This is a genomic window from Streptomyces sp. NPDC017676 (assembly GCF_044329325.1).
Taxonomy (GTDB): Bacteria; Actinomycetota; Actinomycetes; order Streptomycetales; family Streptomycetaceae; genus Streptomyces.
In genome coordinates, this window is the sequence record NZ_JBIRJA010000008.1 from 156305 (window position 1) to 210983 (window position 54679).

At 72.5% G+C, this 54679-nt stretch carries 55 protein-coding genes and 2 pseudogenes (2 of these 57 cut by a window edge); 24 read left to right on the forward strand and 33 right to left on the reverse strand.

What is annotated here, in order from left to right; translation table 11 throughout:
* On the reverse strand, positions 1–11 hold the start of the coding sequence (locus tag ACH4LD_RS19120) for a MurT ligase domain-containing protein (protein ID WP_030655212.1). 1228 nt of this gene lie to the left of the window's left edge; 11 of the gene's 1239 nt are visible here — the first part of the coding sequence; its start codon is at positions 9–11; its stop codon lies beyond the left edge, outside the window.
* Between the two features lie 152 nt (positions 12–163).
* Between ACH4LD_RS19120 and def the strand changes: the two genes are divergently transcribed.
* On the forward strand, positions 164–718 hold the full coding sequence (gene def / locus ACH4LD_RS19125) for a peptide deformylase (RefSeq protein WP_398056382.1): 555 nt from the start codon (positions 164–166) through the stop codon (positions 716–718).
* 16 nt (positions 719–734) lie between these two features.
* Here def and ACH4LD_RS19130 read toward each other — a convergent pair whose 3' ends face one another.
* On the reverse strand, positions 735–1379 hold the full coding sequence (locus ACH4LD_RS19130) for a TetR family transcriptional regulator (protein ID WP_103815674.1): 645 nt from the start codon (positions 1377–1379) through the stop codon (positions 735–737).
* 170 nt (positions 1380–1549) lie between these two features.
* Here ACH4LD_RS19130 and ACH4LD_RS19135 point away from each other — a divergent pair, with 170 nt between their 5' ends.
* Entirely contained in the window at positions 1550–2776 is a 1227-nt protein-coding gene (locus ACH4LD_RS19135) for an acyl-CoA dehydrogenase family protein (RefSeq protein WP_398056381.1), read from the forward strand.
* 3 nt (positions 2777–2779) lie between these two features.
* Here the strand turns inward: ACH4LD_RS19135 and ACH4LD_RS19140 are convergent, their stop codons facing one another.
* The 8 genes from ACH4LD_RS19140 to ACH4LD_RS19175 all read right to left on the reverse strand — a co-directional run bounded on the left by ACH4LD_RS19140 (position 2780) and on the right by ACH4LD_RS19175 (position 10781).
* Positions 2780–3301 carry a cupin domain-containing protein gene (locus ACH4LD_RS19140; RefSeq protein WP_014671261.1) on the reverse strand — a complete coding sequence of 174 codons (522 nt, stop codon included), beginning with the start codon at positions 3299–3301 and terminating at the stop codon, positions 2780–2782.
* A 7-nt stretch (positions 3302–3308) separates the two neighbouring features.
* A complete protein-coding gene (locus ACH4LD_RS19145) occupies positions 3309–4532 on the reverse strand; it encodes a cytochrome P450 (protein ID WP_398056380.1) in 1224 nt (407 codons plus the stop codon).
* Positions 4529–5593, reverse strand: a complete 1065-nt coding sequence (locus ACH4LD_RS19150) for a type III polyketide synthase (RefSeq protein WP_398056379.1) — start codon at positions 5591–5593, stop codon at positions 4529–4531. The genes ACH4LD_RS19145 and ACH4LD_RS19150 overlap by 4 nt, the downstream gene beginning before the upstream one ends.
* A gap of 337 nt (positions 5594–5930) precedes the next feature.
* The gene (locus ACH4LD_RS19155) at positions 5931–6164 is read right to left on the reverse strand and encodes a DUF6213 family protein (RefSeq protein ID WP_030655224.1); all 234 of its coding nucleotides are present in this window, start codon (positions 6162–6164) and stop codon (positions 5931–5933) included.
* A 25-nt stretch (positions 6165–6189) separates the two neighbouring features.
* Positions 6190–7575, reverse strand: a complete 1386-nt coding sequence (locus ACH4LD_RS19160) for an NADP-dependent succinic semialdehyde dehydrogenase (RefSeq protein ID WP_398056378.1) — start codon at positions 7573–7575, stop codon at positions 6190–6192.
* A 104-nt stretch (positions 7576–7679) separates the two neighbouring features.
* Positions 7680–8156 (reverse strand): NUDIX domain-containing protein, encoded by a 477-nt coding sequence (locus ACH4LD_RS19165; protein WP_398056377.1) that lies wholly within the window; start codon positions 8154–8156, stop codon positions 7680–7682.
* Complete coding sequence (locus tag ACH4LD_RS19170) at positions 8153–9691, reverse strand: ATP-dependent DNA ligase (protein ID WP_398056376.1); 1539 nt, start codon at positions 9689–9691, stop codon at positions 8153–8155. The genes ACH4LD_RS19165 and ACH4LD_RS19170 overlap by 4 nt, the downstream gene beginning before the upstream one ends.
* A gap of 157 nt (positions 9692–9848) precedes the next feature.
* Positions 9849–10781 carry an NAD(P)/FAD-dependent oxidoreductase gene (locus tag ACH4LD_RS19175; RefSeq protein WP_398056375.1) on the reverse strand — a complete coding sequence of 311 codons (933 nt, stop codon included), beginning with the start codon at positions 10779–10781 and terminating at the stop codon, positions 9849–9851.
* A gap of 65 nt (positions 10782–10846) precedes the next feature.
* On the opposite strand from ACH4LD_RS19175, the gene ACH4LD_RS19180 reads away from it, so the two are divergent.
* The 6 genes from ACH4LD_RS19180 (at position 10847) to ACH4LD_RS19205 (ending at position 16057) form a co-directional block, all read left to right on the forward strand.
* On the forward strand, positions 10847–11419 hold the full coding sequence (locus tag ACH4LD_RS19180; RefSeq protein ID WP_103815682.1) for a helix-turn-helix domain-containing protein: 573 nt from the start codon (positions 10847–10849) through the stop codon (positions 11417–11419).
* A gap of 86 nt (positions 11420–11505) precedes the next feature.
* Positions 11506–12477 (forward strand): NADPH:quinone oxidoreductase family protein, encoded by a 972-nt coding sequence (locus ACH4LD_RS19185; protein ID WP_398056374.1) that lies wholly within the window; start codon positions 11506–11508, stop codon positions 12475–12477.
* A complete protein-coding gene (locus tag ACH4LD_RS19190; RefSeq protein ID WP_398056373.1) occupies positions 12474–13655 on the forward strand; it encodes an acyl-CoA dehydrogenase family protein in 1182 nt (393 codons plus the stop codon). The genes ACH4LD_RS19185 and ACH4LD_RS19190 overlap by 4 nt, the downstream gene beginning before the upstream one ends.
* The gene (locus ACH4LD_RS19195; RefSeq protein WP_398056372.1) at positions 13652–14737 is read left to right on the forward strand and encodes an acyl-CoA dehydrogenase family protein; all 1086 of its coding nucleotides are present in this window, start codon (positions 13652–13654) and stop codon (positions 14735–14737) included. The genes ACH4LD_RS19190 and ACH4LD_RS19195 overlap by 4 nt, the downstream gene beginning before the upstream one ends.
* Before the next feature lie 158 nt (positions 14738–14895).
* Positions 14896–15759 carry a phosphatidylinositol-specific phospholipase C/glycerophosphodiester phosphodiesterase family protein gene (locus tag ACH4LD_RS19200; protein WP_398056371.1) on the forward strand — a complete coding sequence of 288 codons (864 nt, stop codon included), beginning with the start codon at positions 14896–14898 and terminating at the stop codon, positions 15757–15759.
* Positions 15760–15862: 103 nt separating this feature from the next.
* On the forward strand, positions 15863–16057 hold the full coding sequence (locus ACH4LD_RS19205; protein WP_103815686.1) for a hypothetical protein: 195 nt from the start codon (positions 15863–15865) through the stop codon (positions 16055–16057).
* 53 nt (positions 16058–16110) lie between these two features.
* On the opposite strand, the gene ACH4LD_RS19210 is transcribed toward ACH4LD_RS19205, so the two are convergent.
* A complete protein-coding gene (locus tag ACH4LD_RS19210; RefSeq protein ID WP_398056370.1) occupies positions 16111–17283 on the reverse strand; it encodes a phosphodiester glycosidase family protein in 1173 nt (390 codons plus the stop codon).
* A gap of 140 nt (positions 17284–17423) precedes the next feature.
* Entirely contained in the window at positions 17424–17783 is a 360-nt protein-coding gene (locus ACH4LD_RS19215) for a DUF779 domain-containing protein (protein ID WP_132788362.1), read from the reverse strand.
* A 126-nt stretch (positions 17784–17909) separates the two neighbouring features.
* On the opposite strand from ACH4LD_RS19215, the gene ACH4LD_RS19220 reads away from it, so the two are divergent.
* Positions 17910–18392, forward strand: a complete 483-nt coding sequence (locus ACH4LD_RS19220) for a hypothetical protein (RefSeq protein WP_398056369.1) — start codon at positions 17910–17912, stop codon at positions 18390–18392.
* Between the two features lie 29 nt (positions 18393–18421).
* Positions 18422–19140, forward strand: a pseudogene (locus ACH4LD_RS19225) (DUF2625 family protein).
* A gap of 97 nt (positions 19141–19237) precedes the next feature.
* On the opposite strand, the gene ACH4LD_RS19230 reads toward ACH4LD_RS19225, so the two are convergent.
* Both ACH4LD_RS19230 and ACH4LD_RS19235 read right to left on the reverse strand, forming a co-directional pair.
* A complete protein-coding gene (locus ACH4LD_RS19230) occupies positions 19238–19876 on the reverse strand; it encodes a DedA family protein (RefSeq protein WP_398056368.1) in 639 nt (212 codons plus the stop codon).
* Between the two features lie 176 nt (positions 19877–20052).
* Positions 20053–21129: an endonuclease/exonuclease/phosphatase family protein gene (locus ACH4LD_RS19235; RefSeq protein ID WP_398056367.1), complete on the reverse strand. Its 1077-nt coding sequence runs from the start codon at positions 21127–21129 to the stop codon at positions 20053–20055.
* 245 nt (positions 21130–21374) lie between these two features.
* Between ACH4LD_RS19235 and ACH4LD_RS19240 the strand changes: the two genes are divergently transcribed.
* Together ACH4LD_RS19240 and ACH4LD_RS19245 are read left to right on the forward strand one after the other, a co-directional pair.
* On the forward strand, positions 21375–22070 hold the full coding sequence (locus ACH4LD_RS19240; protein WP_398056366.1) for a response regulator transcription factor: 696 nt from the start codon (positions 21375–21377) through the stop codon (positions 22068–22070).
* Positions 22063–23172 (forward strand): sensor histidine kinase, encoded by a 1110-nt coding sequence (locus ACH4LD_RS19245; protein ID WP_398056365.1) that lies wholly within the window; start codon positions 22063–22065, stop codon positions 23170–23172. The genes ACH4LD_RS19240 and ACH4LD_RS19245 overlap by 8 nt, the downstream gene beginning before the upstream one ends.
* 119 nt (positions 23173–23291) lie before the next feature.
* Here ACH4LD_RS19245 and ACH4LD_RS19250 read toward each other — a convergent pair whose 3' ends face one another.
* From ACH4LD_RS19250 to ACH4LD_RS19260, 3 genes are all read right to left on the reverse strand, one after another.
* A complete protein-coding gene (locus tag ACH4LD_RS19250) occupies positions 23292–24095 on the reverse strand; it encodes an MBL fold metallo-hydrolase (protein WP_398056364.1) in 804 nt (267 codons plus the stop codon).
* A 149-nt stretch (positions 24096–24244) separates the two neighbouring features.
* Positions 24245–24790, reverse strand: coding sequence for an SMI1/KNR4 family protein (locus tag ACH4LD_RS19255; protein ID WP_398056363.1), 546 nt, complete (start codon positions 24788–24790; stop codon positions 24245–24247).
* Between the two features lie 43 nt (positions 24791–24833).
* On the reverse strand, positions 24834–25013 hold the full coding sequence (locus tag ACH4LD_RS19260) for an RHS repeat domain-containing protein (protein ID WP_398106181.1): 180 nt from the start codon (positions 25011–25013) through the stop codon (positions 24834–24836).
* Between the two features lie 38 nt (positions 25014–25051).
* On the opposite strand from ACH4LD_RS19260, the gene ACH4LD_RS19265 reads away from it, so the two are divergent.
* The gene (locus tag ACH4LD_RS19265) at positions 25052–25795 is read left to right on the forward strand and encodes a class I SAM-dependent DNA methyltransferase (protein ID WP_398056362.1); all 744 of its coding nucleotides are present in this window, start codon (positions 25052–25054) and stop codon (positions 25793–25795) included.
* A 283-nt stretch (positions 25796–26078) separates the two neighbouring features.
* Here the strand turns inward: ACH4LD_RS19265 and ACH4LD_RS19270 are convergent, their stop codons facing one another.
* From ACH4LD_RS19270 to xylB, 8 genes are all read right to left on the reverse strand, one after another.
* Positions 26079–27602: an aldehyde dehydrogenase family protein gene (locus ACH4LD_RS19270; RefSeq protein ID WP_398056361.1), complete on the reverse strand. Its 1524-nt coding sequence runs from the start codon at positions 27600–27602 to the stop codon at positions 26079–26081.
* Positions 27603–27658: 56 nt separating this feature from the next.
* The gene (locus tag ACH4LD_RS19275) at positions 27659–28966 is read right to left on the reverse strand and encodes a GAF domain-containing protein (RefSeq protein WP_398056360.1); all 1308 of its coding nucleotides are present in this window, start codon (positions 28964–28966) and stop codon (positions 27659–27661) included.
* A 187-nt stretch (positions 28967–29153) separates the two neighbouring features.
* A complete protein-coding gene (locus tag ACH4LD_RS19280; protein WP_207928515.1) occupies positions 29154–29753 on the reverse strand; it encodes an N-acetylmuramoyl-L-alanine amidase in 600 nt (199 codons plus the stop codon).
* 109 nt (positions 29754–29862) lie between these two features.
* Positions 29863–30876 carry an acetamidase/formamidase family protein gene (locus ACH4LD_RS19285; RefSeq protein WP_398056359.1) on the reverse strand — a complete coding sequence of 338 codons (1014 nt, stop codon included), beginning with the start codon at positions 30874–30876 and terminating at the stop codon, positions 29863–29865.
* An 80-nt stretch (positions 30877–30956) separates the two neighbouring features.
* Positions 30957–32441 carry an APC family permease gene (locus ACH4LD_RS19290; RefSeq protein WP_398056358.1) on the reverse strand — a complete coding sequence of 495 codons (1485 nt, stop codon included), beginning with the start codon at positions 32439–32441 and terminating at the stop codon, positions 30957–30959.
* Positions 32442–32819: 378 nt separating this feature from the next.
* Positions 32820–33317 carry an NUDIX hydrolase gene (locus ACH4LD_RS19295; protein WP_398056357.1) on the reverse strand — a complete coding sequence of 166 codons (498 nt, stop codon included), beginning with the start codon at positions 33315–33317 and terminating at the stop codon, positions 32820–32822.
* 43 nt (positions 33318–33360) lie between these two features.
* Entirely contained in the window at positions 33361–34569 is a 1209-nt protein-coding gene (locus ACH4LD_RS19300) for an ROK family protein (protein WP_398056356.1), read from the reverse strand.
* A 52-nt stretch (positions 34570–34621) separates the two neighbouring features.
* On the reverse strand, positions 34622–36067 hold the full coding sequence (xylB, locus tag ACH4LD_RS19305; RefSeq protein WP_398056355.1) for a xylulokinase: 1446 nt from the start codon (positions 36065–36067) through the stop codon (positions 34622–34624).
* 158 nt (positions 36068–36225) lie between these two features.
* Here xylB and xylA point away from each other — a divergent pair, with 158 nt between their 5' ends.
* Positions 36226–37392 carry a xylose isomerase gene (xylA, locus tag ACH4LD_RS19310; RefSeq protein ID WP_103815706.1) on the forward strand — a complete coding sequence of 389 codons (1167 nt, stop codon included), beginning with the start codon at positions 36226–36228 and terminating at the stop codon, positions 37390–37392.
* A gap of 61 nt (positions 37393–37453) precedes the next feature.
* On the opposite strand, the gene ACH4LD_RS19315 is transcribed toward xylA, so the two are convergent.
* The 3 genes from ACH4LD_RS19315 to ACH4LD_RS19325 form a co-directional block, all read right to left on the reverse strand.
* Entirely contained in the window at positions 37454–38794 is a 1341-nt protein-coding gene (locus tag ACH4LD_RS19315) for an esterase-like activity of phytase family protein (protein WP_398056354.1), read from the reverse strand.
* A 128-nt stretch (positions 38795–38922) separates the two neighbouring features.
* Positions 38923–40206 (reverse strand): SWF or SNF family helicase, encoded by a 1284-nt coding sequence (locus ACH4LD_RS19320; RefSeq protein ID WP_398056353.1) that lies wholly within the window; start codon positions 40204–40206, stop codon positions 38923–38925.
* Positions 40203–43070 carry an SNF2-related protein gene (locus ACH4LD_RS19325; protein ID WP_398056352.1) on the reverse strand — a complete coding sequence of 956 codons (2868 nt, stop codon included), beginning with the start codon at positions 43068–43070 and terminating at the stop codon, positions 40203–40205. The genes ACH4LD_RS19320 and ACH4LD_RS19325 overlap by 4 nt, the downstream gene beginning before the upstream one ends.
* A gap of 470 nt (positions 43071–43540) precedes the next feature.
* Here ACH4LD_RS19325 and ACH4LD_RS19330 point away from each other — a divergent pair, with 470 nt between their 5' ends.
* The gene (locus ACH4LD_RS19330; protein WP_014671229.1) at positions 43541–43723 is read left to right on the forward strand and encodes a hypothetical protein; all 183 of its coding nucleotides are present in this window, start codon (positions 43541–43543) and stop codon (positions 43721–43723) included.
* 166 nt (positions 43724–43889) lie between these two features.
* Here ACH4LD_RS19330 and ACH4LD_RS19335 read toward each other — a convergent pair whose 3' ends face one another.
* Positions 43890–44729, reverse strand: a complete 840-nt coding sequence (locus tag ACH4LD_RS19335) for a hypothetical protein (protein WP_398056351.1) — start codon at positions 44727–44729, stop codon at positions 43890–43892.
* A gap of 143 nt (positions 44730–44872) precedes the next feature.
* On the reverse strand, positions 44873–45169 hold the full coding sequence (locus ACH4LD_RS19340; protein ID WP_398056350.1) for a hypothetical protein: 297 nt from the start codon (positions 45167–45169) through the stop codon (positions 44873–44875).
* Positions 45170–45265: 96 nt separating this feature from the next.
* On the opposite strand from ACH4LD_RS19340, the gene ACH4LD_RS19345 reads away from it, so the two are divergent.
* Positions 45266–46171: an oxygenase MpaB family protein gene (locus tag ACH4LD_RS19345; RefSeq protein WP_398056431.1), complete on the forward strand. Its 906-nt coding sequence runs from the start codon at positions 45266–45268 to the stop codon at positions 46169–46171.
* On the opposite strand, the gene ACH4LD_RS19350 is transcribed toward ACH4LD_RS19345, so the two are convergent.
* Positions 46148–46681 carry a PadR family transcriptional regulator gene (locus ACH4LD_RS19350; RefSeq protein ID WP_132788320.1) on the reverse strand — a complete coding sequence of 178 codons (534 nt, stop codon included), beginning with the start codon at positions 46679–46681 and terminating at the stop codon, positions 46148–46150. The two genes, ACH4LD_RS19345 and ACH4LD_RS19350, sit on opposite strands and share 24 nt — an antisense overlap.
* Before the next feature lie 105 nt (positions 46682–46786).
* Here ACH4LD_RS19350 and ACH4LD_RS19355 point away from each other — a divergent pair, with 105 nt between their 5' ends.
* Positions 46787–47542, forward strand: coding sequence for an alpha/beta fold hydrolase (locus tag ACH4LD_RS19355; protein ID WP_398056349.1), 756 nt, complete (start codon positions 46787–46789; stop codon positions 47540–47542).
* Between the two features lie 61 nt (positions 47543–47603).
* On the opposite strand, the gene ACH4LD_RS19360 is transcribed toward ACH4LD_RS19355, so the two are convergent.
* Complete coding sequence (locus tag ACH4LD_RS19360) at positions 47604–48203, reverse strand: class I SAM-dependent methyltransferase (RefSeq protein ID WP_398056348.1); 600 nt, start codon at positions 48201–48203, stop codon at positions 47604–47606.
* 152 nt (positions 48204–48355) lie between these two features.
* Here ACH4LD_RS19360 and ACH4LD_RS19365 point away from each other — a divergent pair, with 152 nt between their 5' ends.
* The 5 genes from ACH4LD_RS19365 to ACH4LD_RS19385 all read left to right on the forward strand — a co-directional run bounded on the left by ACH4LD_RS19365 (position 48356) and on the right by ACH4LD_RS19385 (position 53494).
* Complete coding sequence (locus ACH4LD_RS19365; protein WP_132788314.1) at positions 48356–49129, forward strand: MHYT domain-containing protein; 774 nt, start codon at positions 48356–48358, stop codon at positions 49127–49129.
* Between the two features lie 46 nt (positions 49130–49175).
* On the forward strand, positions 49176–51794 hold the full coding sequence (locus ACH4LD_RS19370) for a nitrate- and nitrite sensing domain-containing protein (protein WP_398056347.1): 2619 nt from the start codon (positions 49176–49178) through the stop codon (positions 51792–51794).
* Positions 51791–52228, forward strand: coding sequence for a roadblock/LC7 domain-containing protein (locus ACH4LD_RS19375; RefSeq protein ID WP_398056346.1), 438 nt, complete (start codon positions 51791–51793; stop codon positions 52226–52228). The genes ACH4LD_RS19370 and ACH4LD_RS19375 overlap by 4 nt, the downstream gene beginning before the upstream one ends.
* A gap of 19 nt (positions 52229–52247) precedes the next feature.
* A complete protein-coding gene (locus tag ACH4LD_RS19380; protein WP_398056345.1) occupies positions 52248–52661 on the forward strand; it encodes a DUF742 domain-containing protein in 414 nt (137 codons plus the stop codon).
* Between the two features lie 230 nt (positions 52662–52891).
* A complete protein-coding gene (locus ACH4LD_RS19385; protein WP_398056344.1) occupies positions 52892–53494 on the forward strand; it encodes a GTP-binding protein in 603 nt (200 codons plus the stop codon).
* 10 nt (positions 53495–53504) lie between these two features.
* Here the strand turns inward: ACH4LD_RS19385 and ACH4LD_RS19390 are convergent, their stop codons facing one another.
* Complete coding sequence (locus ACH4LD_RS19390; protein WP_398056343.1) at positions 53505–53933, reverse strand: PPOX class F420-dependent oxidoreductase; 429 nt, start codon at positions 53931–53933, stop codon at positions 53505–53507.
* Positions 53934–54024: 91 nt separating this feature from the next.
* Between ACH4LD_RS19390 and ACH4LD_RS19395 the strand changes: the two genes are divergently transcribed.
* On the forward strand, positions 54025–54438 hold the full coding sequence (locus ACH4LD_RS19395) for a roadblock/LC7 domain-containing protein (RefSeq protein ID WP_398056342.1): 414 nt from the start codon (positions 54025–54027) through the stop codon (positions 54436–54438).
* 125 nt (positions 54439–54563) lie between these two features.
* Positions 54564–54679, forward strand: a pseudogene (locus ACH4LD_RS19400) (DUF6397 family protein) (its annotated part continues 721 nt past the right edge of the window); the annotation flags it as partial.

A 54679-nucleotide genomic window follows, 5' to 3' on the forward strand; every position in this document is an offset into this window, starting at 1 on the left:
TTGCCTGCCATCAGTTCTCGATCCTCCTTGCGTACGCGCCGCGCCTGGGGCCATCCGGCAACGTGGTGTGAACCTCAGCCTATCGAGATCCATTCCCACACCCGAATCCCGGCCCAGGCCTTGAGCGGCGGGCATGAGCGATACGAACCGTACCCTTGCCGCCATGCGACACGGTTCCATTCCGGGCGCCCACGGGCGCGTCCGGCCCCTCACCCTGCTCGGCGACGCGGTACTGCGCGAGCCCTGCCGGGACGTCACCGACTTCGGCCCCGGCCTCGCCGCCCTCGTGGAGGACCTGTTCGCCACGATGTACGCGGCGCAGGGGGTGGGCCTGGCCGCGAATCAGATCGGGGTCGGTCTGCGGGTGTTCGTGTACGACTGTCCGGACGACGAGGACGTGCGTCACCTGGGGCACGTGGTGAACCCCCGGCTGGTGGAGGCGGACGGTGTGGTGATCCGCGGTCCCGAGGGCTGCCTGTCCCTGCCGGGGCTGGAGGCGGGAACCGAGCGCTACGACCACGCGGTGGTCGAGGGCCTCACGCTGACCGGCGACCCGGTCATCCTCCACGGCACCGGTTTCTTTGCCAGATGCTTGCAACACGAGTGCGACCACCTGGAAGGCCGGGTGTACGCGGACCACCTCACGGGGTGGCGGAAGCGGAGACTGCTGAGGCAGGTCTCCAGGGCTTCCTGGAACCGGGTGGGCGCACAGGCCTGAGGGGCGCGGGGGCCGTTCAGAACCCCGGGCCCCCCACCCTGTCCCCGGCCGCGGCCAGGCGACCCCACAGCAGGTCGGCGAGAGACCGCACCAACTCGGCCCGGGAACAAGGCCGTTCCCCCAGCCACCAGTCCCCGGCGGCGTGCATCATCCCGACGATCCCATGTCCCCACACCCGTGCCAGCTGCTGGCTCTCCGGCCCGAGGTCCACCCGCTCCTCGATGACCTGGGCCAGTTCCTCGCCCATCCGCCGCAGCAGCGGAGCCGAGTGCTTGCCGACGTCGAAGCCCTGGTCGCCGCCGGTGCTGCCCTCCGCCGGATGCATGAGGAACCGGTACACCTGGGGTCGCGCCTCGATCGCGGCGAGATAGGTGTCCAGCGTGGACTCGACCCGCTCGCGCCGGTCGACCGGCGCGTCCAGCGCCGCGCGCAGCGACGCCAGCAGCGCGTCGGTGTGCCGCTTGGCCAAGGCCGCGTAAAGACCGCCCTTGTCGCCGAAGTGCCGGTAAAGGATCGGCTTCGTGATACCCGCTTCCGCCGCGATCGCGTTCATCGACGCCTGCGGGCCGTCGCGCAGCACCACCCGGTCGGCGGCCTCCAGCAGCTCGCGCCGTCGGCGGTCGGCGGACCGCTGCTGATCGGTCCGCTGCGTGGTGTCCATGTGCTCTCCCCACCCGTGCTGATTCGGTGACGCCTGCGCAAACTAACACTGACCGGGCCCCTGACATCGAACGGGCAGCCGAGGCGTCATCGGCGGTTGACTTTTCCTACCGATCGGTAACACACTCGGGTTACCGTAAGTAACACCGCACCACCGCCGCTGGAGGGGACATGGCCGAGTTCACCATGGAGCTGAACGAGGAACAGAAGGAAGTACGCGACTGGCTCCATGGCTTCGCCGCGGATGTGATCCGTCCCGCGGCGGCGGAGTGGGACGAGCGCGAGGAGACCCCCTGGCCGGTCATCCAGGAGGCCGCGAAGGTCGGCATCTACTCCCTCGACTTCTACGCGCAGCAGTACTTCGACCCCACCGGCCTCGGCATCCCGATGGCCATGGAGGAGCTGTTCTGGGGCGACGCGGGCATCGCCCTGTCCATTGTGGGCACCGGCCTGGCCGCCGTGGGTGTACTCGCCAACGGGACCGAGGAGCAGATCGGCACCTGGATACCCCAGATGTACGGCGACCAGAACGACGTCAAGGTCGCCGCGTTCTGCTCCTCCGAGCCCGACGCCGGCTCCGACGTCGCCTCCATGCGCACGCGTGCCGTGTACGACGAGGCCAAGGACGAGTGGGTGATCAACGGCACGAAGACCTGGGCGACCAACGGCGGCATCGCCAACGTCCACGTCGTCGTCGCCGTCGTGGACCCGGAGCTGGGCTCCAAGGGCCACGCCTCCTTCATCGTCCCGCCGGGCACGCCCGGACTCTCCCAGGGGCAGAAGTTCAAGAAGCACGGCATCCGCGCCTCGCACACCGCCGAGGTCATCCTGGACAACGTCCGGGTGCCCGGGTCCTGCCTGCTCGGCGGCAAGGACAAGCTGGACGAGCGGCTGGCCCGGGCCCGGGAGAAGGCGAAGAAGGGCGGCGACCGCGTCAAGAACGCGGCCATGGCCACGTTCGAGGCGTCCCGCCCGGCGGTCGGCGCCATGGCGGTGGGCACCGCCCGGGCCGCGTACGAGGTCGCCCTCGACTACGCCACGACCCGGGAGCAGTTCGGCCGCCCGATCATCGACAACCAGGGCGTGGCCTTCCAGCTGGCGGACATGCGCACCCAGATCGACGCCGCCCGCCTGCTGGTGTGGCGTGCCTCCTGGATGGCGATCAACGGCAAGCCGTTCACCGCCGCCGAGGGCTCCATGTCGAAGCTGTTCGCCAGTGAGACCGCCAAGAAGGTGACGGCCCAGGCGATCCAGATCCTCGGCGGCAACGGCTACACCCGTGAGTACCCGGTCGAGCGGATGCACCGGGACGCGGCCATCTACACCATCTTCGAGGGGACGAGCGAGATCCAGCGGCTGGTCATCGCGCGGACCCTGTCGGGAATGCCCATCCGCTAGCGCTCACCGGTGCCTGAGCGGTGTGAGCTGCTCGATGTCGTACTTGGCCCGCAACGCCTCGATGGCCTCCTGGTCCGGAGGGCCGCCGTTGCCGAGGATGTCCAGCAACTCCTCGAAATAGCGCTCGTGGTCCGGCGGGGGAGCGGCCTGGAAGAACATCTTCGCCGGTGTCTCCGTCGGATTCGCGAACGCGTGCGGGCAGCCGGGCGGTACGACGATGACCGTGCCCGGTGTCGCCCGGACCACCCGGCTGCCCGACGACGACTCCCACTTCCGCCAGTTGTCGGGGGTGCGCACGCGCGGCTCGAAGGCGAGCACGTCCAGTTCGCCTTCGAGGATGTAGAACAACTCCTCGCTGCGCGTGTGCACATGGGCGCCCACGTCGAAGCCGGGCGGGACCTCCACCTCGAAGGTGGAGGCCATGCGCGAGTGCAGGCCGGTGACCTTGAACGTCACCCGCTGGGCCGGTGTCTCGACGACCCGGCCGTGGCCTGGTGGCACGTACAGTCCCTCGGTCTCTGTCATGGGGACCTCACCAGGTCACCGGCAGGCACTCGGGCCCCCGGATCAACGCGCCCTTCACGAAGGGGACCTGATCCGGCGGTACGGCCAGTCTGAGGCCCGGTACCCGGTCCAGCAGGGCGTTCATCAGCAGTTCCTCCTCCAGCCGGGCCAGCATGCCGCCCGGGCAGTAGTGCGGGCCGAAACCGAACGCCACATGCGGGTTCGGACGGCGGGAGAAGTCGACGGTGTCCGGCGCGGGGAAGACGTCCGGGTCCCGGTTGGCGGCCAGGTAGGAGACGTACACCGGGTCGCCCGCGCGGATGCGGACGCCCGCGATCTCCACGTCCTCCAGGGCGATCCGGGACAGTCCGACCGCGTTGCGGTGCGGGATGTAGCGCAGGAGTTCGTCGATCGCCCGGGGGCGGATCGCAGGCTCCGCGCGCAGCCGCGCCGTCAGACCGGGACGGGTCAGCAGCAGGTAGAACATCTGCCCGCTGTTGGCGGTGACCGCCTCGCCGCCGATCTGGAGGAGCACGGCGAGGCCCACGGCCTGCTCCAGGGTGATCTCCCGGCGGCCCACGGCGGCACCGAGCAGCGAGGTGACGTCCTCGCCCGCGCTGTCCCGGCGCAGCGCGATCAGGTCGGCGAAGTACGAGCTCATCTCCCGCTTGGCCCGCTCGCTGACCTCCCTGCCGTGCGCGGCGGACAGGATCAGCTGCGTCCAGGTGTGCATGCCGTGCCGGTCGCCGGCCGGCACGCCCATCAGCTCGCAGATCACCGCGATCGGGAACGGGCCGAGGACCGACGCCGTGAGATCCGCGGGCGGGCCGGCCCCGAGCAGGTCGTCCACCATCTCGTCCAGGACGGCGCGCGCCCGGTCGCGGACCCGCTCCACACCCTTCGCCGTGAAGGCGGCGGCGACCGAGCGGCGCAGCCGGGTGTGGTCGGGCGGGTCGAGGAAGCCGACCGCGCCCGGCTCGGGGATGAAGTGCGGGGCGAGCCGGGTGACCGGCTTGTCGACGACCGCCTCCCGGCTGAAGCGGGGGTCGTTGGCCACCATGCGTACGTCGTCGTAGCGGGTGACCAGCCAGGCCCAGCCCTCGCCGTTGGGTAGCTGGACGCGGGAGATGGGGCTCTCGGCCATCAGCTCGGCCAGCACCGGGTCGAAGTCGGTGCCCGTGAGGTCGAGCGCCGGCCAGTGCCGGATCGGGGGCATGACCTCGACGCCGGTGCGCGTCGCCTCCTCGATCATCGGGCGTCGCCGTCCGCGGTGACCCAGCGGCCCACCGACATCTCGGCGGTGATGCCGGGACCGAAGCCGGCGAGCAGTCCGCGTGCCCGGTCTTGGGCACCGCCCTCGTCGAACAGCCGGCGCAGCGCGTCCAGGACGACGGCGCTGGCGATGTTGCCGTACTCGGTGAGCGTGGACCGGCTGAACCGGAAGGCGTGCGGGTCGACCTCCAGGAACTTGCTGAGGTCGTCGAGTATTCGGGGTCCGCCCGCGTGGATGATGTAGAAGTCCAGGTCGGACGCGTCCCAGCCGTGGTCGCCGGCCAGGTCCTTGAGCGCCGGGGCGAGCGGCTCCATGGTCGTGGGCACCCGCTTGTCCAGCAGGAAGTGGAAGCCGGTGGCCCGGACGTCGTAGGCGATCCAGTCCTCGGTCTTCGGGATGAGGTAGGAGCCGTTGCGCTCCAGGCGGACGCCCGTTCCGCCGCGCCCGCGGACCACGGCGGCGGCGATGCCGTCACCGAACAGGCCGTTGGAGAGCAGCGAGCCGACACCGAGGTCGGTGGGCTGGTAGCACAGCGAGCAGAACTCGCAGGCCACGATGAGCGCGTTGGCGTGCGGGTAGGCCGAGCAGAAGTCGTGCGCCCGGTTGATGGCCGCGCCGCCGGCCGCGCAGCCGAGCTGGGCGATGGGGAGCTGGCGGGTGGTGCTGTCGAAGTCCATCTCGTTGATCAGCCAGGCCGTGAGCGAGGGCATCATGAAGCCCGTGCACGAGACGTAGATGATCACGTCGATGTCGCTGGTGAGCAGCTCCGCGTCGTCCAGCGCCTGCTGGATCACGGCGGGGACGCGGGCCTTGGCCTCGGCCTCGTAGAGCTTGTTGCGCTCCTCGAAGCCCGGGTGCTTCAGGGTCTCCTCGATGGGCTGCACGATGTGCCGTGTCTTGACGCCGGTGTTCTCGATCAGCCTGAGGGCCAGTGGCAGTTGGGGGTGGTCCGCGTGGCGCGAGCGCGCCAGCTCCAGCGTCTCCTCCATCGTGATCACGTGCTCCGGGACCGACACCGAGGGCTTGCACAAAGTCGCCATGAACCGTCCCTGCTTTCCGCTCTCCGGGGTCCTTCGCCCACCGGCGAGAAGGTGGGTTCACCTTGTGGGTGCTACACCCACCGTCACCCGGGAGGACGACGATCTCGCGCTGGGTTACTCCGAATCGGGGACCCGGGGGTCAGGCTCGCAGGGCGATATATGCGGCCGGACGAGGGAAAACACGGGTACGGCAGTTAACAAGAGGGACGGTTGTGACGACAGCCGCGCGGGGCTCTCACCCCTCGCACGGCTGCCACGCGCGGACGGCTGCCACGGGCAACGGCTGCCACGCCCGTACGGCTGTCGCGCGCGTACGGACGTCACACGGGTACGGCTGTCAGGGCGCCCCGCTGCTGTGGGCGATGCACGCCACGTCGATACGGTCCGCCAGCTTCGCCAGTTCGATGGTCAGCGCGGCGACCGTGTCCTCGTCCAGCCCCTGCTCCCCGGCCTCGACAAGGTGCAGCCACCGCGCCCCCACGGTCCGCAACAACTTACTCACGTCCACCGCGGCCACCTGCAAGGTCCCGCGGTCGTCGACGATCAGAGGCAGGGTCACTTCGCGGTTCACAAACGGGATGGTAGCCGCGCGGCGCTCACGCACCCTGCCAAACCGTGGTGATGTTGCAGAACTCCCGGATTCCGTGCCCGGACAGCTCACGCCCGTACCCCGACCGCTTCACACCACCGAACGGGAACGCCGGGTGGGAGGCGGTCATCCCGTTGACGTACACGGCGCCGGCCTCCAGGTCGCGCGCGAACCGCTCCACCTCGTTCTCGTCCCGCGTCCAGACGTTCGAACTCAGTCCGAAGGGGCTGTCGTTGGCGATCAGCACGGCCTCGTCCAGGTCGCCCGCGCGGTACAGCGTGGCCACCGGCCCGAACGCCTCCTCGCGGTGGATGCGCATCTCCCGGGTGATGCCGGTGAGGACCGTCGGCGGGTAGTACCAGCCGGGCCCGTCCGGCCGCTGCCCGCCGCACCGCACCTCGGCACCGCTCCGCCGGGCGTCGTCGACGAGCTCCTCCAGGTCGTTCCTGCCCCGCTCGCTGGCGAGCGGCCCGATCTCGGTGTCCTCCGCCAGCGGGTCACCGATCTTGAGGGCCTCCATGCCCGCGACGAACTTCTCGGCGAACGCGTCGTAGACGTCGGTGTGCACGATGAACCGCTTGGCGGCGATGCACGACTGCCCGTTGTTCTGCACGCGGGCGGTGACCGCGACCTCGGCCGCGCGGTCCAGGTCGGCGGAGGGCATCACGATGTAGGGGTCGCTGCCGCCGAGCTCCAGCACCGTCTTCTTGATCATCTCCCCGGCGGTGGAGGCGACCGCCCGGCCCGCGGGTTCGCTGCCGGTCAGGGTGGCCGCCTTCACGCGCTCGTCGCGCAGGATGTCGTCCACCGCGGCCGAGCCGATCAGCAGCGTCTGGAAGCAGCCCGCGGGGAAGCCCGCCCGGTGGAACAGGTCCTCCAGGTACAGCGCCGTCTGCGGGACGTTGGAGGCGTGCTTGAGCAGGCCCACGTTGCCCGCCATGAGCGCGGGCGCCGCGAAGCGGACGACCTGCCACAGGGGGAAGTTCCAGGGCATCACCGCGAGCACCGGGCCGAGCGGCCGGTAGCGGACCCGCACCCGGGAGGCGCCGGAGTCCGTCACGTCCGACTCGGCCGGTTCCTCGTCGGCCAGCAGCCCCTCGGCGCGTTCCGCGTACCAGCGCATCGCCTTGGCGCACTTCGCGGCCTCCGCGCGGGCCTGCTTCACCGGCTTGCCCATCTCGGTGGTCATGATCCGGCCGATCTCCCGCTGGTCCTCGTCCAGCAGGTCGGCGGCCTTGTTCAGCAGTCGGGCGCGGTCGGCGAAGGAGGTCGTCCGGTACGTGCGGAAGGTGGCCTCGGCGAGTTCGAGCCGGCGCTCCAGCTCGTCCTCGTCCATGGGCTCGTACGTCTTGAGCGTCTCGCCGTTCGCCGGGTTCACCGTCGCGATGGGCATGGCTGACCTCCCTGGGAGCGGGCTTGTCTCGACCTTCGCGCGCGGCCCCGCAAGTCGCAACGCGACAGGCCCCTCGGGCTTCCCCCGGTCGCCGCAGGGGGCGGCTACCGGTCCGAGTGCTCCGCCAGCCGGTCGAGAAACGCGGCCTGCGCCGTGACGATCACCTCACGGGCCCGGTCCACACCGAGCCACGCCACCCGGTCCAGCTCCGGGAACTCCTGCCGCCGCCCCGACCGCGGCGGCCACTCCATCGTGAAGGTCCCCGGGGTGATCGTCTCCGGGTCCAGGTCCGCCGCCACCGCCCACGCCGTGACGATCTTGCCGTTGCGCTGCACCACCTCGCCCAGCGGTACGGCCTCCCCGTCGGGCGGCGCCACCCCCAGCTCCTCCTGGAACTCCCGCCGGGCCGCCTCCCAGGCCGGCTCCGCCGGGTCGTACTCGCCCTTGGGCACGGTCCAGGCGCCCACGTCCTTCTTGGCCCACAGCGGCCCGCCCATATGGCCGAGCAATACCTCCAGCCCCTGGTCGGTGTGCCGGAACAGCAGCAGTCCCGCGCTGCGCTTCGTCGTCCGTACCGTCACGGCGAGACCTCCGGGTGGGCTGCCAACAGGGCCTCCACGGTATCGGCCTCCTCGGGGCGCTTGTCCTCGCGGTAGCGGACCACGCGGGCGAAGCGGAGGGTGACACCGGCCGGGTAGCGGGTGGAGCGCTGGAGGCCGTCGTAGGCGATCTCCACGACGAGTTCGGGGCGGACCCGGACCACCCAGCCGTCGTCCTCGACCGCCAGTTCCCGGAGGCGCTCGGTCTGCCAGGCGAGCATCGCGTCGGTCATGCCCTTGAAGGTCTTGCCGAGCATGGCGAAGCCGCCGTCCGGGGTGCGGGCGCCGAGGTGGAGGTTGGACAGCTTGCCGGTGCGCCGGCCGTGGCCCCACTCGGCGGCCAGCACCACCAGGTCGAGGGTGTGCACGGGCTTGACCTTGAGCCAGGCGGCGCCGCGCCGGCCCGCGCTGTAGGGCGCGTCGAGCGCCTTGACCACGACGCCCTCGTGGCCGCGGGCCAGGGTCTCGGCGAGGAACCGTTCCGCGTCCGGGGTGTCCTCGGGGCCCGAGGCCACCGTGCGCCGGACCCGCATAGGCTCGGGCACCAGCCGGGCCAGCTCCGTGTGCCGCTCGGTGAAGGGCAGGTCGAGCAGGTCACGGCCGTCGACGGAGAGGGCGTCGAAGAAGACGGGGGAGACCGGGGTCTCCTCGGCCGCCCTCGCCACGTCCGTGCGCGAGCCGACCCGGCCCGCCGTCTCCTGGAAGGACCGGGGCCGGCCCGCCGCGTCGAAGGAGATCACCTCGCCGTCCAGGATGAACCGCTCGCCCGGCAACTCCAGCGCGACGGCCGTCACTTCGGGCAGCCGGTCGGTGATGTCGTCCAGGGTGCGGGTGTGGATCCGGACCGTGTCGCCGTCCCGGTGGACCTGGACCCGGATGCCGTCCAGCTTCTCCTCCACCGCGCACGCGCCCAGCTTCTCCACCGCCTCCGCGACCGAGGACGCGCTGTGCGCCAGCATCGGCAGCACCGGCCGGCCGACCGTGAGCCGGAACCGGTCGAGCGATCCGGGCCCCTCTCCGAGCAGGGCCTGCGCCACCGTCTGCAACGACCCCGCCAGCATCACGGCCCGCCGCACGTCCGCCGGGTCCGCGCCGGTCGCCCGGGCCAGCCCCTCCACCGCGACCGCGTCCAGCGCGCCCTGCCGCACCTCGCCGGTGAGCAGGCCGCGCAGGAAGCGCTGCTCCTCCTCGGTGGCCGCGCCCATCAGCTCCCCGACGATCCGCGTCCGCCCGGCCTGGGAGCCGGGCCCGGACACCCTGCCCAGCTCGGTGAGCCGGGCGTCGACCTCCCGCACGGTGAGGGAGGGCTCGGCGGCGGGCGGGACCGGCCGGCCCAGCACCTTCCAGCCGACGCCGAGCCGGCCCTGCGGCAGCCGGCCCGCGAGATAGGGGATGACGATCGGCACGTCGTCCGCCTCAGCGTCCCGGAACAGCTCCGCGAGCAGCGCGATCTTCCGGGACCGCGCCGCTGTCGCGGCGACCTCCCGGGACACCTGGGCCAACCGGGTCAGCAGCATGCAGTCATCGTGCCTCAGCGCCCTGCGGGGTGCGCGGTGCCGGTGCGTGGCGCTCTGCCGGGTGCGCGGTCCATGCGCTGCGGTGCGATCTTCGGGTGCGTCATGGCGGGTCGCACCCGCAAGGCGGCAGCCGCACATCGGACACGGCCCCGCGCCCTTACAGGGCGCCTGCGTCCAGGTCGGCCATCAGGAGCTCCGCGTTGATCGCCGCTCCCGCCCGGTAACCCCTGCTCGCCGCGTTGATCACCTGCTCCGCGAAGCCGCTCGCGTTGCCTGCCGCCCACAGGCCGGGCACGGTGGTCAGGCCCCGTTCGTCGATCACCGGGTAGCTGCCGAACGGGGTCTCGCGCAGCTCGGCGCCCAGCCTGATCAGCAGGTCGTTGTGGGGGACGGCGCGCGGGGCGGCGTACAGGACCTCGCGGTCGTGGACCGTGCCGTCGGCCAGGCGGACGCCGGTGAGGCGGTCGCCGTCGGTCACGAGTCCGGCCACCTCGCCGGGTACGACCGTGACCCCGGCGGTGGCCAGCCGGCGCAGGTCCTGGTCCGTCAGCTCGGCCTCGTCCACCTCGTGCAGGAAGAGCCGCACGTCCTTGGACCACTGGGTGACCATGAGCGCCTGGTGCACGCTCAGCGGTGAGGTGGCGAGGACACCGGTCGGCAGGTCGCGCACCTCCCAGCCGTGGCAGTACGGGCAGTGGACCACGTCCCGGCCGAACCGCTCGGCGAGCCCGGGCACCGGCGGCAGCTCGTCCGTCAGGCCGGTCGCGATCACCAGTTGCCGGGCCCGCACGGTCCGGCCGCCCGCGAGGACGGCGGTGAAGTCTCCCTCCCGGGACACGTCCACCACCCGGTCCCGGACCAGTTCCACCCCGTACCGGGCGATCTCCTCGCGCCCGACGGCCAGGAACTCGGCCGGGGACATGCCGTCCCGGGACAGGTACCCCTGCATGTGCGCGGACGGCGCGTTGCGCGGCTCGCCCGCGTCGACGACCAGCGTGCGGCGCCGGGACCGGCCCAGCACCAGCGCGGCGGACAGGCCGGCGGCCCCGCCGCCGACGACGACGACTTCGTACGCGTTGTTCTCGGTCATGAGGTGACGGTCGCCCGGTGGCCGCGGGATTGACAAACGGATTTGCCGTTCCTGCAATAGGGACCATGAGCACAGAGGACGTACTGGCGGACGTGGGCCCCAGGCTGCGCCGCATCCGCAAGGAGCGGGAGGTGACCCTGGCCGCGCTGTCCGAGGCCACCGGCATCTCCGTGAGCACCCTCTCCCGGCTGGAGTCCGGCCTGCGCAAGCCCAGCCTCGAATTGCTGCTGCCGATCGCCCAGGCCCACCAGGTGCCGCTGGACGAGCTGGTCGGAGCGCCGCCGGTGGGGGACCCGCGGGTGCGGTCCAAGCCGATCGTCCGGGGTGGGCGCACCCACTGGCCGCTGACCCGCCAGCCCGGCGGGCTCCAGGCATTCAAGGTCCTCGAACCCCGGCGCAGCCAGGAGCCCGACCCCCGGACCCACGAGGGCTACGAATGGCTGTACGTCCTCTCGGGCCGGCTCCGCCTGGTCCTCGGCGAGCACGACGTCGTGCTGTCCGCGGGCGAGGCGGCCGAGTTCGACACACGGGTGCCGCACTGGTTCGGGTCGACGGGGGAGGGGCCGGTGGAGTTCCTGAGTCTGTTCGGGCCGCAGGGGGAGCGGATGCACGTACGGGCGCGGCCCGCCCGCACGTGACCCACGCGACTGTTCCCTGATCGGCAAGCGACCGCTTAGTATGCCGTCGGACCCGGTCAGACGAAGCAGTCCCGTGGAGGCCCCGCATGCAGGCATGGCAAGTGCACGAGAACGGCGAGCCGAGCGAGGTGATGCGCCTCCATGACGTCGAGCGGCCCACGCCCGGCGACGGCCAGGTGCTGCTGCGGGTGCGCGCCGCCAACGTCAACTTCCCGGACGCGCTGCTGTGCCGCGGCCAGTACCAGGTGCGTCCGCCGCTGCCCTTCACCCCCGGCGTGGAGATCTGCGGCGAGACCGAGGACGGCCGCCGGGTGATCGCCAACCCCGCGCTGCCCCACGGCGGCTTCGCCGAGTACGCCCTCGCCGACGCCCGCGCCCTGCTTCCCGCGCCCGAGTCGCTGGACGACGCCGAGGCGGCCGCCCTGCACATCGGCTACCAGACCGGCTGGTTCGGCCTGCACCGCCGCGCCCGCCTGGAAGCCGGGGAGACCCTGCTGGTGCACGCCGCCGCCGGGGGCGTGGGCAGCGCCGCCGTGCAGCTGGGCAAGGCGGCCGGTGCCACGGTGATCGGTGTCGTGGGCGGCGCGGACAAGGCCGCCGTCGCCCGCGAGCTGGGCTGTGACGTGGTGGTCGACCGGCGCTCCGAGGACGTCGTCGCCGCCGTGAAGGAGGCCACCGGCGGCCGGGGCGCCGACGTGATCTACGACCCCGTCGGCGGCGAGGCCTACGCCCAGTCCGCCAAGCTGGTCGCCTTCGAGGGCCGGATCGTCGTCGTCGGCTTCGCGAGCGGCACCATCCCCAGCCCCGCCCTCAACCACGCCCTGGTGAAGAACTACTCGATCGTCGGCCTGCACTGGGGCCTGTACAACACCAAGAACCCCAAGCTGGTCCAGCGCTGCCACGAGGAACTGACCGAGCTGGCCGCCCGGGGCGCGATCAAGCCGCTGGTCAGTGAGCGGGTGCCGCTCGCCGAGGCGGCCGGTGCCGTGCAGCGGGTCGCCGACGGGGTGACCACGGGCCGGATCGCCGTCGTGCTGGAGAACGGAGCCGTCGCATGACCGACGCCGAAGAACTGCGCCGCCGTACCCGGGAGCTGCTCGCGCAGCACCCGCCCGCGAGCACCGACCGCCTGGACTTCCTCCGGGCCCGCTTCGACGCCGGCCTCGCCTGGGTGCACTATCCGGAGGGCCTCGGCGGACTGGGCGCCCCGCGCACCCTCCAGGGTGTCGTGGACGCCGAGCTGGCGGCGGCCGGCGCACCCGACAACGACCCCCGGCGCATCGGCATCGGCCTCGGCATGGCCGCGCCGACGATCCTGAAGTACGGCACCGAGGAGCAGAAGCGCCGCTATCTGCGCCCCTTGTGGACCGGCGAGGAGGTCTGGTGCCAGCTCTTCAGCGAGCCCGGCGCCGGCTCCGACCTGGCCGCGCTCGGCACCCGGGCGGTCCGTGAGGGCGACCGCTGGGTGGTCAACGGGCAGAAGGTGTGGACGTCCAGCGCGCACCTCGCCCGCTGGGCCATCCTCATCGCCCGCACCGACCCGGACGTGCCCAAGCACCAGGGCATCACCTACTTCGTCTGCGACATGACCGACCCGGGCGTCGAGGTCCGGCCGCTGCGCCAGATCACCGGCGAGGCCGAGTTCAACGAGGTCTTCCTCACCGACGTCCGCATCCCCGACGACCGCCGCCTCGGCGAGATCGGCGACGGCTGGCGGGTCGCCCAGACCACGCTGATGAACGAGCGCGTCTCCATCGGCGGCATGGCCCTGCCCCGCGAGGGCGGCATGATCGGCCCGGTCGCGAAGACCTGGCGGGAGCGCCCCGAACTGCGCACCCACGACCTGCACCAGCGCCTGCTGAAGCTCTGGGTCGAGGCCGAGGTCGCCCGGTTCACCGGCGAACGCCTGCGCCAGCAGCTCGTCGCCGGCCAGCCCGGTCCCGAGGGCTCCGGCATGAAGCTCGCCTTCGCCCGCCTCAACCAGGAGATCAGCGGCCTGGAGGTCGAACTCCGCGGCGCCGAGGGCCTGCTGTACGACGACTGGACCATGCGCCGCCCCGAGCTGGTCGACTTCACCGGCCGGGACGCCGGCTACCGCTATCTGCGCTCCAAGGGCAACAGCATCGAGGGCGGGACCAGCGAGGTCCTGCTGAACATCGTCGCCGAGCGCGTCCTGGGCCTGCCCGCCGAGCCGCGCACCGACAAGGACGTCGCCTGGAAGGACCTCGCCCGATGACCGACCTGCTGTACTCCGAGGAGGAAGAGGCGCTGCGGGCCGCCGTCCGCGACCTGCTCACGGATCACTGCGCACCGGCCGACGTGATCACCCGCGCCGAGTCGGACACCCCGCACGACCGCGCCCTGTGGAAGCTGCTCGCCGACGGCATGGGCCTGGCCGGTCTCCTGGTCCCCGAGGAGCGGAGCGGCCAGGGCGCCTCCGCGCGCGAGGTCGCCGTCGTGCTGGAGGAGCTGGGGCGGGCGGTGGCTCCCGTGCCGTACCTCACCAGTGCGGTCGTGGCCACCGAGGCCCTGCTCGCCTGCGACGACGCCGAGCTGCTGGGACAGCTGGCCTCCGGACGCACCATCGGCGCCCTCGCGGTCGGCCTGCACACGGCTCCGGGCGCCGGCGCCCCGGCCGTACGCGTGGAGAACGGCACCCTGCACGGCGAGCTGACGGGGATCGCGGACGCCGCCGTCGCCGACGTCCTGCTCGTCCCGGCCGACGACGGCGGCCTGTACGCCGTCGCCGCCGACGCCGTGACGGTCACCCCGCAGGTCTCCCTGGACCTGACCCGCCCCCTCGCGGCCGTACGGCTGGAGGGCGCACCCGGCCGCCGGGTCGGCGCCGCCGAACCCGCCGTACGCCGTGCCCTGCGCGCCGCCGCCGGACTGCTCGCCTCCGAGCAACTGGGCGCGGCCGACTGGGCGTTGACGGAAACCGTGCGGTACCTGAAGGAGCGCAAGCAGTTCAACCGGCCGGTCGGCGGGTTCCAGGCGCTCAAGCACCGGCTCGCCCAGCTGTGGCTGGAGGTCGTGCACCTGCGGGCCGCCGCCCGTGCCGCCGCCGACGCGCTCGCCACCGGCGAGGACGTGGAGGTGTCGGTCGCCGTCGCACAGGCGTACGCGGCGCCCGTCGCCGTCCGTGTCACCGAGGAGGCGCTGCAGCTCCACGGCGGGATCGGGATGACCTGGGAGCACCCGGTCCACCTGTATCTGAAGCGGGCCAAGGCGGACTCGATCGCGTACGGCACGGCGGGCGCCCACCGCGAGGCGCTGGCCGCGCTGGTCGACCTCCGGGCACCCCTCCAGACACCCTGACACACCCACGGTGAAGCCCGCCCCACCCGGGGCGGGCTTTTTCGTGCGCGCGCACCGGCGAAGTGAACAGAGCGCCAACTCCCGGTACGAGCAGGCCCCTTCGGTGGCGAGTGCACGCATACTCTCCCCGGTCCCCATCACCCCCAGGGAGGCAGTGCATGGCCCTCACCACCCGTCGCAGAGCCCTCACCACCCTCGGCGCCGCCCTCGCGGGCACGCTCGCCCTGCCCGCCGGCTCCGCGCTGGCCGGTGAACGGACGCGTCACCCGCGCCCGTTGCGGCACGCCCACGCCCACAACGACTACGAGCACCCGCGCCCCCTGTTCGACGCCCTCGACCACCGGTTCGGCAGCGTCGAAGCCGACATCTTCCTCGTCGGCGACCAGCTCCTCGTCGGCCACGAGGCGTCCGACCTCGACCCGTCCCGCACCCTCGAATCCCTCTACCTGGAACCGCTCGCCGCCCGGGTCAAGACCAACCACGGCCACGTCCACCGGGGTTCGCGCCGGCCGCTCCAGCTCCTCATCGACATCAAGACCGAGGGCTCCGCCACGTACCTCGAACTCGACCGCCACCTGCGTCGCTACCCGCACCTGTTCACCCGCTACGCGCACGGTCGCGTCCACGCCGGGCCGGTCACCGCGGTCATCTCCGGCGACCGGGCGGCCCGTACCCCGATGGAGGCGCAGACCGAGCGCCGCGCCTTCTACGACGGCCGCCTCACCGACCTCGGCGGCCCCGCCCCGGCCTCCTTCATCGCGCTGATCAGCGACAACTGGACGCAGTACTTCACCTGGACGGGCGTCGGGGCGTTCCCGGACGCCGAGCGGCAGAAGCTGCGGAGCATCACCGGCGCCGCCCACGCGCGCGGGCAGCAGGTCCGGTTCTGGGCCACCCCCGACACCGCGGGCCCCGCCCGGGACGCGCTGTGGACGGAGCTGCTCGCCGCCGGGGTCGACTACCTCAACACCGACGACCTCGCCGGCCTGGAAGCCTTCCTCGACGCCCAGCCCTCCGAGTAAGACCACACGATCGGAGGACACGTCAGCAGCCCGGACGAACCCTCCGTTACGCCACACTTGCGGCCGAACGCCGCACACGGGGCGTGGCGGAGGAGGGTTCCCGATGGTCATCTCCATCTCTGTGGTGCTGCTGCTTCTGGTCCTGGCCGTGATCTTCATTCGCAACTGCTCGCTGAAGATCTCGCACGCCCTGGTCTGCCTGCTGCTCGGCTTCTACCTGGCCTGCACGAGCATGGCACCCACCATCCAGAGCGGGCTCACCGCGACCGCCGACCTGGTGAGCGGCCTGCGGCCCTGAGTCTCCCGGCGCCAGCCGGTGGAGTACCCGCCTCAGTCGGTGGAGTACCGGCCTCAGCCGGTGGAGAAGACGCCGATGCCGTTGGGCACCGGGCGTTCCGCGCCGCCGCTGGGGTGGTTGCGCACCGTCACGGCGGCGTCGTCCGCGTCGCGGGCGACCAGCTCCGTCGAGCCTCCGCCGTCGAGGTTGAAGGCGGCGGTGGCCCCCAGCGAGCGCATGGTCTGCGCCTCCTCGGCGACGGTCAACCCGCTGCGGTAGTTCGCCGAGCCGTCCAGCGCCAGCAGCAGCATCTGCTGCCCGCCACCCTTGTACCCGACGACCGTCCGCACCGCCGACGTGCTGTCGTCCAGGCCGGACAGCGGGCTGCCGTCGCGCAGGACCGGGAAGCCGCCGATCGCGAACGCGTACGGCACCCCGGACGAGGACGCCACCAACGTGTGCGTCACGTCCACCGGGTCACCGACCGACAGCTTGCGCAGCCGCCGCGCGCCCTCCTCGCGCCCCAGCAGGACCGTGGTGCCCGCCGGGATCGAGCCGCTGCCCGGGGCGTCGGTGGCGGAGACCACCCGGCCCCCGCGCACCTTCACCTCGTACGTGTCGTCGCTGCACGGCGCCGCACGCCGGGCGTCCGTGCCGCACACGGCCCGCACCCGGGAGGCGCTGCCCCAGCGCGCGGTGAAGGCACCGACCGAATCCACCGGCAGCGCGTACTGGTTGAGGCCCTTCAGCGGCAACTGCCCCTGCGGCGTGCCGACCGAGCCGGACAGGGAGAGGCGGTCCAGGCGGGCTCGCCGGTCGGTGCCCACGCCGAACACGTCCCGGGTGGTCGTGCCCGCGGGCAGTGCGGGTCCGAACCGCTGGCCCTCGGGCACCGCCGCCTTGAGCACCTGCCCGTCGGCCACGGCCGGTCCGACGGCCGCGCCTGTGGCCTGCACGCCCGGGTGCTGCGTCTCGGTGATGTTGAAGAAGTCGCCGTTCACCCCGGCGACCGCGCCGGCCGAGTCCGCCAGCCGGGAGACGGTCGCGCGGGCCGCCACCGCGCCCGGGTACAACAGGCCGACGTGGACGTGCGGGTTGGCCAGGTCCACCGTGAGCAGATGCGCGCGGGCCTTTCCCGCCGCCGCGTCGATGTCGAACTGCCGGTAGGTGACGCCCGGCGCGAGCCGCGTGCCGGCCGGCGCGGCGCCGGCCGGTGCCGCCCCCGCCAGGGCCGCACCGGCCAGCACACCGAACGCCGTGACAATCGTGAGAACCGCTCTGCCCGCCGCCGAACGCCTGCGAGGTCTCGTCACCGTGCCCCCTGATGTCTCGTCAACTGTCCTCACCGCAGGGGCAGTGCACCAGACTCGGGCGGCCGGTGGGCCGACTAGGCGTCGACGACGCGAGAACGGGTGAGAAAACGCACCCCCTCGGGTGCTTCCAGGGAGAAGCCGCTGCCTCGCCCCGGCACGACGTCCACGATCAGCCGCGTGTGGCTCCAGGCCTCGTACTGGCTGCGCGACATCCAGAACGTGACGGGCTCCGGCACGCCGTCCACCGTCAGTTCGGCCAGCAGCACGTCCGAGCCGCCGGTACGGAACTCGCCGTCCGGATAGCACATCGGGGCGCTGCCGTCGCAGCAGCCACCGGACTGGTGGAACATCAGCGGGCCGTGCTCGGCGTGCAGGCGGCGCACCAGCTCCGCGGCCTGCGGGGTCAGCGCGACGCGCGGGATCTCCTCTTCCATGTCACCGTCCTGGACAGCGGGGGCGTCGGATCGTCGGCTCCAGTCTCACGGATGGTCACGAACCCGTCCAGAACGCCGAGTCGTCCCACCGCATCCGGTCTCGCAGCGAGCTGGGACCATGGACGCATGCGCCCTGCCTTCCCGAGCCCGCCCGAGCCCCGCTTCGTCCCCACCGGTGAACACCCGTTGTGGGACGAGGCACTGGCGACGGTCAACCGGGACCTCGCGGTCACCCTGCCCGGGCAGCTCCCGCTGCGCCTCATCGCGTACCCGGCGGACGCACACGAGGACGAACAGGTCTACGTCGCACTGGCCGACGGCAACGCGCACGGCAACTCCCTGGAGCCGGCCGGCTCCGCCGACTGGGCGCTGTGGGCCATCGCCGAGGCCGCCCAGGACACGATCATGGGGTGCCTGTGGCAGGCGTGGCCGGTCTGCACGCTCCACGGCCTCGGGATGCACATGGAGGAGGAGTCCGGCCGCCCGGTCTGGAGCTGCGCCGGCGGCGGCCGGTCGGGCGATCCGGCCCATGTACGCGCGGCGGTGGGAGAACTGGACACGGTGCACCGGCCGAACCGGAAGCGTCGTAAGGACGGCAGGGGGCGTTAGGACGGCGACGCTGTTGCGATCATCTCCGGATGCGAGAGATCGATGAGCTGGTCCAAGTGGCCGATCCGGCCTGGCCGGAGCTTGAGCAGGCGTTCGCCGGCAGTGCCGTACCCGTCCGTGTGCTGCCCGCCGACCCCGACGAGGTCCGCCGCTGTCTCCTCCAGTTGCAGGTGACGGCGAGGTCGGCGCTCGGTGCGCTGACCCTGCACTGCGGCGGGCTGGTCGTGGACGACGGCTGGCTGCGGGTGTACGGCGCGGGCAGCGCCGACGCCTGCCGAGCCTCGGCCGCATCAATGGATTTCCCGAGGAGCCGGACCCGCACTGGCACCCGGCGGCCGGGCTCGTCGTCGGCCATGACGTGCTCGGCGGTGTCTTCTGCATCAACGGCCACGACCCGGCGGGCATCGGCCGCCCCGGAGCTCCGGGCCAGATGACCTGTTTCGCGCCCGACACCCTGGAGTGGGAGGCGCTGGAGATGGGCCACTCGGCGTGGATCGGCTGGCTGCTGGCCGGTGGGCCGGAGAGGTTCCACGCGGGGCTGCGCCGGCCGGGCTGGCGGGAGGAGGCGGCGGCCCTGGAGCTGTCCCAGGGCATCAATGTCGTCCCGTTCCTGTGGTCCAAGGAGGCGCACGAGGACCTCGCCGCCACCAGCAGACGGGCCGTGGCGCTCCGTGAAGTCGTGGGCGTGTCCGCCGACTTCGCCCGGCGACTGGGCCCGGCGGATCCGGGGTTCCTGGGCGAGCTGTGACATCTCGGCACGCCTCCGGCCCGTCGGCGGGGCCGGGCCCATGCTGCCCGGGACGGCGGGGCCGTTGCGGACATCCGGAGGGTGAGCCGTGGCGCGTTCAGCGCCTGGAGTCGCGCCGGTGCCGGCGGGCGCGCCGGGCCTCCGGCAGCAGCGGGAGCAGCGACAGGACGACGACCACGGCGACCATCGGCAGCAGATAGTCGTCGATGTGCGGAACGGACGCGCCCAGGGTGTACCCGGCGAGCACCAGCGCCTGCGACCACAGCACACCACCCACCGTCTGCCAGAGGGTGAAGGTCCGTGCCGGCACGCCCAGGGCCCCGGCCACCGGGTGCAGGACCGTCCGCAGCAGGGGCACGAACCGGCCGATCACCAGCGCCTTGCCGTAGCCGTAGCGGGCCAGGAGCCGCTCCGCCCGCGCCGCCGCGTCCTTCACCCGCCCGCTGCCCGTGCGCGCGAGCAGCGCCCGGCCGCCGTGCCGTCCGATCAGGTATCCCACCTGGCCGCCCGCCACCGCCCCGACGGCCGCGCACACCAGCACCTGCCACAGCGCCAGCCGCGGCGGCTGCTGGGCGCTGTCCGCGCACAGCACACCGGCCGGGAACAGCAGCGTGTCACCGGGCAGGAAGAAGCCGACGACCAGCAGACCCGACTCGGCGAAGACCACGGCCAGGACGCCCAGCGCACCGAAGGCGGCCAGCACCGAGGCGCTGTCCATCGGGTTGACGGCGATCACCGGCCACGCCTCCCGGCCTCCTCGGGAATTCCGTAATGCTCCCCAGCATCGCGTGCTCGGCGCACGTGCGCGCGCCGGTCGCGCAGATCAGTCGGACGCGCCGCCCTCGTAGCGGTGTCAGAGACGGCCACTTCCTTGAGCCGGACCGGAGCGCGATCGAAGCCCTTCGGCTGTGTTCACCAACTGATCCTGGCGGCCACCGGCAGGTGGTCGCTGCCGGTGGCCGGCAGCACCCAGGAACTGTCCGGCCGCACGCCGCGGACCAGGATCTGGTCGATCCGTGCCACCGGGAACCTCGCCGGCCAGGTGAAGCCGAAGCCGCTCCCGGCCTCGGACTGGGCCGACCGCAGCTGCGAGGTGATGCCGGCGAGCGCGCGGTCGTCCACGGTGCCGTTCAGGTCGCCGAGCAGTACCGCCCGCTTGTTCCGCTCGGCGGCGACGGCTTCGGCGAGCGCCTTCGCGCCGCGGTCCCGGCTGTCCGTCCAGAAACCCTTCCGGGGAAACACGCGTACGGAGCCCAGGTGGGCCACGTACACCGCCAGCGGGCCCTGGTCCGTGGCCACCGTGGTGCGCAGCGCCCGGTTGTAGGTCATCTTGATGTCGGCCGGCTTGGTGTCCCCCAGCGGCCCGTAGTCCATCTTGACGTCGACCGGCCGGGTGTCCGACAGCGGCAGCTTGCTCCACAGCCCGACCGTGCCCCGCACCGCGTGGTACGGGTACGCCTCCGCCAGTTCCCTCTCGTACGTGCCCCGCGCCTGCTCGGTCAGTTCCACCAGGGCCAGCACGTCCGCACCGGAGGCGGCCATGTCGCGGGCGGTGCCGGCCGGGTCGGCATTGGAGTCGCCGACGTTGTGCTCGGCCACGGTCAGGTCACCGCCCGGGTGGGACCCGTCGCCGAGCAGCCCGCCGAAGAGGTTCAGCCACACCCCGACCGGCAGCAGCAGCGCGACCACCGCGGAGGCGGAGCGACGCCACAGCGCGCCGGTCAGCAGTACGGGGACGAACAGGCCGAACCACGGCAGGAAGGTCTCCACCAGGCTGCCCAGGCCCCCGCGGTCCGTGATCCGCGCGTGCAGCAGCAGGACCAGGCCGAGCAGCACCCCCGACGCCGCGAGCACCGGCCCGCGCCTCCATGGCCCCGGCCGGGAGACGGCGCGCACCACCCGGCGGATGCGCGCGCCCAACGTCCCGGCGCCGGTGTCCTCGCGGCCCGCGCCGCCCTGCCCGGCCCGCGCCGAGTCCACCTGCGTCATCGCCCGCCCTCGCTCACTGCCGCTCCCCGGCGGAGAGCGGGCAGGCCGACGCCGACGGCATGGGGCCGGCGCGTGCGGTGGATCGTCGTTCGTGCTGACGGTGTGGTTCGGCGCGTGCGGTGGATCGTCGTTCGTGCTGACGGTGTGGTTCGGCGCATGCCCCCAGTCAAGGCAACGCGGTGTTGCCGGCAGGTATGCGGTTTTCCATACGCGGACGATATGTGCCGACTCGTAGCATCACCCGCATGCGTGTGCTGATCGTCGAGGACGAACCCTATATGGCAGGAGCCATCCGCGACGGCCTGCGCCTGGAGGCGATCGCAGCCGACCTCGCGGGTGACGGCGACACCGCGCTGGAAATGCTGGGCATCAACCGCTACGACATCGCCGTACTCGACCGCGACATCCCCGGGCCTTCCGGTGACGAGATCGCCGAACACATCGTCGCCTCCGGCAGCGGCATGCCGATCCTCATGCTCACCGCGGCCGACCGTCTCGACGACAAGGCCTCCGGGTTCGGACTCGGCGCCGACGACTACCTCACCAAACCCTTCGACCTCCGCGAACTCGTGCTGAGGCTCCGAGCGCTCGACCGCAGGCGCGCCCACAACAGACCGCCCGTGCGGGAGATCGCGGGGCTGCGGCTGGACCCGTTCCGCCGCGAGGTCCACCGGGACGGCCGCTACGTCGCGCTGACCCGGAAGCAGTTCGCGGTGCTGGAGGTCCTCGTCGCGGCCGAAGGCGGTGTCGTCGGCGCGGAGGAACTCCTGGAACGCGCGTGGGACGCGAACGCCGACCCGTTCACCAACGCCGTGCGCATCACCGTCTCGGCACTGCGCAAGCGTCTCGGTGAACCATGGATCATCGCCACCGTGCCAGGCGCCGGCTACCGCATCGACACGCGACCGGAGGCCGTGCCCGGGGGACGGGGCCGTGGATAGAGCGCCCGGGGTGAGCGTTCGCCTCAGACTCGTCCTCAGCTACGCCGGATTCCTCATGGTCGCGGGCGCCCTGCTGCTCGCCGCCGTATGGGTGTTCCTGCTGCGTTACGTCCCCGAGCGCGCGCTCCTCATCAGCAGCGACGACCCCCCTGACGGTGTCTTCCCCGTCCGGTCCGGCCTCCTGCGCGCCTTCGCCCCGTCGGCGGCCGCAGTAGTGGTGTTCCTGCTGATCTTCGGTCTCCTGGGAGGATGGGTCCTCGCCGGCCGCATGCTCGCCCCCCTGGACCGGATCACCGACGCCACACGCAGGGCCGCGGACGGATCACTCTCCCACCGCGTCCGGCTGCCGGGGCGCCAGGACGAGTTCCGTGAACTCGCCGACGCCTTCGACGCGATGCTCGCCCGGATCGAAACACACGTCGCCGAACAGCAGAGATTCGTGGCCAACGCCTCGCACGAGTTGCGCACCCCGCTGGCCATCTCGAAGGCGCTCCTCGACGTGGCCCGCACCGATCCGGGCCGCGACACCGGCGAGCTCGTCGACCGCCTGCACGCCGTCAACACCCGGGCGATCGACCTCACCGAGGCACTGCTCCTGCTCAGCCGCGCGGAGCAGCGGTCCTTCACCCGGGAACCCGTCGATCTGTCCCTGGTGGCGGAGGAAGCGACGGAAACACTCCTGCCCCTCGCCGAGAAGCATGGCGTCACCGTCGAGACCAGCGGCGACATCGCCCCCACGAGCGGGTCGCAGGCGCTCCTGCTCCAGCTGACCACGAACCTGGTGCACAACGCGGTCGTCCACAACCTGCCGGAACAGGGCGCCGTGTGGGTCAGCACCGGCGTCCGCCCCCGGACCGTGGTGCTCACCGTCGAGAACACGGGCGAGAGGCTGGCCCCGCGACTGGTCTCGACGCTCACCGAACCGTTCCAGCGCGGCACCGAACGCATCCGTACCGACCACGCGGGCGTCGGCCTCGGCCTGGCGATCGTCAGGACCATCACGCACGCACACGACGGAACACTCACTCTCACCCCGCGCGCCGCCGGCGGTCTCCGCATCACCGTGGAACTACCCACGGCGGCCCCCGCAGACCTGCACTGAGCGGCAAGGGGCGAGTTCCCCGACGGCGTCAGCGGCCGGACACGGCCAGATCGCCCTCGACGTACTGAGCGCGGCCGAGGCCGAAGGACCAGTCCGGTGGGGGTGCTGTCGTGAGGGGGTCAGCGGGTCAGCGGTACCCACGTGCCGTGGGGTGCGACCCGCAGCAGGCAGGACAGGCCGGCCTCGTGGAAGGCCAGCTCGATCTCGGGCAGCCCCTCGGAGAAGTGGGCCCAGCCGTCGTAGTGGGCCGGAACGACGATCTCCGCACCCAGGACGGCGGCAGCGGCGGCGGCCCGGCGGCTGTCCAGGGACAGGGGCCGCCCGTCGAACTTCGCCGGCACGCGTGCCGCTCCCGCGTGCAGGACGGCCGCGTCGATGCCGGGCACCCGGCGGGAGATCTCCGCGACCGTGCGGATCGAGGCGTTGTCACCGCTGACGTACACGGTGGGAAGCCCCTGCCCGGACAGCACGAACCCGATGACCTCGCAGTTGACGTTGCCGTCCGCGTCGCGTTCGCCGTCCTCGGGACCGTGGACGGCGGGAACGGCCAGCACGGTCAGATCACCGCCGCCGTCCGGTCGGGGCAGGGAGTGCCCGGTCCAGGGGGCGAGGCCGACGGCGGGTGAGCCGAGCCGCTCCGCCGCGAGCGGCCCCGTGAGCACCAGCGGGGCGGCCTTCGCGAACGCGCGGCCCCGCCCGTCGAGGTTGTCGGGGTGGGCTTCATGGCTGACCAGGACGAGGTCGACCGGTCCCACCGCGTCCTCGTCGGCGGCAGGTCCGGCGGTCTTGGTGAGGTACCCCTGAGGGCCCGCCTCGTCGAAGGTCGGATCGCTGACGATCCGCAGGCCACCGATGTCGATGACGACCGTCGGGCCGCCCAGCACGGTGGCCGCGCATTCCCGCCGGGACAGCCCTGTGCTCATCGCGGCCTCCACGGAGTCGGCTTGATCGTCCGGTTCATACCCATGAGGCCAATGGTGTCCCGGTGGCCGGTGAAGTGCCTGGGGAGACGCGTCCGTGCGTCGCGGGCATGCATGCCGCACTGGTCACGGCGGGTCTCACTCCGCCACGGTCAGGGGGAGGGCGAGATCTCGTCGTTGGAGTCGAACTGATGGCTGTCGGCGGGCAGGTCGGGGAAGTAGAAGCTCTCGGACTCTCCGGTCAGGACGGCCAGGAGGAAGGAGGCGCACTCAGTGGCGTGGTGTTCCCACTCTGGACCGCGCCCCTCGTTGAACATCACGGTCCACTCGTCCGGGCTCTGCCCCGGTCCGGCGAGCCAGTAGAGCATCGCTCCGCTGCCCTCGATGCAGGCCCAGGGCAGGACCCGCGTACCCGGCCGGTGGAGTTCCGCCGGCTTCGGCTCCCTCTGCCACAGCAGACCGAGCACCTTCTCCCGCTCCGCGAACTGGGCCACGAGGTTGTAGTGCTCATCGGGGCACTCCGGGTCGAACAGCCATACCGTCTCGTCGAAGACGCCGCCCCCGTAGACCTCGACCAGTTCCTTGTAGTCCTCCGGCAACGGCGTGCCGAGCGCACGTTCGACAGCGTTCCAGTCACGGGGCCGCCGGGGACTGCACGGCGGAACGATCTCCACGAGCCTGGTCACAGCGGGATGCATGAGGTGGCTGTCTCCTGGGGGCGTCGCGTGCCTGTGGGGATGTTCACGATAGTGAGGGCTGAGGCCAGTACTGCCGCCGCCCTCGCTCGCCCGTGCCGTCGGGACCCGTGACCGAGACCAGGTCGCCCGCGTCGTCCCACGTCCGGCGGGTGGTACGACCCGGCGGGTCGGTGCGGGAGAGCAGGCGGTCGTAACGGAGCCGGTGCCGGCCGCGCCGGAAAATGCCGAGCTTCGGCCGGACGACCGCCGTACCGTCGACGCATGCTCGATGAAGACGGTTACTTCGGGGAGTCCGTCGCCGAGACGTACGACGAGTCGTCGGCGGAGATGTTCGATCCGCGGGTCGTGGAGTCTGCCGTGGATCTGCTGGCGGAGCTGGCCGGGAACGGTGGGCGGGCGCTGGAGTTCGGGGTCGGCACCGGACGGATCGCCCTGCCGCTCGCGGCGCGTGGTGTCGAGGTGCACGGCGTCGACATGTCCCGGGCGATGGTCGAGCGGCTGCGGGCCAAGCCCGGCGGGGACGGGATCGGTGTCACGATCGGGGACTTCGCGACCACCGAGGTCGAGGGAACATTCTCGGTCGCCTACCTCGTCTACAACACGATCATGAATCTGACCTCGCAGGACGCCCAGGTGGACTGCTTCCGCAACGCCGCCGGCCATCTGGAGCCCGGCGGCTGTTTCGTCATCGAGGTCGGCGTGCCCGACCTGCGCCGGCTGCCGCCCGGGCAGAACGCCGTGCCGTTCCGGGTGGGCGAGGGGCGGCTCGGGTTCGACCTGTACGACGTGGCCAGCCAGTCCGTCAGCTCGCACCACGTCTCCGTCCGGGACGGCCGCGGCAGACACCTGGCCGTTCCGTTCCGCTACGTCTGGCCCGCCGAACTGGACCTCATGGCCCGGCTGGCCGGGATGCGGCTGCGGGAGCGGTGGGACGGGTGGACGCGGGAGCCGTTCACCAGCGAGAGCCGGCAGCACGTGTCCGTGTGGGAGAAGGTCGCGGGCTGAGCCGGTCGGCGTCCCGTCCGACCTCCTCGATGGGGACTCGTTGCCGACGCCGCCGCCGGGAGCGTTGCCGCCCGCCCCGGCACACGACGCTGTGGTGGATGCCGACGTCCTGCGCCGAGGGGCTGCCGCCTTGTGCCGTGAGGGCCGTACGGCCTTCTACGCCAGGTCTCCGGGCTAGTCCCATGCGCCAGGTCTCCGGGCCAGGCACACGGCTCGGGGCCCAGGGTGTCCGACATGGGCGCCTGACGGGCGTCTTCCCCGGTCAGGCGCCCTGTCGTTGCGCCTAGAAGAAGCCGAGCTTCTTCGGTGAGTACGACACCAGGAGGTTCTTCGTCTGCTGGTAGTGCTCCAGCATCATCTTGTGCGTCTCACGGCCGATCCCCGACTGCTTGTAGCCGCCGAACGCCGCGTGCGCGGGGTAGGCGTGGTAGCAGTTGGTCCACACACGGCCGGCCTGGATCGCGCGGCCCGCGCGGTAGGCGGTGTTGATGTCCCGGGTCCACACGCCGGCGCCCAGGCCGTACAGCGTGTCGTTGGCGATTTTGATCGCGTCGTCGAAGTCGTCGAAGGAGGCCACCGAGACGACCGGGCCGAAGATCTCCTCCTGGAAGATCCGCATGCGGTTGTCACCCTCGAAGATGGTCGGCTGGACGTAGTACCCGCCCTTCAACTCGCCCTCGTACTCGACGCGTTCACCGCCCGTGAGGATCTTCGCGCCCTCCTGGCGGCCGATGTCCAGGTAGGAGAGGATCTTCTCCAGCTGGTCGTTGGAGGCCTGCGCGCCGATCATGGTGTCGGTGTCCAGCGGGTGGCCCGGCTTGATGCGCCGGGTGCGTTCGACGGCCGCCTCCAGGAACTCGGCGTAGTGACCGCGCTGGACCAGCGCCCGGGACGGGCACGTGCAGACCTCGCCCTGGTTGAGCGCGAACATCGTGAAGCCTTCGAGCGCCTTGTCGCGGAAGTCGTCGTCGTGCGCCCACACGTCGTCGAAGAAGATGTTCGGCGACTTCCCGCCGAGTTCCAGGGTGACCGGCTTGATGTTCTCCGAGGCGTACTGCATGATCAGCCGCCCGGTCGTGGTCTCCCCGGTGAACGCGACCTTCGCCACCCGCGGGCTCGACGCCAGCGGCTTGCCCGCCTCCACACCGAAGCCGTTGACGATGTTCAGCACACCCGGCGGCAGCAGGTCCGCGACCAGGCTCAGCCAGTAGTGGATGGAGGCCGGCGTCTGCTCGGCCGGCTTGAGGACGACCGCGTTGCCCGCGGCGAGCGCCGGCGCCAGCTTCCAGGCCGCCATCAGGATCGGGAAGTTCCACGGGATGATCTGCGCGACGACACCGAGCGGCTCGTGGAAGTGGTACGCCACCGTGTCGTCGTCCAGCTCGCCCAGCGAACCCTCCTGCGCCCGGATCGCCCCGGCGAAGTAGCGGAAGTGGTCGATCGCGAGGGGGATGTCGGCGGCCAGCGTCTCCCGGACCGGCTTGCCGTTCTCCCAGCTTTCGGCCACCGCCAGCGGCTCCAGATGGGCCTCCATACGGTCGGCGATCTTCAACAGGATGTCGGAGCGCTCCGCGACCGGCGTACGACCCCACCCGGGCGCCGCCTCGTGCGCCGCGTCCAGCGCCCGCTCGACGTCCTCCGCGGTACCGCGCGCGATCTCCGTGAACGGCTGACCGTTGACCGGTGACGGGTTCTCGAAGTACTGCCCGCGCGTCGGCGGCACATAGGCGCCGCCGATGTAGTGGTCGTAGCGCGCCTGGTAGGAGACGATCGCGCCTTCGGTGCCCGGCGCCGCGTAACGAGTCATCCTGGGTTGCCTCCCGGTGCAGCGCTGCCCGCCGTTGGGCAGCTCTCGGCGGGAGGCTAGGCACGCGGACGTTGCAAGTACGTTGCGCCGCGGGTCCGGGCCCCTGCCCGGTCGGCCGGCGCCGCCAGTTCGGCCTCCAGCGCCGCGAGCCGGGCCCGGACCGGTGCCGTCGGGCGTACGGCGGCGAGCGCCCGCCACACCTCCAGGTCGTCCTCACCCCACGGCGTGTGCGCCCAGTCCGCCAGCAGATCAGGATCACCGTGCGCGATCAGCGCCGTGCGCAGCCCGCCGGCCAGCCGCTCCCGCAGCCGGATGATCGCCGGGGCCTGGGAGCCGGGCAGCAGCGGGCCGGTGTACGCCTCCGCCGCCGCGGTCAGCGCACCCGTCTCCAGCCGCCGCTCGACCACGGTGGCGTCCGACTCGACCGCGGCCGTCAACCGGTACGGCCGCGAGGCGAGCAGCCCCGGACCCAGCAGCCTGCGCAGGCGCGCCAGCTCGGCCCGCAGCGTCACCGGCGTGACCGACTCGTCCGCGTACAGCGCGCACAGCAGCTCATCACCGCTCAGGCCCTCGGGGTGCCGGGACAGCAGCACGAGGATCTCGCTGTGCCGGCGACTGAGCCTGATCCGCCGCCCGTCCAGGGCGAGTTCGGCCTCGTCCCGGCCGAGCGTGCTCAGCAGCGGCCCCTCCTCGGCGGCACGCGGCGGGGCGAGCAGGGCGAGCTGTGCTTCGGCGGCCCGCGCCACCGCCTGCACGAAGCCGAGGCTGTGCGGATGGGCGAGCCCGTCCCCGCCGGTGATGTCCACGGCCCCCAGGACCCGCCCGGTACGTGGATCGTGCACCGGAGCGGCGGCGCAGGTCCACGGCTGCACCTGCCGTATGAAGTGCTCCGCGGCGAACACCTGCACGGGCCGGTCCACGGCGACCGCGGTGCCCGGCGCGTTGGTGCCGACCGCGCTCTCCGACCACCGTGCACCGGGCACGAAGTTCATCCGGTCCGCGCGGCGCCGGGTCGCCGCGTGCCCCTCCACCCACAGCAGCCTGCCGTGCGCGTCGCACACCGCCAGCAGATGCTCGCCATCGGCCGCGAAGGTGCCCATCAACTCCCGGAACAGGGGCATCACCCGGGACAGCGGATGCTCCGCGCGGTAGGCGCCGAGATCGCCGTCGGTCAGCTCCACGCTGGCGGCGCCGTCCGGCCCCACACCGGCCCGCGCGCTGCGCCGCCACGACTCCGCCACCACCGACCGCACCGGGCGCGGCACCGTCCCCACCGTGGTGAACGTCTCGTGCGCCCGGCGCAGCAACCGGACGCGCTCGGCGGGGTCGGCCCCCGGCTCCAGGGCAACCCACGGATCGGTCAACTCGGCCTCCCCGGACAGTGGAACAGTGGTGATGCGGTGCGGTACGGGACGGTGATACGGGGTACGGCGGCTCCGGACGGTGCTGCGGCGGGCTCGGCGGTGGCACAGCGGCTTCCACGGCGGCTGGGACCATCGTCGCCCCGGGTGTGCACGCGGACAACCGGTGCGACGGCGGCTCCGCTTCCGCCTAGGCGAAGTTGACCATTCTGATGTACCGCACCCAGTCCCAGTTGGGCCCCGGGTCGGTGTGGTCGGTGCCGGGCACCTGGTAGTGGCCGATGATGTGCTCCCTGTCCCGGGGGATGCCGTACTTGGCGCAGACCGCCGCCGTGAGCTTCGCCGACTCCTCGTAGAGGGCGTCGGTGAAGTAGGCGGGCCGGTCGATCCAGCCTTCGTGCTCGATGCCGATGCTGCGGGTGTTGTAGCTCCAGTTGCCCGCGTGCCAGGCGATGTCGGCCTCGTGCACGCACTGGGCGACGTGCCCGTCCGCCGAACGCACCACATAGTGCGCGGAGACCTTCTTCTGCGGGTTGCTGAAGATCGCCAACGTGTCGGTGTACGTCTCCTGCGTGACATGGATGATCACTCGGTCGACGGTGTAGTCGCCGGGGCGGTCGGACGCCGTGTAGTTGGAACTGCTGGCCGCCTGCCACTCGGCGGGCGGATAGTCGACGGCCGCGCTCCGCGCACCGGCCCGCGGTTCCGGGAGCAGGGCGTAGGGGACGGCGGCTAGTGCGGCGCCCTTGAGCAGCCGGCGCCGGCTGAGCCGGGGTCTGGCTCGGTCCATGTCCATGGCGGGATGCCTTTCGGGATGCCTCGGGGAATGCCGGACAGGTTTTCGGGAGTCGAGAGTCGGGAGTCGTGAGTCGGCGGGAGTCGGGGGTACGACGGGGACGTCAGCGGCGCAGGGCCCGCGCGGTCTCCCTCAGCCGGGCGTGGACGCCGCGGTACGTCTCCCGCGCGGGCAGCCACTCCTTGCGGAGCTTGGCCACGCACGTGTAGTTCGTGTCGCACACGTTGGCCAACGGTGATTCGACCGCCTGGGTTGCGAATTGGTACGCGTCCAGCTCACTGAACCCGTAGTCGCGCACCAGCCACTGCACCAGGTCGAGCTGGGATATCCGGAACGCGTCCTCCAGCGGCCGGGCCGAGCCGGTCGAGATGATGTGCGTGTCCGACTCCAGCCGGGGCCACGGCGTGGCGACGTCCTTGAGGAGGTCGACGACGACCACCGTGTTCATCGCGCACTCCACCGCCACGCCACAGGTCTCGCCCTCGCCCTGCCGGGCATGCCCGTCGCCGAGGCTGAGCAGGGCGCCCTCGACGTTGACGCCCAGGAAGCAGGTGACGCCGGCCCGCATCTCGGGGGTGTCCATGTTGCCGCCGTGGGCGTCCGGCACCAGGGCCGAGCGCACCTCCAGGTTGGCGGGAGCCACGCCCACCGTGCCGTGCATCGGGTCCAAGGGCAGCTCCACCTGGAGGTCGCTGTCCCGCGCCCGGAACACGGCCGTCCTCCGGGCCCGGTCCAGCTGCCAGATCCACACCCGCTCCGGCAGCGGTGGCTGAAGGGTGGCCGTCGTGTGCGTGGAGGTCAGCGCGCCGAAGAGGGGGACCGTCGTGGACGCCGCCCAGTCGCGGGCCGGTTCGATCGACACGAAGTGCACGGCCACGGTGTCACCGGGCTCGGCGCCCTCGATGTGGAAGGGTCCGGTCTGCGGATTGAGATAGGGGAACTGGCAGACCTCGGACACCAGGTCCTTCTCGGAGCGGACCCGGCCCGCGAAGCAGTCCTCCGTGTAGAGGTCGAGGACCGTGCCGGGCGTGATCCGCGCCACGGGCGCCGCTCCGCCGAACGTCCAGGCGTACTCGTCCGGTTCAGGGCGCACGGTGAGGATCCGGGGGTCGGTCATCGTGGCGTGACTCCCTTCTGAGGGCGATCCCCGGGGCGGGGACGCGGGCCGGCGTGGCTGTGGTGCCACGTGCGGGGCGGTCAGCTCGGCACGGATCCGTCCATGCGGCCGGTGCCGGGGTCGTACGCGTCGAGGTGCACGCGCGCGGTCTCGGCTATGCGCTCGGGGTGCCGTCGTACGAGCACGAGCAGCACGACCACACCCACGGCCATCCACGCGCCGACGACCGGACCGGCATAGGACACCGGTGCCGTCAGCTCCGTCACGAAGTCGAACACCGGGAGGCCGGCGGCCGTCAGCAGGGCGGGGACGAACGCGGCGATGCCCAGGACCGGGAACAGCAGGTGCCGTACCGGTGCGAAGGCGGCCCGGCCGGAGCGCAGGAAATGACCGGCGCAGGAGAGGTTCACGACGATGTAGACGCCGACGACGACCGTGACGATCACCGTGGCGAGCAGGAGGAACGCGGTCACCGGGTCGTAGGCGAAGCCGAGTCCCAGCACCACCGCGACCGCCACGACGGTCTGCAGGGCGATGCCGGCCACGGGGGAGCGGTGCCGGGGATGGAGCGTGGCGAGCAGGCCGGGCAGGACGCGGACGCGGGCGAGGGCGAAGGCCGTGCGGGTCGAGACGTTGGCGCTCGCGTTGGCGTTCGCGATCGTGGAGTTGACCACCGCGAGGAACACCAGCACCCAGAAGAGACCGAAGGAGGCCCGGGCGACGCCCTCCCAGGAAGCCCTGCCCGAGGCACCGAACTCCGCGAAGCGGTCGGGGCCGAAGTAGACGGTCATCGCGTACGTCGTGAGGACGTAGAACAGGCCGATGCCCACGGCCGCTCCGAGGACCGCGCGGTGCATGGTCCGCCGCGGGTCGCGGGTCTCCTCGGCGAGTGGCGCGGCCGCCTCGAACCCGGCGAAGGCCAGCACCGTGTACACGGAACCGGCGAACACCCCGGCGGCTCCCGCGTATCCGTCGGCGGTGTGGGACGTACCGAACACCGACAGGGTGTTGGCGCTGCCCGCCTTGCCGATGAGCAGCACGGCGAACACGAGGAGAACGAGGATCTCGAAGACGCCGAGGACGGTGCCGAAGCGGGCGGAGGCGCGGACGCCGAGGTAGCCGGAGACGGCGATCACCCCGGCACCCGCCAGCGCCCACGGCCACCACAGGTCCGCCGGGTACGCCGGCCACTCCGCGTGCAGCGTGCCCGCCGCCGTGAACCCCAGCTGGAGGAGCAGCAGGGGTGGCACCAGCATCTCCACGAAGACATAGGCCCACCCGACGAGGAAGCCGACGGCCGGGTGCAGGCCCCTTGCCGCGTACGTCGCCACGGAGCCCGCCGCGGGCAGCTCCCGCGCCAGCTCGGCCACGCAGGAGGCGGTGAACAGACAGGCCACCAGGGCCACGAGCACCGCCAGCGGGAGGCTGCCGCCCGCGAAAGCCGCGCCCGACGGAATCGACGCCGCCACCGCGGCGGCCGGCGCCATCGCCGTGATGCTCTGGAACAGGACCTCGCGCAATCCGATGGCGTCGCGCCGCAGCGTCCCCTTGGTCTCCCCGTCCATGTGTCCCCCGATACGTGTCAGTCCGCTGCCACCGCCGCCTGTGCGCTCTTCAACCTGCGGGCGATCCCCGGTCGGTGACGACCCGTCGGCTGCGCCTCGCGTGAATCACGGTACGACTCGGGCGGGTTGGGCAGAAGGGTGTGCCACGGTTCCGTGGACGAGTCACGGCTTGTGGACAACTTGCTCACTCGATCGGGTGACCCCTGGCGGTGTGCGGGTCCGGACGGCACCCCACAGCCGGCGCTGGAAGCCAGTCGCCCGGCTGGTGTCGAAGGCACGGCGCCCGGTCCGTCACGGCCGTACGCGGAGGCGGATTCCGTGCCGCGGCCCGACGGCCGGCGTCCCAGGCGCGGCCCAGGAGGCTGACCACCGGTCGCCCTACAGCGCCACACCCTCCCGCAGATACACCACGCCCCCGCCGCGCGCCGCCCCGAGCAGCGCCGTCAGCGTGGACCGCCTGGCGGCCAGCGGCAACCCGTGCAGTTCGTCGAGCGAGAACATCCCGTGCCGATCGTGCTCCGCGCTCAGCCGCACCGGGGTGTCGGCGGACAGCGTGCCACCGAGGAAGAAGAAGAAGCAGTCGGGCACCGGACCGGTCCCGAGCACGTCCGCCCGGTGGTCGACACCGACCAGCGTCGGGCCCTGGCCGATGTCGGTGCCGGTCTCCTCGCGCATCTCCCTGCGCGCCGCCGCCCAGGGATCCTCACCCTGGTCCAGCATCCCGCCGGGCAGCCACCACCGCCCGGCGTCGGGCCGCCCCGCACCGTAGCGCAGCAGCAGGACGCGCCCCTGCTCGTCCAGCATCAGTACGCACGAGGCGAGCAGCGCCCGCGGCTGAGACCTGATCCATTCCTCACGCGGCACCCAGTCCGTCACCCGGCCTCCCGCAGTCGTGGACCCCGGCACGCGCCGAGCCGTGTCAGGATCGTTCCGCCACCATCGCCGGATCGTCCAGTACCGCTCGGACGACCGAGTGCGCGGCGCCCAGCAGGGGGCCTTGCGGGCCCAGTGGGGAGACCGTCACCGGGCAGGCCGGGCCGGCCGTCCGGCCTGTCAGCTCCGTGTCCAGCGACGGCAGCAGCCAGGGCGACAGCTCGGCGAGGGCGCCGCCCAGGACCACCGTCTCGGGGTCCAGCAGGTTCACCGCTCCGGTCAGGGCGATACCGAGGGCCGTGCCGGCGTCCCGCAGCGCGGCCCGCACCCCCTCGTCGCCCGCCTCGGCGCGCTCGGCGAGCAGGCCCACCCGATCGTCCCGCGGTTCCAGTCCGGCCGCGCGCAGGACCGCTTCCTCGCCCGCGTACTGCTCCAGGCACCCCCGGCTGCCGCACGGGCAGGCGGGACCGTCCGGCCGTACGGGCACGTGGCCCAGCTCGCCCGCGAAGCCCCGGGTGCCGCGCAGCAGCCGGCCGTCCACGACGACCGCCGCGCCGATACCGATCTCGGCCGACACGTGCAGGAAGTCGCCCGGCGTACCGGCACCGAGCCACAGCTCGGCCAGCGCGCCGAAGTTGGCCTCGTTGTCCACGGTCAGCGGCCCGTGTGCGGGCAGCAGGGCGCCCAGGTCGATGTCGTGCCAGTCGAGGTTCGGGGCCCGTACGACCGTCCGCCCGTCCTTGGACACCAGGCCGGGCACGGCGACCGCGAGCCCGGCGGGCCAGAGTTCCGCGCCTTCCGCCTCCGTGACGACCTGTTGGATCAAGGCCGTCAGCTCCTCGATGACCGGTCCCGGCGCCCGGCCCCGGTTGGCGCCGCGCCTCACCGCCCGCGCGCGGACCTCGCCGCGCAGGTCGACCGCGCACACCGCGAGGTGGTCGACGCCGATCTCGGCCCCGATCCCCGCGGGACCCCGGCCGCTCACCGCGAGCGCCGACCCGGGCCGGCCCACCCGCCCCGGCCGCTCGGGGCCCAGTTCCTCCAGCAGACCCCAGCGGATCAGCTCGTCCACCAGGGTCGACACCGCGGCCCGCGTCAGTCCGATCCGGGAGGCCACCGCCGCCCGGGACAGCGAGCCCTCGGCGCTCACGGCGTGCAGCACCCGGGCGAGGTTGCGCCGGCGCATGCCCTGCTGGGTGTCCGGCAGGGCGCGCCCGGCGCCCGGTGGGCGCGCCTCGTGCAGCGGTGCGGTCATGCCTCCGTCAATCCTTGGTGTCTGCCGCCCGGCTGGTCGCGGGCGGCTCCGGTCACTCGGTGTCCGTCCCCCGCTCCAGCAGCGGGGCCGCGTCGGAGAGTACCCCGGTGATCCGCTCCAGCGTCGCCCGGTCCCGCTCCACGGGCTCCAGGACGGGGCCCGCGGCCGTGTTCCAGCGGCGGGCGACCGCCGCGGGATCCTCGCCGGTCAGCAGTCCGGCCGCCTGTGCCGCCGCACCCAGGGCGACCAGTTCCCTGGCCTCCGGGACCTGGACCGGCCGCCCCGAGAGCCGGCGCACGGTCTGCTGCCAGGCCGTCCCGCGAGCCCCGCCGCCGATCAGGAGCAGCGGGGTGTCACGGTCCGCGTCCTCGTCGAGGACCAGGTCGAGCGCCCCGAGCAGCGCGTGCACCGCGCCGTCGTACGCGGCCTGCAACAGCTGACCGGCGGTGGTGTCGTGCCGCAGACCTTGCAGCACTCCTGAGGCGTGCGGCAGGTTCGGGGTGCGCTCGCCGTCCAGGTACGGCAGCAGGGTCACGGAGCCGCCGGATTCCACCGCCTCGCGGTCCAGGCCCAGCAGGGCCGCGACACGGTCCACCGCGAGGGTGCAGTTCAGGGTGCAGGCCAGGGGGAGCCAGTCCCCGCGCGCGTCCGCGAAGCCCGCCACCGTCCCGGTCGGATCGGTGGGACGGCGCCGGGAGACGGCGTACACCGTGCCGGACGTCCCGAGGCTCAGCACCGGTGTGCCGGGCCGCAGGCCCAGGCCCAGGGCCGCCGCCGCGTTGTCGCCGGTGCCCGGGGCCACCAGCGTGCCCTTCGAGAACGGCAGATCGTGGCTGTCGCGCACGGTGCCCGCCACTTCACCGGGCCGTACCACCCGGGGCAGCAGGGCCGGGTCCAGGCCGACGTGCGCGAGGGTCTCCTCGTCGTACGCCTCCGTCCCGGACGCCCACCAGCCGGTGCCGGAGGCGTCACCGCGGTCGGTCGTGCCCTGCCCGGTCAGGCGCTCGGTGAGGTAGTCGTGGGGGAGCCGTACCGCCCGGGTCGCGCGGACCGCATCCGGCTCGTGCTCGGCGAGCCACGCCCACTTGGTGACCGTGAAGGACGCCCCGGGCACGCTGCCGGTCCGCTCCGCCCAGGCCTTCGGTCCGCCCAGCTCCTCCACCAGGCGGCCGGCCTGCGGCGCCGAGCGGACGTCGTTCCACAGCAGCGCCGGACGCACCGGCTCGCCGCGTTCGTCCAGGGTGACCAGGCCGTGCTGCTGGCCGCCGATGGACACCGCCGCCGCCTCGTGCGCGGCGTCACCGCACTGGCGCAGCGCCTCGCACAGGGCGTCCCACCACTGGCGCGGATCGCTCTCCCGGCCGGCGCCGGACGACACCGTGTGCGGTGCCTGGCCGCTCGCCACCACCTGACCGGTGGCCGCGTCGACGACCAGTGCCTTCGTGGACTGGGTGGACGTGTCCACTCCGACGACGAGCGGACCCTCGGCTGCTGACATCGGGCTCTCCCTCTTCCGCGGCTCCGCGGGACGTGCGGTGTGTGGTTTCGAAGACACCTTGCTGTCGAAGACATCTTGTCTCTTCCCAGAGGTGCGTCGGCATACTAATTTGTAAACCGCCATGACGAAATAGTCGCAACGCAGCAAGGAGCCGCGGCATGAGCTACCAGCCCACCCCCGAGGACAGGTTCACGTTCGGACTCTGGACCGTCGGCTGGCAGGGAAGGGACCCGTTCGGCGACGCCACCCGCCGCGCCCTCGACCCGGTCGAGACGGTGCAGCGCCTGGCGGAGCTCGGCGCCTACGGAGTGACCTTCCACGACGACGACCTGATCCCCTTCGGTTCGTCGGACACCGAGCGCGAGTCCCACGTCAAGCGGTTCCGCCAGGCACTGGACGCCACCGGCATGACCGTCCCGATGGCCACCACGAACCTCTTCACGCACCCCGTCTTCAAGGACGGCGCGTTCACCGCCAACGACCGCGACGTGCGCCGCTACGCCCTTCGCAAGACGATCCGCAACATCGACCTGGCGGTCGAGCTGGGCGCGAAGACGTACGTCGCCTGGGGCGGCCGCGAGGGCGCCGAGTCCGGCGCCGCCAAGGACGTGCGGTCCGCCCTGGACCGCATGAAGGAGGCCTTCGACCTCCTCGGCGAGTACGTCACCTCGCAGGGCTACGACCTCCGCTTCGCCATCGAGCCCAAGCCGAACGAGCCCCGCGGCGACATCCTGCTGCCCACCGTCGGGCACGCGCTGGCCTTCATCGAGCGCCTGGAGCGCCCCGAGCTCTACGGCGTCAACCCCGAGGTCGGCCACGAGCAGATGGCCGGCCTGAACTTCCCGCACGGCATCGCGCAGGCCCTGTGGGCCGGGAAGCTCTTCCACATCGACCTCAACGGCCAGTCCGGCATCAAGTACGACCAGGACCTGCGGTTCGGTGCGGGCGACCTGCGGTCCGCCTTCTGGCTGGTCGACCTCCTGGAGAGCGCCGGTTACGAAGGACCCCGCCACTTCGACTTCAAGCCGCCGCGGACCGAGGACCTCGACGGCGTGTGGGCCTCGGCGGCGGGCTGCATGCGCAACTACCTCATCCTGAAGGAGCGCGCGGCCGCCTTCCGCGCCGACCCGGAGGTGCAGGAGGCCCTGCGCGCCTCGCGTCTGGACGAGCTGGCCCAGCCGACCGCGGCCGACGGCCTGCAGGCACTGCTCGCCGACCGCGCGTCCTTCGAGGACTTCGACGTGGAGGCGGCCGCCGCGCGCGGCATGGCGTTCGAACGCCTCGACCAGCTGGCGATGGACCACCTGCTGGGAGCGCGGGGCTGAACGCAGGAGGGCCGGGGCGAGCGACAGCGGCTCGCCCCGGCCCCCGGCCGCGCGGCCGGCGTCAGCGGCCCTTGGGCAGCCGGACGTACGTCACGGTCGTCCTGATCCCGCTGTCGACCAGGCGGCCCTGGGCGTCGAACGCACCGGTCCCGTCGGTCATCCCGAAGTCGTTGTCGTTGATGAGCGCGAGCGTGTCGTGATCCACGCGCGCGATGCCCTCGATCTTCCCGGGCACCCCCGCGACCTTGCCCAGGTCGACCACCAGGCGCTTGGCCAGCACCGGCACGCCCTGCGCCGCGGGATCGTCCAACTGCTCCAGCGACGGGGCCGTGGTGTCGTCGTCCCAGGGACCGCCGAGGATGTCCGACGTGCGCCCGAGGCTGACCAGCTGCAGCCGGGCGGCCTTGTCCGTGCGTTCCTCGACCAGCAGCCGGTCACCGCCGACCGCGACCACTGAGGAGATCTTCAGCTCGGAGGTGTCGTCCTCGCCCGGGTCCACCACGTTCACCGGGTCGAAGCGGTAGGCGTACTCGGCCGTGACGGCCTTCTCGCGGGGTGAGAAGCGCAGCAGGCGGGTGGTGCGCGAGGCGTCCCCGGCGCTTGCGTCCGGCAGCGACAGCGGGCTCTGCAGGGCCATCACCAGGTCACCGCCGGGAAGCTGCGCCAGCCCCTCGAACCCGCGGTTGATCTTGCGGTGCAGCAGGATCGAGGGCAGCGCCTCCACCACCGGGTAGTCCGCGCCCGTCAGACCGAGCCCCTTGGGCACGTAGCGCGCGAGGACCCTCCCGCGCGCGGAGACGTGCACGAGGGACGGCCCGTACTCGTCCACGAGCCAGAAACTGCCGTCACCGGCCCGAACGATGCCCTCGGTGTCGAGGCCGTTCGGGTCGTAGGAGAGCGGCGTCCGCGCGTCGTAGGTGTACGGCGCCTCGTCCCGGCTCATCTGGTCGGGCAGTCCGGTGACGGCCTTCCCGGAGGAGGTGGTCAGCGGTATCGCGTCGATCACCTCGACCGTGTCACCGGAGACCCGGATCTTCACGATCGCGGGATCGAATCCCGGCACCGGGAAGGTGCGGCGCTTCTTGCCGTCCACCTTGATCTGACCGTTGGGACCGCGGTCGGTCACCGTCCAGTACTCACCCTCGCGGCCGGCCGGGTAGATGTCGCTGCCGATGCCGCCCAGCTTGATCCCGTGGTCGTCGGCCACGCTGCCGGGCAGCAGCGCGTTGCTGAACGCACCGAGCGGGATGTCGCTGAGGGTCGCCGTGCGGATCACGCGGGCTTCCCCGGACGGCGTCGCGGCCGCCGTCCCCGCCGCGACGAGGACGGCGGCCAGGGCCAGGGGCAGACCCGTGGCGACGGAACGGTGGACGCGGCGCAGGCCGGCGGCATGCGGGGACATCGGGCCTCCTGGAGCAAGGTCATGGGCTGCCGACACCATTGGGCCCCCGGAGGAACGCCGCGCGACCGCGCGGTGAACGGCCGGCGTCCGCCGCTCGTCGGATCGCGCCACCCCATGGTGACTGCCTGTCAAAAGCCTTCCGGTGCGGGAGCTTCCCCCTCCAGTCGCGCGGAGGCCAGTGCCGTCGCGGGGTCGGGATCGGCCCCGCCCGCCGGAACCCAGCGTCCTCGCACGTCGCGATACGGCCACCAGTGGCCCTCGTCCCCGAGCCGCAGCTGGACGCCTTCCTCCTGGACGGTCCACCGGTTGCCGCTCCTGTGGAACACCGGCCGCTCGTCCGCCTCCCAGGCCGCTTCCAGAGCCGCACGCGCGCGTGCGAGCGCCACACCCTCCACGTCCCGGTCCTCGTCGAGCACCGCCAGCGCCACCGCGCCACCGGTACGCCAGGCGCGGACGGCTGTCATGAGCCCGTCGTGTCCACGCGCCGACCCGGTGGCCAGCCGGTCGGTGACGACCGCGGGTGCCGGACCACACGCCAGGCGTACGGCGTCCTGAGCGGCCGTCAGGGCCGAGCCGGCCCGCGTCCCACCACGCAGCGCCGCCGCCAGCAGCCGGTACGCCTCCACGGCGGTGCGGCCGGCCAGATGCTCCAGCGCCGCGGGATCCACCCCCGGCGCGGCCGGCGACCCGGTGGCGAAGGTCGGTGGCGCGCCAGGCGCCGGAGGGAGCCCTGGCAACTCGGGCAGCGGCGGCAGGATCTCGGCGGCCGCCCACGCCTCGGCCGCGTCCACCCCCGTGGCCGGGGGCGTCACCCCGGACGGCTCCGCGGTGCCGCGGACGTGCAGCTCCGCCAGGAAGGCGTCCTCGTCCCGGCCACGCATCAGCAGGAGAAGAAACGGATCCTCGTCCAGCAGCCGCGCCACCTGGTGACACAGGGCGACGGTGTGCCCGCAGTGGTCCCAGGCACCGCAGTCGCACTCGGGATCCAGATCGCCCAGGCCCGGCAGGAGCTCGATCCCCGCCACCGCCGCGTCCTCGACCAGATGCGGCGGAAGCTCCCGGTCGAGCAACGCGGCCATGTGGCCGGCCTGCCGTACGGCGAGGTCCTCGAACCGTGCCCACTCCCCGTCGGACAGCCGCGGCAGCAGGACGTCGGACCGGTGGGCCGCACCGCCGGGGTCACGGACGACGGCGGTGACCCGGCCGGGCCGTACGGTCACCGCACCCACGCCGCCCGCGCGCGCGAGCCGGCGCCCTGCCGTGACCGCCGCGGCTTCCAGGGCGGCGTCCTCAAGGGCCCGCAGCCAGGCCCGGCCCCACCAGCTCCGGGCGAAGGCGCGCCCGCGCTGGGGCGGCAGCGCGGCGAACGTGCGCCCCGCGTCACGGCCGTGCTCGTCGTCGTAGCGGCTCATCGCGCCTCCCCGCGCAGTTCCACCAGTGCGGTCAGTTCCTCGTCCGACAGTTCCGTCAGGGCGGCCTCACCGGAGCCGAGCACGGCGTCGGCCAGCTCCCGTTTGCGGCCCAGCATCTCCGCGATGCGGTCCTCCAGGGTCCCCTCGGCGATCAGCCGGTGCACCTGCACCGGACGGGTCTGCCCGATGCGGTACGCCCGGTCGGTGGCCTGCGCCTCCACCGCCGGATTCCACCAGCGGTCGTAGTGCACGACGTGCTCGGCCCGGGTGAGGTTCAGGCCCGTCCCGGCGGCCTTGAGGGACAGCAGGAACACCGGGGCCTCGCCCGCCTGGAAGCGCCGCACCAGGTCCTCACGGGCGGCGACCGGCGTCCCGCCGTGCAGAAGCAGCGAGGACACCCCGCGGGCCGCCAGGTGCCGTTCGAGCAGCCGGGCCATGCGCACGTACTGCGTGAACACGAGTACGCCCGAGTCCGCGGCGAGGACGGTGCCGAGCAGTTCGTCCAGCAGCTCCAGCTTCCCCGAACGTCCCGCGAGCCGCGGATCGTCCTCCTTGAGGAACTGTGCCGGATGGTTGCAGATCTGCTTCAGGCCGGTCAGCAGCCGCATGATCAGGCCCCGGCGGGTCATGTCGTCGACGGCCGCGATGCGGTCGAGGGTCTCGCGCACCAACGCCTCGTACAGCCCCGCCTGTTCAGCCGTGAGTGCCACCGGGTGGTCCGTCTCGGTCTTCGGCGGAAGCTCGGGGGCGATGCCGGGATCGGATTTGCGCCGCCGCAGCAGGAACGGTCCGACGAGCCGGGCGAGCCGTTGTGCGGCGGCAGGATCCCGGCCGCCCTCGACGGGCTGTGCGTAGCGTGCGCGGAAGCTGCCCAGGCCGCCGAGCAGGCCGGGTGTCGTCCAGTCGAGGATCGCCCACAGTTCCGTGAGGTTGTTCTCCACCGGAGTTCCGGTGAGCGCCACACGCGCGCGTGCACCGACCGTGCGCAGCGCCCGCGCGGTCGCGGAGTAAGGGTTCTTCACATGCTGCGCCTCGTCGGCCACGACCATTCCCCACGGAGCCCCGGCGAGCTGGACGCCGTCCAGACGCAGTGTGCCGTACGTGGTCAGGACGAACTCGCCGTCCGCCAAGGACGCCAGATCGCGTCCGGGGCCGTGGAACCGGCGCACCGGCACCCCGGGAGCGAACCGCTCGATCTCACGCTGCCAGTTGCCCAGCAGCGAGGCCGGGCAGACCACGAGGGTGGGGCCGGCCGCCGCCGGATCCGTCTGCCGGTGCAGGTGCAGCGCGATCAGCGTGATCGTCTTGCCGAGCCCCATGTCGTCGGCCAGGCAGCAGCCCAGTCCGAGCGATGTCGTACGGGCCAGCCAGTCGAGGCCGCGCCGCTGGTAGTCCCGCAGGGTCGCGGCCAGGCCCGGCGGCTGTCCGACGGTGAGGGCCGGGTCCTGCGCCGTCAGCCGCTCCCGCAGCCCTTCCAGCCACCCCGTGGGCCGTACGTCGACCCGTCGGCCGTCGACCTCCGTGGAGCCCGTCAGAGCCGTGGCCAGCGCCTCGACGGGAGCGACGGATCGGTCCCGCTCGGTCCGGGCCCGCTCCGCCTCCCGCGGATCGACCAGGACCCAGCCGTCGCGCAGCCGCACCAGGGGACGCTTGGCCTCCGCCAGCCGGTCCAGCTCCTCCCGGGACAACTCCCGCCCGCCCAGGTCGAACCACCAGCTGAACGTGACCCTCTCGTCCGCGCTGAGGAACGACGGAACGGCGGCGGTTCCGGACGACGCGGTGCCGTCGTCCGGAGGGCCGATGGCCGCGTGCGCGGTGAGACCGCGGGCCAGGTGCCGGGGCCAGTGCACGTCCACCCCTACGGCGGCCAGCGCCCGCGCGCCCTCGCCCAGCAGTTCGGCGATCTCGTCGTCGGCGAGGTCCACGGCGTCCGGCACGGCCGCGGAGAGCAACGGCGTCAGCGGCGGCCAGGCCCGGGCCGCCCGGCGCAGCGCCAGCAACGCGTCCGCACGCGCGCGTGGAGCGAACGCGGCGGACCCGGTGTCCGCACCGGTCCACAGTCCGGCGGCATCCATGACGTCCGTCGGTCCGCTCTGGCCGTGCACCTGGAGGACCACACGGAAGCGGACCGGAGCCCCGTCCTGGCAGGCGGCGTCGTCGAGACCGGACGCCTCCACGCGCAGCGACAGCCGCACCCCCGCGTCATGGCCGGCGGCGATGTCGTCGGCCCACGCCCGCAGCGCCGGCAGATGCCGCGGCTCCAGCGCCGTGTACGCGGGGCCGCCGGTCGCCAGCGGGGCGGCGGGAGAGCGCGGCAGCACGTCGGCGATCGTGTCCAGGAAGGCGCGCAGCAGCCGCTCCGGGTCGGGCAACAGTGGTGGCCCGTCCGCCGTGAGCGGCACGGCGTGCGCCTCCGGGGGCATGGCGGCGGCGAGTTCGCGGAACAGTTCCGCATCGCGCGCGGACAGTGGTCCCACGCGCCAGGCGTCGTGATCACCGGCGGACAGGCCCGGCAGGAGCAGACCGCGCGCCACGAAGCCGAGGGCCAGTTCGTACGCGGTTCGCCAGAACGCGGCGGCCCGGTGTTCGCAGGACAGCGCACGCGCGCGTGCGAGCACCGGAAGGGCGGCGCGGACGGGGAGCAGGAGGACGGGCAGCGGGACGCGTTCGACGCCACCGTCGGCCGAGGGCAGTACGAGGTCCAGCTCTGCCGGAGAGCCCTCCGTGTGCGCGGGCGGAGCCCCGCCGTCCGGGCGCCAGAAGCCGAGCCGGCCCGCGCGCGGGGGATCGGACGGCAGGAACACGACGCGGCATTGGGTCAGTTCGGTCAGGTCGGAGGGTGATGCCGTGGGGATGGTCTGCACAGCTCTGCCGCACTCCTCAAATTTGACTACTTGACCGGAGTCGCCGAGGGTACAGGACGTTGAGGGTGTTCTCGTCCCGCCGATGCCGTGACGTGGGTCACTCCACAAGGTGTTCGAGGGTCCCGTGTGTTCGTCACCTCTCGTGTTCGGCCCCCGCGGACTGTGCCAGGTCGGTCGCGTCGTCCGCGACGGCCGGCCGGTCTTCCAGGGCTCACCGTGCCGCGTCTGAAGTAACAGCTTCACGACGTCCCGCCCGCGCGACATCCTGACCCCTCCACGCCGGCGCAACAGCCTCACGGTGCCCGCCAACCACCCGGCATCATGAACACCGCCAACAGCCTCCGGCCCCCGTCCAGGGCCACTAGGGGGTGCGGCTCAGGGATGTCTCAGGGTCGGGGTGTGGAACCGCGGGGAGCGGGGGGCCGTTCTCAGATCAGAGAGCGGCAGTGGCCGCGAAGGAGGCGACGCTCATGTCCATGAACGCGAAGATCGCCGCAGGGGGCGTGGCGGTCGGGCTGATCCTGCTCATATGGCTGCCCTGGTGGGTGGCGTTCCTGATCGTCGTGGGTGTTCCGGCGGCCGCCTATCTCGCCCTGGATCCCTCACAGCGGCGCAGGCTGCGCAGGGTCGCCCGCAAGGAGCTCGGCCGCTGAGGCACCGGCGCACGGCGAGGCGCCACGCGCCGGGCTGCCCGGACGGGCCGGCCGGGCAATGGGGAGCCGCGTCACCCAGGCGCGGTGCGGCTGCCCGGGGTGCGACCGGGAGATCTCGTCCGGCTGCCCGGGGTGCGGCCGGGAGATCTCGTCCGGCCGCCCCGGCTCACAGGGGTCGTACGGCCATCTTGTCGAGCGCCTCCAGCAGACCGGGCAGCTCGGGTCCCCGCCCCACCGGCAGTACCTCGCCGGGCTCCTCGTCGAGCAGGACGAACGCGATGTCGTCGGTGCGGGCCACGATCGACCAGCCCGGGCCGTCGGCACGCAGCGTACGGGCCTCGCCGGGAGCGAACGACGAGCGCACGCGGCCGAGTGGCGGCGGGGAGTCGACGTAGGCGCGCGCTTCCGCGAGCACCCGGCGGACACCGGTGTGGCCGCCTGCCCTGGCGCCCTCGCCGTCCTGCGGGGGCTCCACGGCCCGCGCCTGCTCACCGGGCACGGGGAAGTCGGCGTCGTTGATCTGCTCCCGCCAGGCGGCCCACTGCAGCGCTATCTCGTCGGCACCCAGCCGGCGCTGCGCGGGCCCCCAGGAGCCGGTGTCCGGCGGGCACAGCGCCGGCCGTCCGGCCTCCTCGGCGGGCGGGTCGTGGGGAGCGGGCACGCCGGGTGCCGCGACGGCGACGGCCAGGGGCCATCCCGGCAGGGCGGTCACGACCGCGCGCTCGTCCGGCGACAGCTCGTACTCCATGCCGCAGTCCCAGGAGGCGATCGCCACGGCGACCAGCGAGACGTCGTCGATCACGACCGTCCAGCGAGCACCGTGCCCGTCCTGGCCCAGCACCAGGCCGTACCCGTCGGCGCGCGGCGCGAGGTCCAGCGCCGCACACGCCTCCGGGTAGTCGTCGCCCAGCACGCTCGGAAACTGTGCCGGCGTGAGCAGTACCGCCGTCAGCACGTACAGCGCATCGTCCGCGGCGGCGACGGGCTCATCGTCCGTCCCGGCCATCCCTGCCTCCCCAGTGGTTCGTCCATCGGCGCGCACCCTAGTGCGAGCGGAAGCCGCTTGTCACGACTCCGCGCACCACGCGGAGCTGCAGGTTTCCGCCTGGACAGGGGCGAAACGGCCACATGTGGAGAAGGAAGTTCCGTTCAGGCCGCGGGCAGCCCGAGGAGGTCGCGGGCCACCGCGGCGGGGGTCTCGTCGCGTTCCCGGGCCAGCGCGACGACCGCCCGGCAGGCCAGCTCGCTCACCCCGAAGGACAGGGCCTCCGGGGACACCCACGCCGCCGCTTCCTCGATCCGGTCCTGGTCGTCCTCCGCGCGGGCCGCGATGTAGACGGCCGCCGCTTCGAACAAGTTGTGTGCGCGCCTCTCCCGGCCATCTTCCGGCCGCCCCTGCGTGGTGGTGCCGAGCCGGCCGGCGTATCTGCGGATCCTGTCGAACACGCGGACCACCCTTCCCTGAACGCGGTCAGTACGATCGCCCATCTGCTGCTTCACAACGTAGAGTTGGAGATTCGGCGGCAGAAGGGGGTCGACGGGGTGAAGCGGTTCGAGCGGCTCGCGGAGATCCGCCGGTTGGATCCGGTGGCGGACGCGCTGGAGATCTACCGGATCAGCGTCGCGTACGAGTTCCCCTGGGACTACGCCCGCGCTCTCGAACTCGCTCTGTACCGCACCTACGCGGTGCCCGGCATCGGGCGGCTGCTCGCGCGGACGGCGGAGCTGACCGAGCGCACGCAGAAGCGGTACGACGACACCGTGCTGCTGCTGGACACCATCGTGGAACACGGCTTCGCGGCGGAGGAGGGACGCAGCGCGATCCGCCGCATCAACCAGATGCACCGCAGCTACGACATCAGCGACGACGACATGCGGTACGTGCTGAGCACCTTCGTGGTGATGCCCCGGCGCTGGATCGACGCCTACGGCTGGCGGCGGCTGTCCCGGCACGAGATCGTCGCCACCACCGAGTACTACCGCACCCTCGGCCGGCACATGGGCATCCCGGACATCCCCCGGACCTACGAGGAGTTCGCGGCCCTTCTCGACTCCTACGAAGAGGCCCACTTCGGCTGGGACGAGGAGGCACGCCGGGTCTCCGACGCCACCCTCGACCTGATGACGTCCTGGTATCCGCGTCCCCTGGCACCGCTGCTGCGCACGGCCACCCTCGCGCTGCTCGACGAGCCCCTGCTGCGCGCGTTCCGCTACCCGCGACCCGGCGCCGTCACCTCCGCGCTGGTGCGCCGCGCCGTACGGACGCGCGGCCGGCTGGTCCGGCTGCTGCCGCCGCGCCGCGGCCCGCACTTCGCGCGCCAGAACTGGGAGGTCAAGGGCTACCCGAACGGCTATCGCGTCGCCGACCTGGGCACGCGGCCGGTCCCCGGTCTGCGCGGTTGCCCGGTACGGCACCAGGGCAGCTCAGCGGCCGGGCCCGTCGAGTGACGCCAGGGTGTCACGCAGCCAGGCCAGTTCGGCCCGGCTCGTGGCGCGCGCGATGGTGAGAACCCCGCGCCGGAACGGGTCGTCCAGCTCCTCGGCGCGCAGCGGCCGGTCACCGTCGTAGAAGAAGCTCGCCGGCTCCTCCAGGAAGGCCAGCCGGCGGCGCAGCACGGCCGCCTGCGCGGCGGGGTCCTCCAGGTGCCGCAGGAACGCGAGCAGCGTGAACCAGTGGTTCTCGTCGGTGATCTCACGCTGGGCCGGCTCGGCGAGCCGGCGCTTCAACTCGCGCCCGCCCTCCTCGGTCAGTCTGAGCACATGGCGCGGCGCGGCCACGGCGCCGGGCTCGGTGGCCCGCACCAGCAGACCGGCCTTCTCCAGGCGTTTGATCGCCGGGTACAGCGTGCTCTCGGCGACGGGCCGCACATGACCGGTGAGCGCCGCGATGTGGCGGCGCAGGACGTACCCGTGCAGGGGGGCGCCGTACAGGAATCCGAGGATGGCGAGTTCGAGCATGGCCGCATTCTCCCGCAGGAATACATCGCTGAGCCGATACCACCTTGACGGAATACATCGATGCCGAGGTATTGTCCGGTGTCGCGGAACACGGGGAGGGGCACGGTGCAGCAGGCCACGTTCGACAGCAGGGGAAGCCGGATCCGGTGGACCGAGGTACCCGGGGCCGAGCCCGCCCGGGTGTATCTGCACGGGCTCGGAGCGATGTCCGCCGTGTACCACGCGCACATCGCGGCGCGCCCCGAACTCGCGGGGCGCCGCAGCCTGTTCGTCGACCTGCCGGGACACGGCACGAGCGACCGCCCCCAGGACTTCGGGTACACGCTGGAGGACCACGCCGACGCGGTCGCCGCCGCCCTGGACGCGGCCGGGGCCGCAGGCGCCGAACTGATCGCGCACAGCATGGGCGGTGCCGTAGCCGTGGTCCTCGCCCACCGGCGGCCCGACCTGGTCTCCCGGCTGGTGCTGACGGAGGCCAACCTGGACGCCTTTCCGCCGCCGACCGCCGGCAGCAGCGGAATCGCCGCCTACGGGGAGGACGAGTTCGTCGAGGTGGGGTACGCGCGCGTGCTGGAGGTGGTCGGCCCGCTGTGGGCGGCGACCATGCGGCTGGCAGACCCGCGCGCGCTGCACCGCAGTGCCGTCGGCCTGCGCAACGGCTCCGACCCCGTGATGCGGACGCTCCTCGAAGGGCTGCCCGTCGACCGCGTCTTCCTGCAGGGTGAGCACAGCGGCGAACTCGCGGGCCGGGAGGGCTTGGAGGCCGCCGGGGTGCGCGTGGTGAGGGTGCCGGGCGCCGGGCACAACGTCATGTTCGACAACCCCGACGCCTTCGTGGCAGCCGTCACCGGAACGGGCTGACCGACCTCGGTCCTCGGCCTTCGCGCACCCGAGCGGGCCGGAGAGCTGACTCGCCCGGGCCTCAGTCCTCCCGTACCGCGAGCGCCAGGAAGCGGGCGTCCTCGTCGGTGTACGACGTCATCCGCCAGCCCGAACGCGCGAGGAGCGGGCGGAGGTTGGTCTCTGCCCGCAGGTCGTCGGGGGTGATCCGGCGCCCCTGACGCGCCGCCAGGGCCGCGCGGCCGATGGGATGGAAGAGCGCGAGCGTGCCGCCCGGCCGTACCCCACGGGCCAGTTCCCGCAGGTTCTCCACCGGACGTGGCAGATGGGCGATCAGGCCCGCGGCGAACACCGCGTCCAGGCAGCCCGAGCGCAGCGGGAGCGCGGCGACGTCGGCGAGCAGCAGCCGCCCGTCGCGGTGCCTGCCCGCTCGTACGGCGGCCTGGAGCATCGCCGTGGTCAGATCCGCGCCCAGCACCACCCCGGAGGGGCCCACGGCGGCCCGCAGGGGCGGCAGGGCCCGCCCTGTGCCGCAGCCCGCGTCCAGTACGCGGTCCCCCTCCCGCAGCCCGAGGTCGGCCACGGCCGCCGCGTAGGCCGGGCCGTCGTCCGGGAACCGGCTGTCCCAGTCGGCGGCGCGGGCGGTGAAGAAATCCTGGACATGTGTGTGGTCGTCGTTCATGTTCCGCATGATTCCTCACCGTCACGAGGGAAGTCCTTGTGCGCATGTTCGAGCGGGACGCGATCGTTCCGGCACAACTGTGCGTCATATTCCGGCACCTTTCGAAATGCGCCCCCTTTGTGCGCCCGTGCCCCCGCTAGCGTCCCGGGGCCATGGGACACCTGGACCACGCCGCCTTCGGCTGGCTGACCCCCGTACTGTCGTACGTGATGGCCTGCATAGGCGCCGCACTCGGACTGCGCTGCACCGTCCGCGCGCTCGCCGCCACCGGCCGCGCGCGTCGGAACTGGCTCGTCACCGCCGCCTCTTCGATCGGGACGGGCATCTGGACCATGCACTTCGTGGCCATGCTCGGCTTCCGCGTCAGCGGCAGCGACATCCGCTACGACGTGCCGCTGACCATCCTCAGCCTTCTCGTCGCCATGGTCGTCGTCTGGGCCGGCGTCTTCGCCGTCGGCTACAGCCGTGACCGCAACCGCGCGCTCCTCCTCGGCGGTCTCACCACCGGGCTGGGCGTCGCCAGCATGCACTACCTGGGCATGGCGGCCGTCCGGCTGCACGGCGACGTCACCTATGACCCGGTCCTCGTCGGACTGTCGGTACTGATCGCCGTGGTCGCCGCCACCGCGGCCCTGTGGGCCGGACTCAACATCAAGTCACCCCTCGCGGTCACCGTCGCCTCCCTCGTCATGGGAGCGGCCGTCAGCAGCATGCACTACACCGGGATGTTCGCGGTGAGCGTGCGCGTGGACCCTTCCGGCGACGCACTGCCCGGGGCCACGGCGATGCAGTTCATCTTCCCCCTCGCCGTCGGCCTCGGGTCCTACCTGTTCATCACCTCGGCCTTCGTCGCCCTCTCGCCCACGGCCGACGAGCGCGAGGCGTCCGCCTCCGCCCAGCGGCCCGTGGAAAGCGTCGCCCGCTAGCGGGACCCCGGCCCGAGCGCACCGACCAGTCCCGAGCGAGGAGGCCATGCGCCCACCCCGAACACCCGAGAACGCCGCCGCCCCGGCACACCGTCCGCGCGGACGCCGCGCGCACGCCGGACCGCCCGCCGACGAGGGCCGCCGCACGCTCGGCCCGCCGCCGGGCTCCGCACGCGCGCGTGGAGGCCGCCGGCACCTGCGGCCCCGCACCGTTCGCGCCAAGGTGGTCAGCCTTCTGATGGTTCCCGTCGTCTCCCTGCTCGCCCTCTGGGCGTACGCCACCGTCAGCACCGCCCAGGACGTCGCCCGGCTGCGCCAGTCGCAACGGGTGGACGCCGAACTGCGCAGCCCCGTGGCCGCGGCCGTCACCGCCCTCCAGGCCGAGCGCACCGCGGCCGTCCGCTACGCCACGGATCCGCGCACCGCCGACGGCGGCGATCTCGACGACCTCGCGGCCCGCACCGACCGCGCCGTGGACAGGTTGCGGCTCGGCCGGCACAGCACGGTCGCCGACAGCCAGGAACTCCCCGCCGGCGTCTCCAGGCGCCTCGACGCCTTCGTCACCGGGGTCGAGCACCTCCGCACACTGAGGACAGCCGTAAGGGGCCACAGGACGGGCTGGGAGGACGTGTACGCGCAGTACACCAAGACCATCGGTGCCGCCTTCGCGGTCGACGGTGCCCTCACCGGCATCCAGCAGGCCGATGTCGCCTCCGACGCGCGCGTGCTGCTCGAATTCTCCCGCGCCGCCGAAGCACTGGCCCAGGAGGACGCCCTGCTGAGCAGCGCACGGGTCGCCGGCACCCTGCAGGGGGAGCGACGGCGGCTCTTCAGCGCCGCCGTCGCCACGCGCCGTGCCCTCACCGAGACCGCGGTCACCGATCTGCCCGCCGCCCAGCGCGCCGACTGGCGGGATCTGACCGCCGGCGGTTCCTACACCACCCTGGGCACCGCCGAGAACAACCTGCTCGCCGCTGGACCGGACGTCCACATCGCCGACAAGGAACCGCAAGCCGCCTGGAGCGCCGCCCACACGCGCGTACAGGACGGCATGCGGACCATCGCGGCCGGTGCGGGCCGTGCCGTCGCCGGCCGCGCCGACCCCGTCACCCGCGGCCTGCTCAGCCCGGCCGGAGCCGCCGTACTCCTGGGACTCGCCGCCGTCGCCGCCTCCCTCGTCATCTCCGTCCGCATCGGACGGGCTCTCGTGGTGGAACTCGTGAGCCTGCGCAACGACGCGCTGGAGATCGCCCGCCGCAAACTCCCGGAAGCGATGCGGAAGCTGCGCGCGGGCGAGGAGATCGACATCCGGGCCGAGGCACCCTCCGGACCGCCGGCCGAGGACGAGACCGGCCAGGTCGCGGAGGCCCTGACCACCGTGCACCGCGCCGCGCTGCGCGCCGCCGTCGAGCGCGCCGAACTCGCCAGCGGCATCTCCGGGGTCTTCGTCAATCTGGCCCGCCGCAGCCAGGTGCTGGTCCACCGCCAGCTCAGCCTCCTGGACAGCATGGAGCGGCGCTCCGACGACCCGGACGAACTCAGTGACCTCTTCCGCCTGGACCACCTCACGACCCGGATGCGGCGCCACGCCGAGAGCCTGATCATCCTCTCCGGCGCCGCGCCCGGCCGGGCCTGGCGGATGCCGGTCTCCCTGACCAACGTCGTACGCGCCGCCGTCTCGGAGATCGAGGACTACGCGCGCGTGGAGGTACGCCAGTTCCCCGAGGCGTACGTCATCGGCGCGGCGGTCGCCGACCTCACCCATCTGCTCGCCGAGATCGTCGAGAACGCGGCCCAGTTCTCACCACCGCACACGCGCGTGCGGGTCACCGGCGAACCCGTCGGCAACGGCTACGCCCTGGAGATCGAGGACCGGGGGCTCGGCATGGGCGCCGAGACCCTGGCCGAGGCCAACCGCCGCATCGAACAGTCAGAGGCGCTGGACCTCTTCGACAGCGACCGTCTCGGACTCTTCGTGGTCAGCAGGCTCGCCTCCCGGCACGACATCAAGGTGCATCTGCGGACCTCACCGTACGGAGGCACCACCGCCGTGGTCCTGCTGCCGAAGGCCCTGCTGCACAGCGGCTCGGCGGCATCGTCCACCCGCCGGGGCGAACAGGCCCGACCCGACGAGGAACGCGCCTACGCGCGCGTGCCCGGCGCGACCCCGCCCCAGGAAGCCGCTGTCACCCCGTGGCCGGACCGTCCCGCCCTGGCAACCGCACCCGGCCCGCACGGCACCACGCGGACACCTGGACCCCAGAGCACCGGGAAGGCGGCCGACGCTCACGGCACCCGGCCGGCCCCAGACCCGGACGGCACCGGTACGGGCGCCCGCTCCCACGACGCCGCCCATGAACCCCCGCCCCCCGGCGTCACCACCCTGAGACTCCACCGCTCGCCGGACGCCTCCGAGCCTTCCGACGACCTCCCGCGCCGTGTGCGCCAGGCGAGCCTCGCCCCGCAACTGCGCCACCAGCGCCCCGAAGAGCCGGTCCAGCAGCCCGCCCGCCACGGTGACGACCGGCGCACCCCCGAACTCGTACGGGACCGCATGGCGGCATATCGCGACGGCTGGGCGCGCGGCGGTGGCAGGCGGCCCGGCCGCGGCACCGCATCGGAACCGGCAACGGGCAGTCACAGCAGCGAAGGAGACCCGGCATGATCCAGGAACCGACACCGAGGACCGGCCAGCGGTCCGGCGAACTGGACTGGCTGCTCGACGACCTGGTGACACGCGTGCGCGAGGTACGGCACGCCGTCGTACTCTCCAACGACGGCCTGGCGGTCGGTGCCTCCACCGACCTCGCACGGGAGGACGCCGAGCATCTCGCCGCCGTGGCCTCCGGCTTCAACAGCCTCGCCAAGGGCGCGGGACGGCACTTCGGCGCCGGCGGAGTGCGCCAGACCATGGTCGAGATGGACGACGCGTTCCTCTTCGTGGCCGCGGCCGGTGACGGTTCCTGCCTCGCACTGCTCACCGCGGTCACCGCCGACATCGGGCTGGTCGCCTACGAGATGGCCCGCCTGGTCAAACAGGTGGGCGAGCACCTTTGCACGGCGCCGCGCGTCGCGGCGCAACCGCCCGCCGCAGGATGAGCCGGGAAGGCGCCACCCGATGACCGAGAACCCGACCGGCGAGCCCCGGGAGCCGGGCAGCCAGTGGTACGACGGCGAGGCCGGACCCCTGGTCCGCCCGTACGCCATGACGGGTGGCCGGACCCAGCCCGGGCCGACCGGAGTGCGCTTCGACCTGATCGCACTCGTCACCCTCGACCCCGCCGCACCGGCGCTCGACGACGACACCGCGCTCGGCCCCGAACACCGGACCCTGATCGACCTGTGCCGCCCCGAGACGCAGTCCGTCGCCGAACTCGCCGCCGACGCGGACCTTCCGGTCGGCGTGGTCCGGGTGCTTCTCGGGGACCTCATGGAACTCGGCTGTGTGACCATCAGCCGCCCCGTGCCACCGGCGCACCTGCCCGACGAGCGGATTCTGCGCGAGGTCATCGCGGGATTGCGGGCACTGTAGATGAACGTCCGGACACCGCCGTACGCCTCGCCGTGTCGGCATCTGTACGCCAGATCGCGTCCCGGTCCGTCCGATCCGGGCGCGTTGCGCCAACGATCGGGCCCGAGCCGCTCATATCAGGTGTTCTTCGGTCCCCTCGCCCCGACCCGCATCCCCGTTGTCATGATGCTGCCTCCACCCCCGGAGCACGCGGACGCCGGCCGCGACCGGCCCTCCCGAGAGAAGTGATCATGGTCTCCGAGCACACCGACACCGTCGGCGACGCCTCCGCCCTGGCGCTGAAGATACTGGTCGCCGGTGGTTTCGGCGTCGGCAAGACGACCCTGGTGGGGGCCGTCAGCGAGATCCGGCCGCTGCGCACCGAGGAACTGCTCAGCGAAGCGGGCCAACTGGTGGACGACACCGACGGCGTGGACCAGAAGGTCACCACCACCGTGGCCATGGACTTCGGCCGCATCACCATCCGCTCCGGCCTCTCGCTCTACCTCTTCGGCACACCGGGACAGGACCGCTTCTGGTTCCTGTGGGACGAACTGGCCCAGGGCGCCCTCGGCGCCGTGGTCCTCGCGGACACCCGGCGACTGGAGGACTGCTTCCCGGCCGTCGACTACTTCGAGCACCGGCGCATCCCCTTCGTGGTGGCCGTCAACTGCTTCACGGGAGCCCGCTCCTACGGCGCCCAGGACGTCTCCCGCGCGCTCGATCTCGACCGCGGCACCCCCGTGGTGCTGTGCGACGCACGCGACCGCGACTCCGGCAAGGAAGTCCTGATCAGGCTTGTCGAGTACGCCGGACGGATGCACACCGCCCGGCTCCTGGACTCCGTCGGCTGAGCCCGCCCGCTCAGGCCGCGACGTCCCGCATGGCCAGCACCCTGTCGATGGTCACGCGGACGAGCAGTTCACCCGGAACACCGTTGCGGGCGCCGTACTCCTCGGCGCGGTCCTCGCCCATGTACCGGGCGGCGATCCGGGTCGCCCACAGGCGCACCTCCGTAAGATCCTCCGACAGCCGGGCACGGCCGTTCAGCACCACGAAGTGGAACGGCGGACGGTCGTCGTCCACGCACAGGGCCACCCTGCCGTCGCGGGCCAGATTGCGTCCCTTCGCGGTGTTCTTGCCGGTGTTGAACACCAACTCGTCGCCGTCCAGCAGAAACCAGACCGGAGCCACATGCGGGCTTCCGTCGGCGCGAACGGTGGAGAGCTTGCCGGTGCGAGTGCCGTCCAGGACGAACGCCCGCCATTCCTCATCGGTCATCTTCTCTGCCATGCGCCCATCCTCCTTGCCCGCACGCCGGTCGTGGGGAAGGCTTGCGGGGAGTTCCTCCAGCCAGGGGGAGACATCACACGGGGAGACGGACATGGCGCAGAACCAGGGTCTCGGCTGGCTCCTGGACGATCTGACCGAGCGGGTGGACCACGTACGCCACGCGCTGGTCCTGTCGAACGACGGGTTGGTCACCGCGGCGAGCACGGGGTTACGCCGCGAGGACGCGGAACATCTTGCCGCCGTGGCATCCGGGCTGCACAGCCTGGCCAAGGGCTCGGGACGCCACTTCGGCGCGGGCAGGGTGCGCCAGACGATGATCGAGTACGACGAGGCCGTGCTGTTCGTGACCGCGGCCGGCACCGGCAGTTGTCTGTGCGTGTTCAGCGGGGCCCAGGTCGACATCGGCCAGATCGCCTACGAGATGACCCTGCTCGTCAACCGGGTCGGCGAACACCTCGGCGTCGACGCCAGAAAACCCGGGAGCTCTCCCACCACAGACCTCTGACCTGCTACTTTCCTGCCCCCGTGGAGTTATCCACAGGCTCGCCACGAGATGCGGCGAACCGGCTACGGTGAGTACACGGCGAACGCACAAGGCGTGAGCCACCGACTCCACGGGGGAGTACGACCATGTCGGCAAGCACCTTCGGCCCAACCCGTCCCAGCGCCTGCACGCCGAGCCGTGCCGCTCGCGAACTGGGGCTCAAGCGAGCCGAGTTCGACCTCGCTGTCCAACTCGGCCGCAT

What these genes read in the sequence shown, in the direction of transcription:
- def (WP_398056382.1), top strand. Translation starts at nt 164, where the DNA reads ATGCGACACGGTTCCATTCCGGGCGCCCACGGGCGCGTCCGGCCCCTC.
- ACH4LD_RS19130 (WP_103815674.1), bottom strand. Translation starts at nt 1,379, where the DNA reads ATGGACACCACGCAGCGGACCGATCAGCAGCGGTCCGCCGACCGCCGA.
- ACH4LD_RS19135 (WP_398056381.1), top strand. Translation starts at nt 1,550, where the DNA reads ATGGCCGAGTTCACCATGGAGCTGAACGAGGAACAGAAGGAAGTACGC.
- ACH4LD_RS19140 (WP_014671261.1), bottom strand. Translation starts at nt 3,301, where the DNA reads ATGACAGAGACCGAGGGACTGTACGTGCCACCAGGCCACGGCCGGGTC.
- ACH4LD_RS19145 (WP_398056380.1), bottom strand. Translation starts at nt 4,532, where the DNA reads ATGATCGAGGAGGCGACGCGCACCGGCGTCGAGGTCATGCCCCCGATC.
- ACH4LD_RS19150 (WP_398056379.1), bottom strand. Translation starts at nt 5,593, where the DNA reads ATGGCGACTTTGTGCAAGCCCTCGGTGTCGGTCCCGGAGCACGTGATC.
- ACH4LD_RS19160 (WP_398056378.1), bottom strand. Translation starts at nt 7,575, where the DNA reads ATGCCCATCGCGACGGTGAACCCGGCGAACGGCGAGACGCTCAAGACG.
- ACH4LD_RS19170 (WP_398056376.1), bottom strand. Translation starts at nt 9,691, where the DNA reads ATGCTGCTGACCCGGTTGGCCCAGGTGTCCCGGGAGGTCGCCGCGACA.
- ACH4LD_RS19175 (WP_398056375.1), bottom strand. Translation starts at nt 10,781, where the DNA reads ATGACCGAGAACAACGCGTACGAAGTCGTCGTCGTCGGCGGCGGGGCC.
- ACH4LD_RS19180 (WP_103815682.1), top strand. Translation starts at nt 10,847, where the DNA reads ATGAGCACAGAGGACGTACTGGCGGACGTGGGCCCCAGGCTGCGCCGC.
- ACH4LD_RS19185 (WP_398056374.1), top strand. Translation starts at nt 11,506, where the DNA reads ATGCAGGCATGGCAAGTGCACGAGAACGGCGAGCCGAGCGAGGTGATG.
- ACH4LD_RS19190 (WP_398056373.1), top strand. Translation starts at nt 12,474, where the DNA reads ATGACCGACGCCGAAGAACTGCGCCGCCGTACCCGGGAGCTGCTCGCG.
- ACH4LD_RS19195 (WP_398056372.1), top strand. Translation starts at nt 13,652, where the DNA reads ATGACCGACCTGCTGTACTCCGAGGAGGAAGAGGCGCTGCGGGCCGCC.
- ACH4LD_RS19200 (WP_398056371.1), top strand. Translation starts at nt 14,896, where the DNA reads ATGGCCCTCACCACCCGTCGCAGAGCCCTCACCACCCTCGGCGCCGCC.
- ACH4LD_RS19205 (WP_103815686.1), top strand. Translation starts at nt 15,863, where the DNA reads ATGGTCATCTCCATCTCTGTGGTGCTGCTGCTTCTGGTCCTGGCCGTG.
- ACH4LD_RS19215 (WP_132788362.1), bottom strand. Translation starts at nt 17,783, where the DNA reads ATGGAAGAGGAGATCCCGCGCGTCGCGCTGACCCCGCAGGCCGCGGAG.
- ACH4LD_RS19220 (WP_398056369.1), top strand. Translation starts at nt 17,910, where the DNA reads ATGCGCCCTGCCTTCCCGAGCCCGCCCGAGCCCCGCTTCGTCCCCACC.
- ACH4LD_RS19235 (WP_398056367.1), bottom strand. Translation starts at nt 21,129, where the DNA reads ATGACGCAGGTGGACTCGGCGCGGGCCGGGCAGGGCGGCGCGGGCCGC.
- ACH4LD_RS19240 (WP_398056366.1), top strand. Translation starts at nt 21,375, where the DNA reads ATGCGTGTGCTGATCGTCGAGGACGAACCCTATATGGCAGGAGCCATC.
- ACH4LD_RS19250 (WP_398056364.1), bottom strand. Translation starts at nt 24,095, where the DNA reads ATGAGCACAGGGCTGTCCCGGCGGGAATGCGCGGCCACCGTGCTGGGC.
- ACH4LD_RS19255 (WP_398056363.1), bottom strand. Translation starts at nt 24,790, where the DNA reads ATGCATCCCGCTGTGACCAGGCTCGTGGAGATCGTTCCGCCGTGCAGT.
- ACH4LD_RS19265 (WP_398056362.1), top strand. Translation starts at nt 25,052, where the DNA reads ATGCTCGATGAAGACGGTTACTTCGGGGAGTCCGTCGCCGAGACGTAC.
- ACH4LD_RS19270 (WP_398056361.1), bottom strand. Translation starts at nt 27,602, where the DNA reads ATGACTCGTTACGCGGCGCCGGGCACCGAAGGCGCGATCGTCTCCTAC.
- ACH4LD_RS19280 (WP_207928515.1), bottom strand. Translation starts at nt 29,753, where the DNA reads ATGGACCGAGCCAGACCCCGGCTCAGCCGGCGCCGGCTGCTCAAGGGC.
- ACH4LD_RS19285 (WP_398056359.1), bottom strand. Translation starts at nt 30,876, where the DNA reads ATGACCGACCCCCGGATCCTCACCGTGCGCCCTGAACCGGACGAGTAC.
- ACH4LD_RS19290 (WP_398056358.1), bottom strand. Translation starts at nt 32,441, where the DNA reads ATGGACGGGGAGACCAAGGGGACGCTGCGGCGCGACGCCATCGGATTG.
- ACH4LD_RS19300 (WP_398056356.1), bottom strand. Translation starts at nt 34,569, where the DNA reads ATGACCGCACCGCTGCACGAGGCGCGCCCACCGGGCGCCGGGCGCGCC.
- xylB (WP_398056355.1), bottom strand. Translation starts at nt 36,067, where the DNA reads ATGTCAGCAGCCGAGGGTCCGCTCGTCGTCGGAGTGGACACGTCCACC.
- xylA (WP_103815706.1), top strand. Translation starts at nt 36,226, where the DNA reads ATGAGCTACCAGCCCACCCCCGAGGACAGGTTCACGTTCGGACTCTGG.
- ACH4LD_RS19315 (WP_398056354.1), bottom strand. Translation starts at nt 38,794, where the DNA reads ATGTCCCCGCATGCCGCCGGCCTGCGCCGCGTCCACCGTTCCGTCGCC.
- ACH4LD_RS19320 (WP_398056353.1), bottom strand. Translation starts at nt 40,206, where the DNA reads ATGAGCCGCTACGACGACGAGCACGGCCGTGACGCGGGGCGCACGTTC.
- ACH4LD_RS19330 (WP_014671229.1), top strand. Translation starts at nt 43,541, where the DNA reads ATGTCCATGAACGCGAAGATCGCCGCAGGGGGCGTGGCGGTCGGGCTG.
- ACH4LD_RS19335 (WP_398056351.1), bottom strand. Translation starts at nt 44,729, where the DNA reads ATGGCCGGGACGGACGATGAGCCCGTCGCCGCCGCGGACGATGCGCTG.
- ACH4LD_RS19350 (WP_132788320.1), bottom strand. Translation starts at nt 46,681, where the DNA reads ATGCTCGAACTCGCCATCCTCGGATTCCTGTACGGCGCCCCCCTGCAC.
- ACH4LD_RS19360 (WP_398056348.1), bottom strand. Translation starts at nt 48,203, where the DNA reads ATGAACGACGACCACACACATGTCCAGGATTTCTTCACCGCCCGCGCC.
- ACH4LD_RS19365 (WP_132788314.1), top strand. Translation starts at nt 48,356, where the DNA reads ATGGGACACCTGGACCACGCCGCCTTCGGCTGGCTGACCCCCGTACTG.
- ACH4LD_RS19370 (WP_398056347.1), top strand. Translation starts at nt 49,176, where the DNA reads ATGCGCCCACCCCGAACACCCGAGAACGCCGCCGCCCCGGCACACCGT.
- ACH4LD_RS19375 (WP_398056346.1), top strand. Translation starts at nt 51,791, where the DNA reads ATGATCCAGGAACCGACACCGAGGACCGGCCAGCGGTCCGGCGAACTG.
- ACH4LD_RS19380 (WP_398056345.1), top strand. Translation starts at nt 52,248, where the DNA reads ATGACCGAGAACCCGACCGGCGAGCCCCGGGAGCCGGGCAGCCAGTGG.
- ACH4LD_RS19385 (WP_398056344.1), top strand. Translation starts at nt 52,892, where the DNA reads ATGGTCTCCGAGCACACCGACACCGTCGGCGACGCCTCCGCCCTGGCG.
- ACH4LD_RS19390 (WP_398056343.1), bottom strand. Translation starts at nt 53,933, where the DNA reads ATGGCAGAGAAGATGACCGATGAGGAATGGCGGGCGTTCGTCCTGGAC.
- ACH4LD_RS19395 (WP_398056342.1), top strand. Translation starts at nt 54,025, where the DNA reads ATGGCGCAGAACCAGGGTCTCGGCTGGCTCCTGGACGATCTGACCGAG.